Source organism: Sphingorhabdus sp. M41 (genome assembly GCF_001586275.1).
Classification (GTDB): Bacteria; Pseudomonadota; Alphaproteobacteria; order Sphingomonadales; family Sphingomonadaceae; genus Parasphingorhabdus.
In genome coordinates, this window is sequence record NZ_CP014545.1 from 3,178,947 (window position 1) to 3,236,617 (window position 57,671).

The 57,671-nt window shown below is 54.3% G+C and carries 55 protein-coding genes, 1 tRNA gene and 1 pseudogene (2 of these 57 cut by a window edge); 28 read left to right on the forward strand and 29 right to left on the reverse strand.

Going from position 1 to position 57,671, the window contains the following annotated elements; translation table 11 throughout:
• Positions 1 to 326: the end of an electron transfer flavoprotein subunit alpha/FixB family protein gene (locus tag AZE99_RS15175; RefSeq protein WP_067202902.1), read on the forward strand. Its footprint begins 604 nt before the window's first position; the window shows 326 of its 930 coding nt (coding positions 605-930); its start codon lies beyond the left edge, outside the window; its stop codon occupies positions 324 to 326.
• 357 nt (positions 327 to 683) lie between these two features.
• Here AZE99_RS15175 and AZE99_RS15180 read toward each other — a convergent pair whose 3' ends face one another.
• The 10 genes from AZE99_RS15180 to AZE99_RS15220 form a co-directional block, all read right to left on the reverse strand.
• On the reverse strand, positions 684 to 1,046 hold the full coding sequence (locus AZE99_RS15180; RefSeq protein ID WP_067202905.1) for a HesB/IscA family protein: 363 nt from the start codon (positions 1,044 to 1,046) through the stop codon (positions 684 to 686).
• Between the two features lie 161 nt (positions 1,047 to 1,207).
• The gene (locus AZE99_RS15185) at positions 1,208 to 1,807 is read right to left on the reverse strand and encodes an SUF system Fe-S cluster assembly protein (protein WP_067202907.1); all 600 of its coding nucleotides are present in this window, start codon (positions 1,805 to 1,807) and stop codon (positions 1,208 to 1,210) included.
• A gap of 9 nt (positions 1,808 to 1,816) precedes the next feature.
• Positions 1,817 to 3,052: a SufS family cysteine desulfurase gene (locus AZE99_RS15190; RefSeq protein WP_067203769.1), complete on the reverse strand. Its 1,236-nt coding sequence runs from the start codon at positions 3,050 to 3,052 to the stop codon at positions 1,817 to 1,819.
• A gap of 50 nt (positions 3,053 to 3,102) precedes the next feature.
• Complete coding sequence (locus tag AZE99_RS15195; protein WP_067202909.1) at positions 3,103 to 3,855, reverse strand: SufD family Fe-S cluster assembly protein; 753 nt, start codon at positions 3,853 to 3,855, stop codon at positions 3,103 to 3,105.
• A gap of 151 nt (positions 3,856 to 4,006) precedes the next feature.
• Positions 4,007 to 4,843, reverse strand: a complete 837-nt coding sequence (gene sufC, locus AZE99_RS15200; RefSeq protein WP_067202912.1) for a Fe-S cluster assembly ATPase SufC — start codon at positions 4,841 to 4,843, stop codon at positions 4,007 to 4,009.
• Positions 4,843 to 5,238 (reverse strand): hypothetical protein, encoded by a 396-nt coding sequence (locus AZE99_RS16210; protein WP_156472299.1) that lies wholly within the window; start codon positions 5,236 to 5,238, stop codon positions 4,843 to 4,845. The genes sufC and AZE99_RS16210 overlap by 1 nt, the downstream gene beginning before the upstream one ends.
• Positions 5,235 to 6,695, reverse strand: a complete 1,461-nt coding sequence (sufB, locus tag AZE99_RS15205) for a Fe-S cluster assembly protein SufB (protein WP_067203771.1) — start codon at positions 6,693 to 6,695, stop codon at positions 5,235 to 5,237. Before sufB ends, AZE99_RS16210 begins: the two co-directional genes overlap by 4 nt.
• A gap of 47 nt (positions 6,696 to 6,742) precedes the next feature.
• Positions 6,743 to 7,198 carry an SUF system Fe-S cluster assembly regulator gene (locus tag AZE99_RS15210; RefSeq protein ID WP_067202915.1) on the reverse strand — a complete coding sequence of 152 codons (456 nt, stop codon included), beginning with the start codon at positions 7,196 to 7,198 and terminating at the stop codon, positions 6,743 to 6,745.
• A 127-nt stretch (positions 7,199 to 7,325) separates the two neighbouring features.
• Entirely contained in the window at positions 7,326 to 8,168 is an 843-nt protein-coding gene (locus AZE99_RS15215) for a DUF6597 domain-containing transcriptional factor (RefSeq protein ID WP_067202918.1), read from the reverse strand.
• Positions 8,169 to 8,437: 269 nt separating this feature from the next.
• Positions 8,438 to 10,255 carry a DUF885 domain-containing protein gene (locus tag AZE99_RS15220; protein WP_067202921.1) on the reverse strand — a complete coding sequence of 606 codons (1,818 nt, stop codon included), beginning with the start codon at positions 10,253 to 10,255 and terminating at the stop codon, positions 8,438 to 8,440.
• 155 nt (positions 10,256 to 10,410) lie between these two features.
• On the opposite strand from AZE99_RS15220, the gene AZE99_RS15225 reads away from it, so the two are divergent.
• The 4 genes from AZE99_RS15225 (at position 10,411) to AZE99_RS15240 (ending at position 15,888) form a co-directional block, all read left to right on the forward strand.
• Positions 10,411 to 12,018 (forward strand): phytoene desaturase family protein, encoded by a 1,608-nt coding sequence (locus AZE99_RS15225; protein ID WP_067202924.1) that lies wholly within the window; start codon positions 10,411 to 10,413, stop codon positions 12,016 to 12,018.
• 87 nt (positions 12,019 to 12,105) lie between these two features.
• Positions 12,106 to 13,995: a DUF3604 domain-containing protein gene (locus AZE99_RS15230; RefSeq protein WP_067202926.1), complete on the forward strand. Its 1,890-nt coding sequence runs from the start codon at positions 12,106 to 12,108 to the stop codon at positions 13,993 to 13,995.
• 91 nt (positions 13,996 to 14,086) lie between these two features.
• Positions 14,087 to 14,902: a peptidyl-prolyl cis-trans isomerase gene (locus AZE99_RS15235; RefSeq protein ID WP_067202929.1), complete on the forward strand. Its 816-nt coding sequence runs from the start codon at positions 14,087 to 14,089 to the stop codon at positions 14,900 to 14,902.
• A complete protein-coding gene (locus AZE99_RS15240) occupies positions 14,899 to 15,888 on the forward strand; it encodes a HupE/UreJ family protein (RefSeq protein WP_067202932.1) in 990 nt (329 codons plus the stop codon). The genes AZE99_RS15235 and AZE99_RS15240 overlap by 4 nt, the downstream gene beginning before the upstream one ends.
• Before the next feature lie 76 nt (positions 15,889 to 15,964).
• Here the strand turns inward: AZE99_RS15240 and AZE99_RS15245 are convergent, their stop codons facing one another.
• Together AZE99_RS15245 and AZE99_RS15250 are read right to left on the reverse strand one after the other, a co-directional pair.
• Positions 15,965 to 16,897 (reverse strand): SDR family oxidoreductase, encoded by a 933-nt coding sequence (locus AZE99_RS15245; protein WP_067202935.1) that lies wholly within the window; start codon positions 16,895 to 16,897, stop codon positions 15,965 to 15,967.
• Positions 16,898 to 16,991: 94 nt separating this feature from the next.
• Entirely contained in the window at positions 16,992 to 17,765 is a 774-nt protein-coding gene (locus AZE99_RS15250; RefSeq protein WP_067202938.1) for an SDR family oxidoreductase, read from the reverse strand.
• Between the two features lie 126 nt (positions 17,766 to 17,891).
• Here AZE99_RS15250 and AZE99_RS15255 point away from each other — a divergent pair, with 126 nt between their 5' ends.
• The 5 genes from AZE99_RS15255 to AZE99_RS16015 are packed head-to-tail and all read left to right on the forward strand — an operon-like array spanning position 17,892 to position 21,585.
• Complete coding sequence (locus tag AZE99_RS15255; protein ID WP_067202940.1) at positions 17,892 to 18,272, forward strand: VOC family protein; 381 nt, start codon at positions 17,892 to 17,894, stop codon at positions 18,270 to 18,272.
• A gap of 5 nt (positions 18,273 to 18,277) precedes the next feature.
• Entirely contained in the window at positions 18,278 to 20,107 is a 1,830-nt protein-coding gene (locus AZE99_RS15260; protein ID WP_067203773.1) for an acyclic terpene utilization AtuA family protein, read from the forward strand.
• A complete protein-coding gene (locus AZE99_RS15265; protein ID WP_197460208.1) occupies positions 20,104 to 20,919 on the forward strand; it encodes a TIGR03084 family metal-binding protein in 816 nt (271 codons plus the stop codon). Before AZE99_RS15260 ends, AZE99_RS15265 begins: the two co-directional genes overlap by 4 nt.
• Before the next feature lie 12 nt (positions 20,920 to 20,931).
• Entirely contained in the window at positions 20,932 to 21,408 is a 477-nt protein-coding gene (locus tag AZE99_RS15270) for a Crp/Fnr family transcriptional regulator (protein ID WP_197460209.1), read from the forward strand.
• Between the two features lie 27 nt (positions 21,409 to 21,435).
• Positions 21,436 to 21,585, forward strand: a complete 150-nt coding sequence (locus tag AZE99_RS16015) for a helix-turn-helix domain-containing protein (RefSeq protein ID WP_197460210.1) — start codon at positions 21,436 to 21,438, stop codon at positions 21,583 to 21,585.
• 488 nt (positions 21,586 to 22,073) lie between these two features.
• Here AZE99_RS16015 and AZE99_RS15275 read toward each other — a convergent pair whose 3' ends face one another.
• From AZE99_RS15275 to AZE99_RS15285, 3 genes are all read right to left on the reverse strand, one after another.
• A complete protein-coding gene (locus AZE99_RS15275; RefSeq protein ID WP_067202943.1) occupies positions 22,074 to 22,532 on the reverse strand; it encodes a sugar phosphate nucleotidyltransferase in 459 nt (152 codons plus the stop codon).
• A 122-nt stretch (positions 22,533 to 22,654) separates the two neighbouring features.
• Positions 22,655 to 23,950: a hypothetical protein gene (locus tag AZE99_RS15280; protein ID WP_067202944.1), complete on the reverse strand. Its 1,296-nt coding sequence runs from the start codon at positions 23,948 to 23,950 to the stop codon at positions 22,655 to 22,657.
• Between the two features lie 216 nt (positions 23,951 to 24,166).
• Positions 24,167 to 25,552 carry an oligosaccharide flippase family protein gene (locus AZE99_RS15285; RefSeq protein WP_082788413.1) on the reverse strand — a complete coding sequence of 462 codons (1,386 nt, stop codon included), beginning with the start codon at positions 25,550 to 25,552 and terminating at the stop codon, positions 24,167 to 24,169.
• Positions 25,553 to 25,725: 173 nt separating this feature from the next.
• On the opposite strand from AZE99_RS15285, the gene AZE99_RS15290 reads away from it, so the two are divergent.
• The 9 genes from AZE99_RS15290 (at position 25,726) to AZE99_RS15330 (ending at position 35,843) form a co-directional block, all read left to right on the forward strand.
• Positions 25,726 to 26,541, forward strand: coding sequence for a 2OG-Fe(II) oxygenase (locus AZE99_RS15290; protein ID WP_156472300.1), 816 nt, complete (start codon positions 25,726 to 25,728; stop codon positions 26,539 to 26,541).
• A gap of 91 nt (positions 26,542 to 26,632) precedes the next feature.
• Entirely contained in the window at positions 26,633 to 27,553 is a 921-nt protein-coding gene (locus AZE99_RS15295; protein ID WP_067202948.1) for a glycosyltransferase, read from the forward strand.
• A gap of 14 nt (positions 27,554 to 27,567) precedes the next feature.
• A complete protein-coding gene (locus AZE99_RS15300; RefSeq protein ID WP_067202950.1) occupies positions 27,568 to 28,914 on the forward strand; it encodes a hypothetical protein in 1,347 nt (448 codons plus the stop codon).
• A 74-nt stretch (positions 28,915 to 28,988) separates the two neighbouring features.
• Positions 28,989 to 30,014, forward strand: coding sequence for a glycosyltransferase (locus tag AZE99_RS15305; protein ID WP_067202951.1), 1,026 nt, complete (start codon positions 28,989 to 28,991; stop codon positions 30,012 to 30,014).
• Between the two features lie 73 nt (positions 30,015 to 30,087).
• The gene (locus AZE99_RS15310) at positions 30,088 to 30,957 is read left to right on the forward strand and encodes a dTDP-4-dehydrorhamnose reductase family protein (protein ID WP_067202953.1); all 870 of its coding nucleotides are present in this window, start codon (positions 30,088 to 30,090) and stop codon (positions 30,955 to 30,957) included.
• 19 nt (positions 30,958 to 30,976) lie between these two features.
• Entirely contained in the window at positions 30,977 to 32,005 is a 1,029-nt protein-coding gene (locus tag AZE99_RS15315; RefSeq protein ID WP_067202955.1) for a polysaccharide biosynthesis protein, read from the forward strand.
• A 29-nt stretch (positions 32,006 to 32,034) separates the two neighbouring features.
• Positions 32,035 to 33,171 carry a non-hydrolyzing UDP-N-acetylglucosamine 2-epimerase gene (gene wecB / locus AZE99_RS15320; protein ID WP_231862640.1) on the forward strand — a complete coding sequence of 379 codons (1,137 nt, stop codon included), beginning with the start codon at positions 32,035 to 32,037 and terminating at the stop codon, positions 33,169 to 33,171.
• Positions 33,172 to 33,329: 158 nt separating this feature from the next.
• On the forward strand, positions 33,330 to 34,568 hold the full coding sequence (locus AZE99_RS16020; protein WP_082788414.1) for a sugar transferase: 1,239 nt from the start codon (positions 33,330 to 33,332) through the stop codon (positions 34,566 to 34,568).
• 30 nt (positions 34,569 to 34,598) lie between these two features.
• Complete coding sequence (locus tag AZE99_RS15330) at positions 34,599 to 35,843, forward strand: glycosyltransferase family 4 protein (protein ID WP_067202958.1); 1,245 nt, start codon at positions 34,599 to 34,601, stop codon at positions 35,841 to 35,843.
• 48 nt (positions 35,844 to 35,891) lie between these two features.
• Here the strand turns inward: AZE99_RS15330 and AZE99_RS15335 are convergent, their stop codons facing one another.
• The 8 genes and pseudogenes from AZE99_RS15335 to AZE99_RS15355 all read right to left on the reverse strand — a co-directional run bounded on the left by AZE99_RS15335 (position 35,892) and on the right by AZE99_RS15355 (position 43,116).
• Entirely contained in the window at positions 35,892 to 37,085 is a 1,194-nt protein-coding gene (locus AZE99_RS15335; protein WP_067202960.1) for a hypothetical protein, read from the reverse strand.
• A gap of 19 nt (positions 37,086 to 37,104) precedes the next feature.
• Positions 37,105 to 39,321 (reverse strand): GumC family protein, encoded by a 2,217-nt coding sequence (locus tag AZE99_RS15340; protein ID WP_197460212.1) that lies wholly within the window; start codon positions 39,319 to 39,321, stop codon positions 37,105 to 37,107.
• A complete protein-coding gene (locus tag AZE99_RS15345; protein WP_231862641.1) occupies positions 39,321 to 40,031 on the reverse strand; it encodes a polysaccharide biosynthesis/export family protein in 711 nt (236 codons plus the stop codon). Before AZE99_RS15345 ends, AZE99_RS15340 begins: the two co-directional genes overlap by 1 nt.
• A 91-nt stretch (positions 40,032 to 40,122) precedes the next feature.
• On the reverse strand, positions 40,123 to 41,583 hold the full coding sequence (locus AZE99_RS15350; protein ID WP_067202963.1) for an O-antigen ligase family protein: 1,461 nt from the start codon (positions 41,581 to 41,583) through the stop codon (positions 40,123 to 40,125).
• A gap of 665 nt (positions 41,584 to 42,248) precedes the next feature.
• Positions 42,249 to 42,383 carry a hypothetical protein gene (locus AZE99_RS16555; protein ID WP_443027774.1) on the reverse strand — a complete coding sequence of 45 codons (135 nt, stop codon included), beginning with the start codon at positions 42,381 to 42,383 and terminating at the stop codon, positions 42,249 to 42,251.
• Positions 42,384 to 42,418: 35 nt separating this feature from the next.
• Entirely contained in the window at positions 42,419 to 42,658 is a 240-nt protein-coding gene (locus AZE99_RS16560) for a phage integrase central domain-containing protein (RefSeq protein WP_443027775.1), read from the reverse strand.
• Positions 42,647 to 42,766, reverse strand: a pseudogene (locus AZE99_RS16565) (hypothetical protein); the annotation flags it as partial. The pseudogene AZE99_RS16565 and the gene AZE99_RS16560, both read right to left, overlap by 12 nt.
• Before the next feature lie 260 nt (positions 42,767 to 43,026).
• Positions 43,027 to 43,116 (reverse strand) — tRNA-Ser (locus AZE99_RS15355).
• 219 nt (positions 43,117 to 43,335) lie between these two features.
• Between AZE99_RS15355 and AZE99_RS15360 the strand changes: the two genes are divergently transcribed.
• Positions 43,336 to 44,118, forward strand: coding sequence for a DUF1134 domain-containing protein (locus tag AZE99_RS15360; protein WP_067202965.1), 783 nt, complete (start codon positions 43,336 to 43,338; stop codon positions 44,116 to 44,118).
• A gap of 38 nt (positions 44,119 to 44,156) precedes the next feature.
• Here the strand turns inward: AZE99_RS15360 and AZE99_RS15365 are convergent, their stop codons facing one another.
• The 6 genes from AZE99_RS15365 to AZE99_RS15390 all read right to left on the reverse strand — a co-directional run bounded on the left by AZE99_RS15365 (position 44,157) and on the right by AZE99_RS15390 (position 50,087).
• The gene (locus AZE99_RS15365) at positions 44,157 to 44,765 is read right to left on the reverse strand and encodes a riboflavin synthase (RefSeq protein WP_067202966.1); all 609 of its coding nucleotides are present in this window, start codon (positions 44,763 to 44,765) and stop codon (positions 44,157 to 44,159) included.
• 47 nt (positions 44,766 to 44,812) lie between these two features.
• Positions 44,813 to 45,793 (reverse strand): bifunctional diaminohydroxyphosphoribosylaminopyrimidine deaminase/5-amino-6-(5-phosphoribosylamino)uracil reductase RibD, encoded by a 981-nt coding sequence (gene ribD / locus AZE99_RS15370; protein ID WP_067202968.1) that lies wholly within the window; start codon positions 45,791 to 45,793, stop codon positions 44,813 to 44,815.
• Entirely contained in the window at positions 45,787 to 46,194 is a 408-nt protein-coding gene (locus AZE99_RS15375) for a hypothetical protein (RefSeq protein WP_197460213.1), read from the reverse strand. The genes ribD and AZE99_RS15375 overlap by 7 nt, the downstream gene beginning before the upstream one ends.
• 95 nt (positions 46,195 to 46,289) lie before the next feature.
• Positions 46,290 to 46,943, reverse strand: coding sequence for an energy transducer TonB (locus AZE99_RS15380; RefSeq protein ID WP_067202971.1), 654 nt, complete (start codon positions 46,941 to 46,943; stop codon positions 46,290 to 46,292).
• A gap of 154 nt (positions 46,944 to 47,097) precedes the next feature.
• Positions 47,098 to 48,435: a glutamate--tRNA ligase gene (gene gltX / locus AZE99_RS15385; RefSeq protein ID WP_067202973.1), complete on the reverse strand. Its 1,338-nt coding sequence runs from the start codon at positions 48,433 to 48,435 to the stop codon at positions 47,098 to 47,100.
• Positions 48,432 to 50,087 (reverse strand): NAD+ synthase, encoded by a 1,656-nt coding sequence (locus tag AZE99_RS15390; RefSeq protein ID WP_067202974.1) that lies wholly within the window; start codon positions 50,085 to 50,087, stop codon positions 48,432 to 48,434. Before AZE99_RS15390 ends, gltX begins: the two co-directional genes overlap by 4 nt.
• A 153-nt stretch (positions 50,088 to 50,240) precedes the next feature.
• On the opposite strand from AZE99_RS15390, the gene AZE99_RS15395 reads away from it, so the two are divergent.
• The 8 genes from AZE99_RS15395 to AZE99_RS15430 all read left to right on the forward strand — a co-directional run.
• On the forward strand, positions 50,241 to 51,176 hold the full coding sequence (locus AZE99_RS15395) for a ribose-phosphate pyrophosphokinase (RefSeq protein WP_067202977.1): 936 nt from the start codon (positions 50,241 to 50,243) through the stop codon (positions 51,174 to 51,176).
• 34 nt (positions 51,177 to 51,210) lie between these two features.
• Positions 51,211 to 51,618: a hypothetical protein gene (locus AZE99_RS15400; RefSeq protein WP_067202979.1), complete on the forward strand. Its 408-nt coding sequence runs from the start codon at positions 51,211 to 51,213 to the stop codon at positions 51,616 to 51,618.
• Complete coding sequence (hisN, locus tag AZE99_RS15405) at positions 51,615 to 52,394, forward strand: histidinol-phosphatase (protein WP_067202981.1); 780 nt, start codon at positions 51,615 to 51,617, stop codon at positions 52,392 to 52,394. The genes AZE99_RS15400 and hisN overlap by 4 nt, the downstream gene beginning before the upstream one ends.
• A 521-nt stretch (positions 52,395 to 52,915) precedes the next feature.
• A complete protein-coding gene (gene rpmI, locus AZE99_RS15410) occupies positions 52,916 to 53,119 on the forward strand; it encodes a 50S ribosomal protein L35 (RefSeq protein WP_066741203.1) in 204 nt (67 codons plus the stop codon).
• A 39-nt stretch (positions 53,120 to 53,158) separates the two neighbouring features.
• Positions 53,159 to 53,521 (forward strand): 50S ribosomal protein L20, encoded by a 363-nt coding sequence (gene rplT, locus AZE99_RS15415; protein ID WP_067202982.1) that lies wholly within the window; start codon positions 53,159 to 53,161, stop codon positions 53,519 to 53,521.
• A 109-nt stretch (positions 53,522 to 53,630) separates the two neighbouring features.
• The gene (gene pheS, locus AZE99_RS15420; RefSeq protein WP_067202984.1) at positions 53,631 to 54,746 is read left to right on the forward strand and encodes a phenylalanine--tRNA ligase subunit alpha; all 1,116 of its coding nucleotides are present in this window, start codon (positions 53,631 to 53,633) and stop codon (positions 54,744 to 54,746) included.
• Entirely contained in the window at positions 54,743 to 57,109 is a 2,367-nt protein-coding gene (gene pheT, locus AZE99_RS15425) for a phenylalanine--tRNA ligase subunit beta (protein ID WP_067202986.1), read from the forward strand. Before pheS ends, pheT begins: the two co-directional genes overlap by 4 nt.
• Positions 57,110 to 57,207: 98 nt before the next feature.
• Positions 57,208 to 57,671, forward strand: the 5' end (the start) of a protein-coding gene (locus AZE99_RS15430; protein ID WP_067202988.1) for a peptide chain release factor 3. The gene runs 1,099 nt beyond the window's last position; the window shows 464 of its 1,563 coding nt (coding positions 1-464); the start codon lies at positions 57,208 to 57,210; the stop codon falls past the right edge of the window.

Genomic DNA, 57,671 nt, shown 5'->3' on the forward strand with positions numbered 1-57,671 from the left:
CTCTCGGATCGGGCGAGAAGTTCGAGGAAGTGATCACGCCACTGGCAGACAAGCTCGGTGCCGGCATCGGTGCCTCGCGCGCTGCGGTCGATGCGGGCTATGTCCCGAACGACTATCAGGTCGGCCAGACCGGCAAGATCGTCGCTCCGGAAGTCTATATCGCCATCGGCATCTCCGGCGCGATCCAGCATCTCGCCGGCATGAAGGACAGCAAGATCATCGTCGCCATCAACAAGGACGAAGACGCCCCGATTTTCCAGGTTGCGGATATCGGGCTGGTTGCGGATCTGTTTGATGCGGTTCCGGAACTGACAAGCAAGGTTTAAGCACACTTAGCCCCTCCTCTTCAGAGGAGGGGTTGGGGTGGTGTCTATCCTCACCCACAAATTCGGAGACTGGCATCGAGCCAGCCTCCTCATAAACCACCCCTACCCCTCCTTTGAAAAGGAGGGGTTTGTTTTTGGCAATCGTTGCTCACAGCCTTCTCTCTTAAAAAAAGAGAAGGAAATTCGCCCCTCACGTCATGCTGAACTTGTTTCAGCACCTCGTTAGGCAAGCGCGATCAGCATGAGATCCTGAGCCGAAGGCCACCCAAGGTAAACAAGTTCAGGATGACGAAATAAAAAGACCCCGGCGTTTTCACGTCGGGGTCTTTTTATTTGCTACCGTGGCTAGAAAAACTTCTAAACCGTAAAACTCTCCCCACAACCGCAAGCACCCTTGGCGTTCGGATTCTCAAACACAAAACCAGCGGTGAAATCATCCTCCACCCAGTCCATCGTGCTGCCGATCAGGTAGAGCACCGATCCACCATCAACATAGAATATCCCGCCGGGGGTGATGATCTTCTCGTCGAACGGGACTTCCTCAGTGATATAATCGACCGAATAGGCAAGGCCCGAGCAGCCGCGGCGCGGGGTGGATAGTTTCACGCCGATCGCGTCGTCGGGTGCCTTGGCCATCAGGTCGGCAATGCGCTGCTCCGCCGCCGGCGTCAGATTGATCGCGGCGGGTATTTCGCGGGTTTTGGTTTTCGTGTCGGTCATTTCATTCTCCTTCTCCCCTCCCGTTTACGGGAGGGGTCGGGGGTGGGATTGTGGATGGCCCGAAAGCTCACTGTAGCCCCACCCAGTTTGGCAGCAGCCTCGTCCCCCGGACGAGGCCAAGAGCCGCCGAACTCCCCTCCCGCAAGCGGGAGGGGAATTGATCACAACATCCCCAGTTCAAGCTTCGCTTCGTCGCTCATCTTCTGCGGGTCCCATGGCGGGTCCCAGACGAGATTGACTTCGGCGTGGCCGACGCCGGGCACGCTGCCGACTTGCAGCTCTATCTCGCCGGGCATCGATTCGGCGACCGGGCAATGCGGCGTGGTCAGGGTCATGGTCACGATCGCGTGATTATCCGCCGTAATCTCGACGCCGTAGATCAGGCCGAGATCATAGATATTCACCGGAATTTCCGGATCGAAGATGGATTTCAGCGTATCGATCACCGCTTCGTAGAGATCGCCACCGGCTTCACCGGCCGGTGCCTCGGTCGGTTTCTGCGCCAGAAAGCCTTCGAGATAATCCTTCTTGCGATTGAGCTTCGCCGCATCGCTTTCCGCTTCGAAAGGCGATGGCGCCATGACGGGTGTCGCTTTGCTGTTCGTGTCGAGCGTAGTCGAGACACTTTGCTCGCCATCATCCGGTCTCTCGACTTCGCTCGAGACGAACGGAGTGTCCTCGACAGCATCCTCGACTTTCGCCAGTTTCGGCTTTTCGACCGAATCGACTTCTTCGACCAATATCTTGCGTTCTTCGTTCATATCGTCACCTTACCCGAAAATCTTTCTGACCCGATTGATGCCGTCCACCAGAGCGGCGACATCCCTGTCATCACTGTAAATCCCGAAACTCGCCCGCGCCGTTGCTGCTACACCGAGATAGTCCATCAGCGGCTGCGCGCAATGATGGCCGGCGCGGATCGCAACCCCGCCTTCATCCAATATAGTGGCGACATCATGCGGATGCACGTCGCCGACCGCGAAACTCAAAATTCCCATGCTCTTGTCCGGACCAAAGACCCGTACCGAGTTGATCCCGGACAAGGCTTCCCGCGCCTTGGCCAAGGTCGCATTTTCATGATCCGAAATCACGTCGAGACCGATGCCCTCGACATATTGGATCGCGGCATCCAGCCCGACCACGCCGACGATATGCGGCGTCCCCGCTTCAAAGCGGCCCGGCGGCGGCGCGTAGGTCGTGCCGTCAAAAGACACGCGGTCGATCATCGACCCGCCACCCTTCCAGGGCGGCATGGCTTCGAGCGTCGCATAAGGCGCCCATAGAGCCCCGATGCCGGTCGGCCCGTAAATCTTGTGCCCCGAAAAGACGTAAAAATCGCAACCGAGATCCTGTACATCGACGGGCAGACGCGGCGCGGCCTGACAGCCGTCGAGCAACAGCTTCGCGCCAACCTTGTGCGCGATGGCCGCCGCCCGTTTACCGTCGAGCAAGGACCCGAGCACGTTGGAAACATGGGCCAGCGCGACCAGCTTATGCTGTTCGGTCAGATGCGCTTCGATCCAGTCGAGATCAATCTGGCCATCCTCGGTCAGCGGCGCGACATCGATATGCGCGCCGACCCGCTCGGCCAGCATCTGCCACGGCACGATATTCGAATGATGCTCAAGCTGCGACAGCATGATGCGGTCGCCCTGCCCGACAAATTTGTTGCCCCAGCTTTCGGCGACCAGATTGATACTGTCCGTCGCGCCGCTGGTGAAGACGATTTCATTTTCGGATGCAGCGCCGAGAAAACCGGCAACGCGTTTGCGCGCGGCTTCATAGGCCAAAGTCATATTGGCGGACCGGGCATAGACGCCGCGGTGGACGGTGGCATAATCCGGGCCGTAGGCGCGGGCGATGGCGTCCAGAACCGCCTTGGGTTTCTGTGCGGTGGCGGCGGAGTCGAGATAGTGCCAGTCAGCGGCTATGCCGGGGAAGTCCGCCCGATAAGATGGTGCAACACCGTTCGTGTCGAGCGCAGTCGAGACACCGCTATCGGCCACAACCGGCTTCTCGACTTCGCTCGAAGCGAACGGAAGAGAGCTGCTCTGGCTCACGACAAAGCCTCCAACACCTCAAGCGCCTTGCCTTCGATCGCGTCCCGCACCGCATCATCATCAACCGAAACAAAAGCATCGGCAATAAACGCCTGCAGCATCAATTTCTTCGCCAGCGCCGGCGGCAGGCCGCGCGAGGCGAGGTAGAAAAGCGCCTGCTTGTCGAGTTCACCGACGGTCGCGCCATGGGCGCATTTCACATCATCGGCGAAAATTTCCAACTCGGGCTTGGCGTTCGCGGTCGCACCGCGATCGAGCAGCATCGATTTGACCGACTGCGCCGCATCGGTTTTCTGCGCGTGGCGGGCCACGTTGATGCTGCCGAGGAAGCTTCCGGTCGCCGTGTCCGCCAGTACCGAGCGCACCACCTGGTTGGAGGTCGCATTGGGCTCGGCGTGGATCGTCTCGGTGACGATTTCCAGCGTCTGCTTGCCCGACCCGAGAATCGCGCCACCCAGTTCAAAATGCGAGCCATTGCCAAGCGTTGCCTTGACCTGAATCCGGCCATAGTCGGCATTGTGCGCCAGCACATGGATATTGAACGTCGCCTTGTCGCCAATGGTGACATCAAGATCGATCACGCCAACGCCGTCGATCACCGGCAATTCGGAAATCTGGCGAGAGACAGTTTCGCCCGCAGGCACGTTGATTTTCTCGGGGCCGTCTAGCTTCGCCCAGACGGTTTCGAGCGCCTTGAGATCAGCATAACGCCAAGCCTCGTCACGACGCGTAGGAAGCGGAGCGTTCATATCATTTTCCTCCCTGTGCCGAAGGCATGGGGAGGGGGACCATGCGAAGCATGGTGGAGGGGTAATGCGCGAACCGCCCCTCCGTCACGCCTGCGGCGTGCCACCTCCCCATGTCCTGCGGACACGGGGAGGAAAGAGTTAGCGCACAACATCATGCCGCCTCCGCGATCGCTTCATAGCCTTCATTCTCAAGCTGCAGCGCCAGTTCCGGCCCGCCGGTCTTCACAATCCGGCCGTTCGCCAGAACATGGACAAAATCCGGCTTCACTTCGTCGAGCAAGCGTTGGTAATGGGTGATCAGCAATACCGCTTTGTCCGACTTGCGCATGATCGCGTTGATGCCCGATCCAACGGTCCGCAGCGCGTCGATGTCGAGGCCGCTGTCGGTCTCGTCGAGGATCGCCAGCCTGGGGTTGAGAATGCCCATCTGCACCATCTCATTGCGCTTCTTCTCGCCGCCAGAAAAGCCGACATTGACCGCCCGTTTAAGCATATCCATGTCCATCTTCAGCAGCTCCGCCTTTTCCTTGGCCAGCTTGATGAACTCCGCGCCATTGAGCGCTTCTTCACCGCGCGCCAGCCGCTGCGCATTCAGGCTCTCGCGCAGAAATTGCAGGTTGGACACGCCGGGAATTTCGACCGGATATTGGAAGCCGAGGAAAATACCCGCGGCAGCCCGCTCGTGCGGATCGAGGGCGAGCAAATCCACCGTTTCGCCTTCTCCCGTTCGTGCTGAGCTTGTCGAAGCACCTCTCTCCTCCGCACCCGGTCCTTCGACAGGCTCAGGACGAACGGATGGCGTAAAGCTAACACTGCCAGCAGTCACTTCATAACCGGGCCGTCCGCCCAGCGCATAGGCCAGCGTCGACTTGCCCGCCCCATTGGGTCCCATGATCGCATGGATTTCGCCCGCGTTGAGCGTGAGCGAAAGCCCCTTGAGGATTTCGGTATCGCCGACTGTGGCGTGGAGGTTTTCAATTTTTAGCATTAAACGCTTTCCGAATTTGGTATTGAGAACAAGGCGGCCATGGAAGCTCCGAATTCAGCAACGATCGCGCTAGAAACCACCGCAATCCCTAAGGCATCAAGACTACCGCCGGGAAAATGAGCCAGTGCAAATGCTACTGAAAACAACGCTGCACAGCCAAGAACCAGTCGAAGTGTGACTCGAGACATTCCTGGGTGTTGGACATGCCCCAGCCATCGACCCGGCTTGGTCATAAATGCAACCAAACCGTAAGCCCCCGCAAAATTGACGCAGATGAGCAATGCTACAATTGAACTTTCGGTTTCTCGAAAGATCAAAAAAACAACCAATAATGGAGCCAAAAGCATTGCCAGCAGCAAATGCTGTCTTCCTAGCCTTTGAAGAGGACTACTCACCCCACACTCCCCTCAAGACTGATCGCCAGCAATTTCTGCGCTTCGACCGCAAATTCCATCGGCAGTTCCTTGAGCACTTCCTTGGCGAAGCCATTCACAATCAAGCTCACCGCCGCCTCTTCGTCCAGCCCGCGTTGCTGGGCGTAGAACATCTGGTCGTCGCTGATCTTGCTGGTGGTCGCTTCATGCTCGATCGTCGCGGTCGGGTTCTTGACCTCGATATAGGGCACGGTATGCGCGCCGCTCTGGTCGCCCAGCAGCAAGCTGTCGCACTGGGTGAAATTGCGGACATTCTCCGCATTGGGACCAACCCGCACCAGACCGCGATAGGTATTGTCGCTGTGACCGGCGCTGATGCCCTTGGAGATGATCGTCGAACGGGTATTCTTGCCATTGTGGATCATCTTGGTGCCGGTGTCGGCCTGCTGGTAATTGTTGGTCAGCGCGACCGAGTAAAATTCACCAACACTGCCTTCGCCGTTCAGCACGCAGCTGGGATATTTCCACGTCACCGCGCTGCCGGTCTCGACCTGGGTCCAGCTGATCTTGCTGTTCTTGCCCTGGCACAAGCCGCGCTTGGTGACGAAATTATAGATGCCGCCCTTGCCATTCTCGTCCCCAGGATACCAGTTTTGCACGGTCGAATATTTAATCTCCGCATCGTCCATCGCGACCAGTTCGACCACGGCGGCGTGCAGCTGATTCTCGTCGCGCATCGGCGCGGTGCAGCCTTCGAGATAGGAGACGTAAGAGCCCGCTTCCGCGACAATCAACGTCCGTTCAAACTGACCGGTATTTTCCGCATTGATCCGGAAATAGGTGCTCAGCTCCATTGGGCATTTCACGCCCTTGGGAATATAGACAAAGGTGCCGTCGCTAAACACGGCGCAGTTGAGCGTGGCGAAATAATTGTCGTGCATCGGCACAACTTTGCCCAAATATTTGCGAACAAGGTCAGGATATTCCTTGATTGCTTCGGAAATGGACCGAAAAATGACGCCTGCGTCTTCCAGCTCCTTGCGGAAAGTGGTCGCCACCGACACGCTGTCGAACACCGCGTCCACAGCAACCTTGCGCGCACCCTCGACGCCGGCGAGCACTTTTTGCTCTTCGATCGGTATGCCGAGTTTCTCATAAATGCGCAGGATTTCAGGATCGACTTCATCAAGCGAACCCAGCTTTTCCTTCGGCTTCGGCTCGGCGTAATAATAAGCGTCCTGATAGTCGATCATCGGGATTTCCAGCTTTGCCCAGTCCGGCGATTCCATCTTTTCCCACTGGCGGAAAGCCTTGAGGCGCCAGTCCAGCATCCACTCGGGTTCGCCCTTCTTGTCGGAAATGAACCGCACCGTGTCTTCGTTCAGGCCCTTGGGCGCGAAATCCTGCTCGATGTCCGACGACCAGCCGAATTCATAGGCGCTAGCCTTGTCGACCGCTTCCTGCGCTTCGGCGTTCATTTCCTTGCGGTCGTCGTCGTAATCTGATGTTTTGACGTCTTCGCTCATCATGCTTTTTCCATCATTCGAATTTTGGGGGCGACTGGCAAATCCGACAGGTTCGCCAGGCTGACATCGGCCAGTGCCTTGCGGATCGTCCGGTTTACAACGCCCCAATGGGGTTTCACGGTGCAGCCGTCCTCCAACATGCAATCATGATTGCCGTCAATGGTACAACTGGTAATCGCCAGCGGGCCTTCGACCGCCTCGACAATATCGGCGAGGCTGATCGCGGATGGGGGCCGGGCGAGCCGGATGCCACCACCAATGCCGCGCGTCGATTCGAACAGGCCGGCAGCGGTCAGGCGGCTGACCAGCTTTTTCGCGGTCGGCAGCGGAACACCGGTTTCCTGCGACAGCTTTGTTGCGTTGAGCTTTCCCTCTGCGAGCAGCGCAGCACCACAATGGCGCGCCGCAGCGGACATCAGGACAACAGCATAGTCGGCGAGGTTGGAAAGACGCATTTTTCTCGAATCACTGGGGGTTGAACACTAAACAAGACCAATTTAGTCTCATTTATCCAACATTGCAAGCATAGCGCGGCTTTGCAGGATCAGGCCGAGGCCGGAAACATGCTTCCAATTCTTCCAATCAGGTATCAGAACTCAGCGATGTAATCTTGCCCTTCAGATTGCCGCGCTTGTCGATCAGGCGAGCGGTTTCTCCCTCGCCCACCCGCAGCTGGGTCGGGGTCACGCCGGCGAAGAATTTCACTTCCCGGATCATGTGCGACTGATCGTAAAAGGCATCGACCAGTTCCAGCAATTCTTCTTCATTATGTTCGGCATAAGCCCGGGCCGCCCGCAAAGCGCGATATTTGCGCGCCAGATATTTGGGCGGCATGCCGTAAAGCTTGTTCACCGTGCGCAGCACCTGTCGCGAGCTTTGCGGCGACCGTTCCATCAGGCTGCTGACCGGCGGCGACGGTTCCGACGACAACCAATCATCGACCATCTTGGTGAAACTGGCGGTTTCCGGCTTCAGCCGCGGCTTCAGTTCCCGGTAGATCTTGTCCGCCCAGGCCACCATTTCCTCGGGGGATCCGCACCGCCGCAGCACATCCAGATTCTTGTCGATCTCATGGGTAAATATGTCACTGGCCGGAATCGCCATATCGACAAAATCTGCCGCAGACTTCTTGGTGGAAATAGCCCATCCTCCGGGCAGGACCCCGACTCCGAACATGCGGAACGGTCCATTGACGTCGAATCGCATCGCTCCGGTTGACGGCCCCACCAACATTGCGTCGGCGACTGGAAATGACGCCCCGTTGGCGAAGCTGAGCTGGCCATCGCCTTCCAGAATGAACCGCAACTGGGCAATTGCCGCGCGCTCATTGTCCACGAATTTCGGTGAGTTCAATTCGAACAGATAATAGACCGAAACCAGATCCCGGACATCCTCTGCAGGCGCAAAATATCTCAGACTTATCAAAAGACGACCCCTTTAATCTGTCCCTCCTCCAGGTTCAGACTGACTATCTGATGCGCTTTTATAGCTGAAAAACATAGTTAAAAAAAAGGCCTGACTAAATAAATAGTCAGGCCAATAAGGAAAAGAACCCAGTTACCACCGGTTTACGATGGCAAGAGCCCTTCGGGTCGCAACGCCCCTATCACCCCAATTTACGGAGATTCATTGGACAGAAACGACACATTAGCCTCTTATCTTTGACATTTTAGGACAATTACCCTCGCTTGCCGCTAACTGCTCGCTGCAATCCAGGCGTTTATCCGTTCTTCGAGGATGTTGAGTGGCACCGGACCGCTGTTCAAGACAACGTCATGGAATCCGCCCATCGTGAACTTGTCGCCAAGCGCGTCCTGGGCCCGTCCCCGAAGCTCGAGAATTTTCAGCTTGCCGATCATATAGGCGGTCGCCTGCCCCGGATAGACAACATAGCGCTCAATTGCCTTGCGAATATCGCCATCCGGATTGGGTGTATTATCCGTCAAATATTGAATCGCTTCTTCACGACTCCAGCGCTTGTGATGAATGCCGGTGTCGACAACCAGCCGACAGGCACGCCACAATTCCATCCCGAGCCGGCCGAAATCACTATAGGGATCCTCATAGAAGCCCATATCCTTGCCAAGCTCTTCCGAATAAAGCCCCCAGCCTTCTGTATAGGCGGTCCATCCACCAAATCGCCGGAATGGCGGCAAATCGCCAAGTTCGGTCTGGATCGTTCTCTGCAGATGGTGACCAGGCAAACCTTCGTGATAGGCGAGCGCTTCCAGCTCGGTCTTCGACATGCTCTGCAAATTATAGAGGTTTACATAATAGGTCCCGGGACGCGAACCATCTGGTGCCGGGCCATTATAAAAAGCCTTGCCCGCTGATTTTTCGCGAAATGCTTCGACTGGCTTGATGACGAGCGGTGCTTTCGGCAACGTATTGAAAAACTCAGGCAGCTTCGCTTCCATTGCCGCCAGCTTGCTATCGACATCAGCGAGATAGGCTTCGCGCGTATCATAATAAAATTCATCACTGGTCCGCAAATGCTGGAAGAAGTCCTGCAGATTACCTTCAAAACCGACGTCCGTCATGATCTTGCGCATCAACCCATGGATTCGCGCGACATTATCAAGTCCGATTTGGTGAATTTCATCCGCTGTCAGATCGGTCGTCGTATAATTGTTCAACCGTTCGGCATAATAAGCCGCGCCGTCCTTGAACCGCCAGATGCCGTCGCCATCGACAGCCATCGCCTGCTGACGCTCCATTTCCGCGATCAACTTCTTATAGGCTGGCTTCAGACTGTTGTTCAGCGCCACTTTGCCCCGCGCCACCAAATCGGCTTTTTCCGATTCCGAAATATCAAGCGCCGCGACCTTCTTCTTCAGATCCGCATAGATTGGCGAGTCCGGGCCATCTTCGAAAGGAGCACCGCTGATCACATTTTTTGCGTCGGCGATCACATAAGGGAAAACCCAGTCCGGCACGATGATCCCGTCATCAGCCCGCTCTGCCGATTGGACCACCAGTGATTCGATTAATGGGCCCGCAGCATCAAGACGGCTGACATAGGCCTCCGCATCCGATTGGCTTGAAACCCGGTGAATATTGATCATGAAGGCCGGGATCTGGCTTTGCGCGCCATTCATCTGGTCAAAAATATAGCTATTGCGTCGGAACGGGAAAGCGTTGCTGGAGCGCTCGGCTCGCGCCTGAAACAGACGGTAGCTGAGCTGGCTGGCGTCACTCAATTTCCCCTTGTCAAACTCTGCCTCCAGCTGAGCAAGTGCCGCCTGACCGCGTTCATATTGCGCGATTTCAGCGGCGTCGCTCGCATCATCCCACTTGCCGTAATCGGCATCCCTCATGCCGCGATAGGCTTTCGATACCGGCGAGTGGACCAGTTCCTGATCGTCATAATCTTTGAAAAATGCGGACAAATGCGCATTGATGTCCTCCTTCGCCGGAGCAGAAACAGCAACCGTTTGTGCGTGGCTTGCGGATCCGATGGTGACACTGCTCAGAGCCAAGGCGGAGGCGGCGGTCAGCAACAAATATCTCATTCAAAATCTTCCTTATCTGATACGAATTGCACCGGTCCTATCATCCTGTTCGGATTTGCACAATTCTGCCGGGGGGGCTGGCCCTGGGCAGGGCGTGGTGATTTCGACAATTGGCGGTTGCTGCTAGTGTTGTCGGGCGGTAGCTTCGAACCGATATGCAAAAACAATCCCCGGACGCGTTGATCATCGGCGGAGGCCATAACGGTCTGGTCTGCGCTTATTATCTTGCCCGCGCCGGCATGAAAGTCCGGATATTGGAAGCGCGCGACGTGATTGGCGGCGCAGCAGTGACCGAGGAATTCCATCCGGGCTTCCGCAACAGCACGGCCAGCTACACGGTCTCGCTCTTGCAACCAAAAATAATTGCCGACATGGGTCTGGTGGAACGCGGCTACCGGGTGATCGAGCGTCCCAGAAGCAATTTCCTGCCGCTTGGCGATGGGAAATATTTGCTCGTCGGCGGCTCGCTGGAGGCAACGCAAAAGGAGATTGCGCGATTCTCCCCGGCCGACGCGGCGCGCCTGCCGGAATATTATGAGATGCTGGAATCGGCCGCAGCCATATTGCGCGATCTGGCACTGGAAATCCCGCCCAATGCCGGGGACGGAGCCCATGCCATGCTGGCGGGCATCAGGACCGCCCGTCGGTTCACCCGTCTTTCGGCGTTGGCACAACATAATATCCTCAAGCTGGTCACGCTGAGCGCACGCGAAATGCTCGACCAGTGGTTTGAAAGCGCGCCGATCAAGGCGGCATTCGGTTTTGACGCGATTGTCGGCAATTACGCCAGCCCCGATGCACCGGGCAGCGCCTATGTCCTGCTCCATCATGTCTTTGGCGAGGTCAATGGCAAGCACGGCCAGTGGGGTCATGTGGTCGGCGGCATGGGCCGGATCACGCAGCTGATGGCAGACGCCTGCAAAGAAGCGGGTGTCGAGATCAGCCTCGAAACACCGGTGAAAAAGCTGCTGGTCGAGAAAGGAACGGTCGTCGGCATTTCCACCGTGGACGGCGAACAGATTCACGCACGGAAGATCATCGCCAATGTCGGGCCAAAGCTGCTCTACGAGCAGCTGATTGATCCTTCCGACCTGCCCGCTGATTTCCGCAGCATGATCGCCGGCTATCAATGCGGCTCCGGCAGCTTCCGGATGAATCTGGCGCTGGGCGGCCTGCCCGATTTCAAAGACCTTTCGGGGACCGGGGATCATCTGAAATCCGGGATCATCATGGCGCCCTCGCTCGACTATATGGACCGGGCCTATCAGGACGCGCGTCGATACGGCTGGTCGCGCAAACCGGTGGTCGAAATGCTGATCCCCAGTCTTGTCGACGACAGCCTGGCCCCCGCCGGCCAGCATGTCGCAAGCCTGTTCTGCCAGCAATTTGCACCGATATCGCCAGAGGGCCGCAGCTGGGACGATGAACGCGATGCAGCGGTGGAAGCAATTCTGGACGTTGTCGAAGACCATGCGCCCGGATTTCGCAAGCTGATCTTGGGACAGATGGCGCTGTCCCCACTCGACCTGGAACGCAAATTCGGTCTGGTCGGCGGCGATATATTTCATGGCCGCATGTCTCTCGACCAGCTTTGGGCAGCGCGGCCGGTGATGGGTGCCGCCAATTACAAAGGCCCGCTCAAGCATCTCTACATGTGCGGTTCGGGAACCCACCCGGGCGGCGGCGTGACCGGCGCACCGGGCCACAATGCCGCCAAAGCCCTCTTACGGGACCGCGGTTTTCTCGGTCGATTACTCGGTTGACGCTACGTCAGGCTGACCGAATCAGCTATCTATTGCGCCCATAGACCGAGAGGGATAGCTTCGGACCATTGGGATGGGAGACTCACTATGCGCAATTCACTAATGGTGGCAGCATGCACGGCTGCTCTTGTATTATCGGGCTGCTCGAAAATCGTCGAGGGTGAAGACGGCAACGCAGAGGTTATGAACACCGAATATCCCGAACAGGTTTTCTGGGGCGACACCCATCTCCACACCGACAACAGCATCGACGCATTCGGCTTTGGCAACAGGCTGGATGCAGAGAACGCCCTGCGCTTCGCCCGCGGCGAAGAAGTCACGGCTACCAAGGGATCCAAGGCCAAGCTGTCCCGGCCGCTCGATTTTCTGGTTATTGCCGATCATAGCGACGCAATGGGCGCCACCAAGGCGATTATGGAAGCCCCGCGTATTGCATTGCTCACCGATGAATTCCTGCTCCGCTGGCATGACATGATGAACGAGAGTGACGAGGGATCGCTGCGGGTGACCGGAGAGCTTATTGATGGCGCGGCCAAGGGGACATTGCCGACATCGCTGACCGACCCTGAAGAAACCAAAGAACGCACGGCCAATCTCTGGACCAAACACGGCAAGACCGTGGATCAGTATAATGAGCCCGGAAAGTTCACCGCCTTCATGGGCTTTGAATATACGCCGATGCCGGATGGTGATAATCTCCACCGGGTTGTGATGTTCCGCGACGGTCCGAAAAAAATGGGTGATACTATTCCCTATGGGGCACTGGGGTCGCAGGATCCGGAAAAACTCTGGGGCTATATGGAAGCCTATGAGAAAAAAACCGGCGGCAAGGTGCTCGCCATTCCGCACAACAGCAATGTCTCCAACGGCCGCATGTTCGCGATGAGCAAATTTGACGGCAGCCCGATTGACGCTGCCTATGTGAAAACCCGCGCGCTACGTGAACCGATCGTCGAGGTTACCCAGATCAAGGGTGACAGCGAAGCCCATCCGTTCCTTTCGCCCAATGATGAATTTGCCGATTTTGGCGTTGCTGGCTGGGACAAATGCAATTTGAGTTGCACGAAGGATATGCCACCCGAAAGCTACGGCGGCAGCTATGCCCGCGAAGCGCTGAAACGCGGTCTGGAACTGACTCTGGCGATTGGCGCCAATCCGTTCAAATTCGGGATGATCGGTTCGACCGACAGCCATACGTCACTGGCAACGGCGGATGAGAATAATTTCTTCGGCAAACACAGCGGCAACGAGGCCAATAACAAGACGCGCGCCCTCGACCCGCAAAATCTTGGCACCCGCGAAGGCCGTTTCGGCTGGCACTATCTGGCGAGCGGCTATGCGGCCGTCTGGGCGACCAGCAACACGCGCGAAGCTATATTCGACGCGATGATGCGCCGCGAAGTCTATGCGACGACCGGCCCGCGGATGCAGGTTCGCTTCTTCGGCGGCTTTGATTTCACCGCCGACGATATCGCTGATCTGGTCAAGACCGGCTATGCCAAGGGCGTTCCGATGGGCGGCGATCTGAGCGGCGGTGACGGCGAAGCACCGAAATTCCTGATCAGCGCGCTGATGGACCCGGAAAGCGCCAGTCTCGACCGGATCCAGGTGATCAAGGGCTGGGTCGACGCGACCGGCAAGAGCCAGGAAAAAATCTACAATGTCAGCTGGAGCGATGCAGATGCGCGCAAGCTGGGCGCCAATGGCAAACTGAGCCCTGTGCCCAATACGGTCGACCTGGCCAAGGGCACCTGGGACAATGCGACCGGCGCACCGGAACTGGTGACTTTCTGGCAGGACCCCGATTTCGATTCCGACCAGAACGCATTTTATTATGTGCGCGTGCTGGAAATCCCGACGCCGACCTGGCCGGTCTATGATGCGCTGAAATTCAGCCTGACCCTGCCCGATTCGGTAATCAAGATTCAGCAGGAACGCGCCTATAGCTCGCCGATCTGGTATACGCCGACGGCTTAGGCTCGCTAGACCGATCAGCCGGGACCTGTCTGCGGACGGGCCTCGCAATTCTTTGCCTTACTGCGGCTGAACTGAATGGGTTACCCAATATATGTTGCGCAAATTTATTAGAGAACCGCTGGTCCATTTTCTTGGTGGTGCGCTGCTCATCTTTGCTTTTTTCTGGGCCACCGGCAGCAATCGTGATCCTGCAGAATATGCCATCAGCATCGACGAAACCGATATCGAGCGGCTCAAGACCGGATGGGTCCAGAATTTCCGCCGCGCGCCGACACAGGCGGAACTCGACGCCCTGATCGATCAGGAGATCGCCGAGGAAATCTATTATCGCGAAGCCTTGCGACTGGGGCTGGACAAGAATGATCCGGTGATCCGGCGCAGGCTGTTCACCAAGATGCGCTTCGTCGACGGCGAAGAAAGTGCGATTGCCGAACCAACCGATGCGCTGCTGCAGCAGTGGATGGACGAAAATCCGGGCAAATATGCCCTGCCCTCGCTCTATGATTTTGAGCAGATCTATCTGGGGCAGATCAGCGCAGCCGACGCACGGGACCGGATCAACCAGCTGAACGGCGGAGCGCTCCCCTCTGCCTTCGCGCAACCGCTTTCCAGGCCGAGTGCGCTCGCCCGCGCCAGCAGCGCGGAAATCGGCCGCCAGTTCGGCGACCGCTTTGCCGAACAGCTGGAAAAGCTGGAGCCCGGCACCTGGAGCGGGCCCGTCATCTCCGGATATGGCGCGCATGCGGTCAAGATTTCTGCCAAGGTTCCGGGCCAGAAGGCGGCTTTGGAAGACGTCCGGCAACGGGTCGTCAATGACTGGCGTGCGGCCCGGCAAGCGGAACAGGAAGAAGAAACGCTCTCCCGCTATCGGGCGCAATATGAAATCAAGGTGGCTGGCCGGCCATGAAGAGCTGGATCGCCGTCCTGTTTATCTGTCTCGGGCTTGCCCTCGGACCGACCAGCGCCTGCGCCGACGAACTGCGGCCGGCCTATATCGAGATTACCGAACAGGCACCGGGTCAATGGTCGCTGCTGTGGAAGGCCTCAGCCAATTCGCGCCTCGGCCATAGCGGCGAAGTCATCATACCCGGCAATTGCAAAGCCGAAGCCGAGCGCCAGCGCGAATTTGCCGGCAGCAATATACTTACCCGCCTCTCGCTGCGCTGCGAGGGATCACTGCAGGGCCAGACTATCGGCCTAAATGGACTGGAACTGTCGACCACCGATGCGTTGGTTCGCATTGCCCCGCTCGACAGCGCGATGCAGACACTGCGCCTGACCCCGGATCAACCGGCCGCCACTCTGGCGAAGCCCTCGATAATCTCAAATGTCGCGGCGACCTATACGATCATCGGCGTGGAACATATCCTGCTCGGCTTCGACCATCTGTTCTTCGTGCTGGCTCTGGTGTTGCTGCTCAAGGGCGGCTGGCTGGTCGCCAAGACCGTCACCGCCTTCACGGTCGCGCATAGCATCACCCTGGTCGGAACAACGCTGGGCTGGCTGTCGCTGCCCTCGCAGCCGGTTGAAGCGGTGATTGCGCTGTCGATCATCTTTCTGGCCGTCGAAGTGGTGAAAGCCAAGCCCGAGGACCGACGCCTGTCGGAACGCTTCCCGTGGATCGTCGCCTTTCTGTTTGGCCTGCTTCACGGCTTCGGCTTTGCCGGTGCGCTCGCCGAGATCGGCCTGCCGGAAGGCGATGTCCCGCTCGCCTTGCTGACCTTCAATCTCGGCGTAGAAATCGGTCAGTTGGCGATTGTCGCCGTGGCTCTGGCGGTGCTCTATGCCTTGCGGAAGTTCCGGGTCGAATGGCTGCAGCCGACCAAGACCGCCATGGCCTATGGCATCGGGATCATCTCTACCTACTGGTTCGTCGAGCGGATGGTCGCCTGAAAAATATACTTCGGGCCCTTGCTTCCGATCTGGAAGCAAGGGCCCGACGATCCATTCCAGAGACATATTACCAGAATTATCCCGCAGGCGGACGATGCGCGTCTTCCGACCAGTCCTGCCGCGCGGCCCATTCTTCCAGCGTCTCGAATTCGACTTCCGGCAGACGCTGCTGCATGAAATCGGTATCGACTTCAAAGGGCCTTGTGACATTGTTGTTGTTATATTCGTAAAAGGCAGTGATCCCGGCCGCCATGGTTTCGCGATTTTCCGGCGGCACATCATCACCAAAGGCCTTGACCAGATAGTCGCCGAATTCCTTCGGCGTGCAGGGGTCATATTTGATTTCATGACCGAACACCCGCGACAGGGTTTCGGCGACTTCAGGCGGTTTCAGACGCTGCGGTCCACCGATGTTGAGCCACGAACCTTCAAAGTCCGGCCGGTCCATGGCCGCAACCATGCATTTGCCGACATCGTCGAGGCTGATCCAGTTAGCCTGAAGGTCGGCGTTATGCGGATAGACATAGCGTTTTTCGTCGACGATGAACGGCCGCGCCCAGTTGGTCAGCAGATTGTCCATGAACAATACCGAGCCGAACACGGTTGCCGGCATGCCGGAACGGAAAATCTCGTTCACCGCGATGGTGTTGTTGCCATAGGTGAACGGGTCACCGGGACGCTCGGGAATCCAGCTCGATGTGTTCCAGACAAAACGCTCGGTACCGGCTTCCTTGGCTGCCGCCGCGACCTTGCCGACCATGGTCGCCCGATCCTCACGCGCCTGCAGCGGGTGGGTGTAGAAAACCGCGTCCGACCCTTCAAAGGCAGGCACCCAGGTTGACTCGTCGGTGAGGTCAATCTGGCGGCATTCATCCGCTGCATTGGTGCCTCCCAGATCGGGATGCTCGCTGCGGGACAAGGCGCGGACCTTATGACCCGCGGCTGCCAGTTGCCGTATCTGGGCGAGGCCTTGCCGACCGGTTGCGCCCACGACTGATACCAATGCCATGATTCTCTCTCCTGTTGCATTTGCAGCAACGCTAGAGACGAATATGCAGAGCCCCAATGCTCCATTTTATCAGGACAATAATGTTAGGGCCGTGTCAGGATGACTGTTTGGTCAGCATCGCCTGCCATCGCTGCATGCCGGATATCCAGCGCTCGGGATCGGCCCCCTTCTGTTTGACATAGTCCCCAACCACCGGATGGGGGAGAATGAGGAACCGTTCATCGCCAATCGCTTCCACGCAGACATCCGCCACATGTTCCGGCGTTACGATCCCGTCCTTGGCTACTGTGGCTGTGTCGACGCCGGCAATCATCGGCGTATCGACGCCTTGCGGACAGAGAACCGACACTTTCAGTCCTTCGGCACCATGGGTGATCGCCAACCATTCAGCAAAACTGACCGCAGCATGTTTCGTCACCGAATAAGGCGCGGAACCGATTTGCGCGAGCAGTCCGGCCGCCGACGCGGTGTTGAGCAGATAGCCGCCGCCCCGCGCCAGCATCTTGGGCACCAAAATCCTTGCGGCCTGAATATGAGACAGGACATTGATCTCCCAGATATTCTGCCAGTCCGCATCCTCCACTTCGACACCGCCGCTGGTGATGATGCCAGCATTGGAAACAAACAGATCGATCGGACCGATGTCCGATTCAACGGTTTCGATCAGATTACTGATATCCGCCGCCAGCGACACGTCCGTTTTGATCGCGACGCCGCCGATTTCGTCGGCAACCGCCTGCGCACCGGCGAGATCACGGTCGGCGCAGATGATTTTCTTTGCGCCTTCGGCTGCGAACCTGCGGGCCATGGCAGCACCGATGCCGCTGGCGCCGCCGGTGATGACGATATTCTTGTCTTTCAAATCCATTTTGATCTTGTCCCGCTTGAATAAATTAATCACTCGCTTAAAGATGCGAACCGACTAGAACAAGAGCAAGATTGCCCGCGGGCCAAAGCGCTCCCAAAAGTCTAGCCCGGAACCAAGGAGAGAAATATGTACAGTCACATGATGGTCGGTTCGAACGATATGGACCGCTCAAAAAAATTCTATGATGCGTTGTTCAAAAGCGTCGGTGGCCCGGAAGCCATGGTCGATCCGAAGGGTCGGCTGATGTATATCCATAATGGCAGCATATTCATGGTTACGCCTCCCATTGACGGCAAGGAAGCCACATGTGGCAATGGCATGACCGTCGGATTTGCGATGGAAAATCCCGAGCAGGCCGATGCCTGGCACAAGGCTGGCCTGGAAGCCGGCGGCACCGCCATTGAAGACCCTCCCGGCGTCAGGGAAAATCCCGGCATGAAACTCTATCTCGCCTATTTGCGCGACCCGGATGGCAACAAGCTCTGCGCCCTGCACCAGATGGGTTGAAGCATATGCCGAACAAAAGCACCCGCATCGGCGGCGCGAGCGGCTATTGGGGCGAAAGCGCCATGGCCACTCCGCAGCTGCTGGATGCGGGTGTGGATTATCTGGTCTATGATTATCTCGCCGAGATCACCATGTCGATCATGGCGCGCGCCCATGCCAAGGACCCGGCGGCGGGTTTTGCCGGCGATTTCATCAGCGCCGTCCTGAAACCGCATGGCCAGGCCATTGCCGCGCAAGGGGTGAAGGTCATCGCCAACGCCGGCGGCGTCAATCCGGCGGCGTGCGGCGAAGCGGCGCGAGCCCTGATCAGGGAACAAGGCCTCAACCTCAAGGTTGCGGTCATCACCGGCGACAATCTGCTCGGCGAGCGGGATGCGATTGCTGCCGCTGCGCCAACCGAAATGTTTACCGGCGCTGCTTTTCCGGACAAGGAAAAGATCGCCAGCATCAATGCCTATCTTGGCGCTTTCCCGATAGCCCGGGCGCTGGCCGAAGGCGCGGATATCGTGATCACCGGCCGCTGCGTCGACAGCGCGGTGACGCTCGGCGCCTGTATCCACGAATTTGGCTGGTCGGCAAGCGACCATGATCTGCTGGCCAGCGGCAGTCTCGCAGGCCATTTGCTGGAATGCGGACCGCAAGCGACCGGCGGCAATTATACCGACTGGGAAGATGCCGGCGACATATCCAATATCGGCTATCCGATCGGAACGGTTTCGGCTGATGGTTCGTTTACAATCACCAAGCCCGAAGGCACCGGCGGCTGTGTGACGGTCGGCACTGTATCGGAGCAGATGCTTTATGAAATCGGCGATCCGCAAGCCTATATGCTGCCTGACGTGGTCTGCGATTTTTCCAATGTCGAGATTGTCCAGACCGGCCCGGATATGGTCCGCGTTTCCCCCGCACAGGGCTATCCTGCACCCGATCATTACAAGACCTGCCTGACCTATGGCGAAGGCTTTCGTGGCGGGACTTATATGAGTTTCTACGGCTTTGACGCCGCCCGAAAAGCACAGAAATTCTGCGACAATGTCTTTGCCCGCGCCAACAGGATCCTGCGCGGTCACAATCTCGGCGATTATAGCGAAACCAGCGTCGAACTGATCGGCGCGGAAAGCCAGTTTGGCGATTATGCTGAAGTCAACGAACCGCGCGAGGTGGTCGCGAAAATTGCGGCCAAGCATAGCGAAGCAGCGGCGATCGGCATCTTGCTGCGCGAACTGACCGGCCTGGGTCTGGCCACGCCACCCGGGCTGAGTGGCTTTTCCGGTGCCCGCGCAAAACCGTCGCCCATAGTTAGGCTGTTCTCCTATCTCACGCCGAAAGATGCCGTGACCATCACGATCGATGTCGACGGCAAGAAAATCGCGTTTCGGGAGGCCGAGGGTCAGGCTTTTGACCCGGCTGCCATCACCCGCCCACAACCTCCGCAAACCCCTGACGAGCCGGATGCCACAGTCACCGTTCCACAGATCCAGCTGGCCTGGGCCCGCTCCGGCGACAAGGGCAACAAGGCCAATATCGGCGTGATCGCGCGCGACCCTGCCTATCTACCCTATATCTGGGCAGCGCTGACCCCTGAATCCGTGGCCAAACGCTTTGGCCATTTTATCGAGGGCGGTGCCGACGCGGCCAAAATCGAAAAATATTATATGCCGGGTTCCCATGCGATCAATTTCCTGATCGACGCGGTGCTCGGCGGCGGCGGTGTCGCGAGCATAAGAAATGACGCGCAGGGCAAAGGCTATGGCCAGATATTGCTCGCCCATCCGGTCACCATACCGGCTGCGCTGGCGGACAAGCTGGACGACCAGAAAGGAATATCTCGATGATGCAGGAAGCCCAGGATTTCAAGGACGAGAGCGCTACGCTCGCGTCGGTACTCGCCAACGCGGGAGATGATGTCTTTGCCACGGCCACCCAGTTCAAGAACTGGACGATCGAGGATGTCATTGGTCACCTGCATATCTGGAATGCCGCCGCGCTGATGACCCTGCAGGATCCGGACGCCTTCAAGCAGTTCATCCGGGACATGATGGGCGCATTCAAGACCGGCAAAAGCCATGTCGATGTGCAATATGAATGGCTGGACCAGCACGCCGGCGGAATCCGCGGCAAGGCCCTGTTCGATGCCTATTGCAACTATTATCCGAAGCTCGCCGCTGCTTATGGCGAGGCTGATCCCGAACATCGCGTCGCCTGGGCCGGACCGGATATGACCACGCGCTCCAAAGTCATCGCCCGCCAGATGGAAACATGGTCGCACGGACAGGAGATATTCGACATATTGGGGCAGGAACGGCAGGACGGCGACCGCATCCGCAATATCGCTCATCTCGGCATCACCACCTATGGCTGGACCTTCCGCAATCGCCGCCAGGAGCCACCCGCGCCGAAACCCTTCGTCCAGCTAACCGCGCCATCGGGTGCCGTATGGGAATGGAATGATCCGCAAGAGGATAATGTCGTTCGTGGCAGCGCGGTAGAATTTTCCCAGGTTGTGACCCAGACCCGCAATATCGATGATACCGCGCTAGAAACGGTCGGCGACACTGCTCGCCAGTGGATGGAAATCGCCCAATGTTTCGCTGGCGGCCCGGAAAACCCGCCGGCAAAGGGGACGCGGAGTGTTGCCACCGGCTGAATGGAGGATAGAATGACCACTAGCGACCGTATCGCCGCCCTTGCCGCATTTTTTTCCTGTTCGCCGGAAGAAGCCGCGAAGGTCGATGCGGCGACCCGGCTGGTCCATTATCGCCACAAGGACATTCTGGCCCACCAAGGCGATCTCGGGGCCAAGCTTTGGATCGTGCTCGAAGGCCGGGCGCAGCTGCAGATCATCGGCATGGATGGCCAGACCAAATTGCTCGCCGCCCATGGCCCCGGAGAATTATTTGGTGCCTTCCCGCATGAGCGAATCGTGATTTCCGATATCGTGATGCAGAACCGGCTCTTGGTCCTCGAAATCCCCACCGCAAAAATGACCACCCTGTTGCAGGAGGATGCCCGGCTGGGCAGCGGCCTGTCGAGAATATTGGGGCGGCAATATAATGCGGTGCTCGACCGGATGGCTGCGCGCATCACTATGACCGCCAATGGCCGCGTCTATGCCGAATTGCTTCACGAAGTATGAGAAGAAGGCGAAATAGCACCGCCGCCTGTGATCGCGGCGCTGGCTTTATCCGCCCAGACGACGCGCGAAACCGGTTCGCGGGCGATCAACGCGCTGGAACGGCGAGGGATCATCCGGCGCGATGAGGAGCGGCTGGAAATCCTGTCGCGCGGGCTGCTCGAAGAACTGGTGGTCTGAACCGCTTCCGCTCAGGCGAGGGACCATAGAGGCAGCGGACCGTGAGCCATCTGAAATTCACCAATCTCCTAGATCCTATGCTTGCCCGGTTCAAGCGTCAGGACCATCGCGGATTGATCATCGGTCAGGATCGCCCCACCGCCCGAAGCGCGCGCGATATCGGCAGGCCTTTTGCAGCAACGAAGCCGTCTAGGCCAGAGGGGCCATGATATCATTGACGAAGAAATTGTCTCAGGTTCATTCAGAACTGTTACGTTCTTGCAAAATACGTTTTACGTTTTGAGATTGCCCGCGCGGCAGGATCATGACCTGCTTTTCATTTGCCAATATTATCAAACCCCCAACCCGAATGTGGAAACTTCAATCCCGCTAGCATGGACAAAAAATTCTTGGAAGCGATTGCAGTGACCTCTCCAAAAGTGACATTGGATTGCTCATCTGCAACATTGATTTCAAATAAAGAATCCCAACTTCCGACATCAGACCAGCTAGAGTTCACCGAAGTTACCGCTACCTTGTTGGATATAGCCGTATCCAGTCTCCGGTCCGGCAGGCGCGAGACCAAATGTTACTAGCCATTCCGTTTTCGCGAGAGGCAGGGATTGTCGTACTGCTTGCAGAAAAGCCGGGCCATCCAAAATCACAGGATCAATGGGCATAACCAGCATGATGTCTCGAGGATTTTCACAAGCTAACACCGCGAGCGCTATTGCCGGCGAGGTATTGCGTGCACAAGGCTCAAGTATGAGTTTAAAGGAATCGGTGTTCATCTCCCCAAGTTGATTGGTTACCAACTTGGCGTGTGACGCACCAGAAACGACTGTTGGTGCAGCAAACAATTCCTTGTTCTTGCACCGCTCAATTGTCTGCTGGAACAAGCTGAACGACCCTGCCAGGTTTAAAAATTTTTTAGGCCGTTCTGCTGTTGACAGCGGCCAAAGTCGCATTCCGGATCCACCCCAGGCTGTACCCCGCTTTCGAAATTTGAGATGGCTCCGGCATGATCGCTCGTCTGATCGTTGAATTATAAAAAACGTCGCGATGGAAAACCGTCTAGTAAATCCTGCCCCTAGTTTCCTGTGCTGAAAATGCTGAATCCTCCGCCAGCTTCAGCTGGATGAACCAATGTGACTATCCCATTACCAGCAGCTGCATAAACACCAGTCATGTTGGCCGCAACTGGGTTATAAGGCACTGCTAGACAGGTGGCACCGACCTTAATCCGGGGATCACTTAGAGAGTCGGAAGTCGATGCGGTTGTTACAATTTCTCCAATATACTGAACGAGTAGACTCGAATTGTTGACCGCAGTTCCCCCGCCGACACTTATTGCATCGACATCCAGCCTATTCGTTAACGTCAATTTTCCAGTATTTGGGTGAACATATAAACTTGAAGTATTGGTGCCGTTGTCCTCAAGCCAGCTGGAAATAAGTTCACCATAAGGTTGTGCCCTGTTGAACATGATTTGGGTACGATCAGCATTGCCGGTAAGCAGGACAGTTTTGCCAGTGCCCCTCGGTAGCATATTTCCTTCGACGCGTGTACCTGCAGCTTGGTTCACCCGAATACTCACGGGAACGCTAGGACCTGGTCCAATATAATTACCGCGAATTTCAAAATTCTCCGGCGGTATCGATCCGTTACCCTCTAGATTGATTACGGCACCGTTAGAACCGACGGCTCCATCATAAAGTTCGATATTATTATAACTGATCGCACCTTGCCAAGAGTTCAAAATTCTTATGCCGCCGGTACAGGTGACGTTGTTAAACATGAACACAAAGCCATGAGCAGTATTGCTACCTTGCCCGATCAGATTGACAAGAATTTGCCCTCTACCCCAAAACTTGTTCGCAGTAATCGTTAGGGAGTCCCCCGCCCTATCAAGAAGCAATCCACCCCTGATGGAACACTCGGTTATCGCGAAGGTAAAAATGCCATCAAAATTGGGAGGCGTGGGACCTAACATCGCTATGCCTTCCGCCCCGAACTCGCCTATGGAAACTCGCAAGATTGAACCATCGGCGATCGGGTTTGTCCCCAGATTTGCATCAAGATTGATGCCAAACCGTGCCGGATTTCCGGATTCTGGCTGGATGGAGAAATCAGACAAATGCAAACCTGTGATTTCGCTGGTAGAACTGAAAACACGAATAACATCGGTCGTTGCAGGGACCGAAGAATCAACAACAATCCGCGATCCGCGCCCTTCGCCCTGAATGGTTATACCCTTGGAAATGATGAGCAGCTGGGCCCCGGTGCCGGAGACTGGATAATCGCCAACTGGCATGAAGAGCTTACCTCCCTCGGGAGTCGCATTTATGGCGTCTTGGAGGGTCGCAAATTGGCTCGCATCTATCATTTTGTCTTTTCCTGTAATTTAAGGCCAAGACAACAATGTCGTATTCAATCCTACTATGCTAGCGTTATTCACCATCATCGGTTGAGATTTTTCTCGGCGTCCTGGCACCGCATTCGCCGCGTAGGCTACGCCAGTCTTTCTCGCGATAGATTGGACTGACAACCGAGTTGCTGCTGCTATGGTAATTCTGTGCTGAGATTAAATTCGGACGCTCAATTATTTTGCTATGAAATATATGCCCAAAAGCAGCCCGCCGAACAAGATCATATGCAGTGTAGAAACTCCGGAAACCCGAGTTGAATCGAGCCCTTTGCTCAGCAACCATTTCACTACAAAAGCATCAATGAAAAGACGCACGGTAACAGCCCAGGCAGCCCCTATCGGGCCGTATAATGCGACACCGACCAACAAAACGACTATGCTAAATGGTGCAAAGAAAAACTGTACCATGGCTCCCGATTTTTCCCGGCCCGATATATTGAGCGCCGTAAAATTTGCCTGAGACAGACAGTTCATCGAAATCCCGATGGACAGTACCTTGACTATGTCAGCCATCAATTGGTGAAAATTATTTTGCAGCCAGATTTCCATGACAGGTCCGGCGAAGGCAACCAAAAACAAATGGCTTGCTAAGGCAATGAATCCCATAACGATGGCATAACGGTCAAATATGTAGCCAAACTTTGGGTTGTCCGAACCGCCCCACGTTGACGCAAGCCTAGGCGTTGCCGCTACGCTGATTGCCCCGACGACCAGCCAGAGTTTTGTACTGAGTTCAGTAGCAACAACATAAAAACCCAATTGCTCAGGTGCTGCTATCACACCCAGTATAAATCTGTCGCCATAAGCAATTAGCGACGAAAGTATGCCGCCCAAGCCAATCCAATACCCCCGTCTGATCAGAATACGGTGAAGGCTGTCGGCAGGCATAAAGCGGATATTGCGAATAAAGCTCAAATAGGAAGCCCCAATTTCGCGTATATTTTTAAGCTTCGCTATAATTGCAAAGGCAAAAGTTGTCAGGATACGGGAGACCAAGATCCCGATGGCCGCATAAGTGAGACTGGCTACTATGCTGGTCATTAGCCAGGGAGCTACGAACAAAAGCGTGCTGGCAATTGTCCGCCAGATATTCAAAATAACGAAACGTTCCTGTACCTCCAAAATCGCGCGCAACGGCAAACTAACAAGCGAGATCGCAGCGGAGAGAACCGTCAGCACCAGAGAAACGAGTAAATCAGATTGAATTTCAGTAAAGAAACTTGCCAGCCAGACGGCACTGCAACCGATGACGATCACCGCCAGAGCCATAGTGAATGTAAGATGCAGCCCCGCTTCAGCAGCCGCCTCCCGTGCCTCGGACTTGGCAAATCCCCCTTTATCTATGCAAACAAGCACAATAGCCCGGGACACTCCAAAGTCATTTACCCCAATGACTACGAGTATCGCGATTTGCAGAGACAAAATGCCGAAATTTGCGACCCCGAGATTTTCGATGAGAAACGGTGTAGCCGCTATCGCCACTATCGCGGGCAAAATCGCCCCGGCCAAATTGGCGCCGGAATTCCGTATGATGTTGCTGCGCAGAAAATTCAAATTCATCTGCGAAAATGCCCTTGTATTGTAGATAAGCTTAGCTAGGGGTTTTCCTCGGCTTTCTTGCGTTAAGAGCGAAACAGGCTTAATACAAGTGGATTCATTTGTTGCCTGTTTGCCATGTTACGCAATCAGTCATAAGCTTCTGAACAGCTTGCAAACCATGTGTTGAAAGAGAAATGATGAACACTGAAATCACCTTCCATGAGGGAATTCTCGAACGCTACGATTTGAACGATCTCCATGAAAAATACGTTTCTGCTCAACCGTTTGAACATATCGTCATAGACGATTTTCTATCGCGCCCTCATTATGAATTGCTGGAAAGGGAGTTTCCCGGCCCCGAAGAGGACATGTGGCACAAATTCCGATCTGGCAAAGAAAACAGAAAACTACAAAGCCAGAGCATGAGTGATATTCCATGGCATATCCGCTTGTTCTTAAGCGAAACCAACGGCTCGTCCTTCACCAAGTTTCTGGAAAAGGTTACGGGCATCAACGGCTTGATTCCAGACCCACATTTGGATGGGGGCGGATTGCACCAGACACTTTCTGGAGGCCATCTTGGTGTCCACGTGGATTATAATTATCACCGTCGCTGGAATCTCGACCGTCGCTTGAACGTCATATTATATCTCAACAACGATTGGGATACCGAATGGGGCGGAAGCCTGGAATTCTGGGACAGGGACGTTGAATCTTGCAAAAAAAGCGTTAAGCCAGCCGGCAACCGACTGGTTATTTTCGGAACGAATGAGCATTCTTGGCATGGCCACCCTGCGCCGCTAACCTGTCCTGATCATGTGACGCGCAAATCGATTGCCCTATATTACTATTCGAACGGTCGTCCTGAAAACGAACTTGCCGATGAACATAACACGGTTTTTCGTGAACGTCCCGGCGAGGTGTTCGCTAAAACTTCTGCGGAACGCTTGCGGGACATGGTCCCCACGCCGATCGCAAACAAACTCAAGCGCATTATCGGAAAGCCGTGAAATCTGCCGATTTCAGATTTTTATCGATGGCTGCGGTTTTTGCGACGCCAGACTGTGCCAACCGAATGTTCGGTAATAGTGAAGATCAAAAATGACCAAACCTCTCGTCACCATTATTACGCCGACATATAATCAAGTCGATTATATCGTGGAAACGGTCAGAAGCGTATTATGTCAGACCTATGAGAATATAGAGTATATAGTTATTGATGACGGCTCGACCGACAAAACCGGCGAAGTACTTCAACAGTTTTCCGAACAAGTCAAAATAGTGCGTCAAAATAATTCAGGGCAAGCTGCCACACTGAATAAGGGATGGAATATGGCGCAGGGCAGCCTGCTTGGCTATCTAAGTTCCGATGACATTCTATATCCCGATGCCGTTGCGCGCCTGGTTAAACGGCTTGGGGACTCGCCAGATGCCTCATGCATATTTCCAGATTGCGACCTCATCGACGCAAACTCAACTGTGATTAAAAAGAATGTTTGCCGCGAATTTGATCTGATAAAGCTGATTATCGAGCAAGAGTGCCATATCGGACCCGGAGCATTATTCCGACGAGAGGCATATAATCAAACCGGCGGCTGGAACAGCGATTACACGCTAGCTCCAGATCGTGAGTTTTGGGCAAGAATGGCCAAGCTGGGAGACATTACGTTTTTGCCAGAAAGACTGGCGGGCTATCGCCTGCATGATCAATCGATTTCTTACAAAGAATATTCGGATAAAGTAAGTCACGAATATGTACGCTTTCTCGATGATTATTTTGAGACAAGTAGTGGTATCAGTATTAATATTATTAATCGCAAAGATGAAGCCTACGGTAACGCTTATTTCTTAATAGCCCGCAATGCCCTCAGAGCAAAAAATTGGAAATTAGCCTGGCATTATTATAAAAACGCTCGCTCATTAAATCCCAAGCTAAGATCAGTTTCAGCAAAATTTCAGCTTGTCAAAACAGCCGCCAGCAAACCAATTCGCCGAATTCTTTCGAAACTTTCGCTGGCTTAAAAGACAGATATCATATGCAGTTTATTCTCACGAAGCGCGTTTGGCTAACGCCCCTGATTCTGTTCCAAGGCTATTTGACATTTGTTTTGATATTGTATTTCATCGGACCGTGGCCCTGGGGAAATCAAAATCTTGCTAAATTGCTAGCATTTTTGGTCGCTGCCCAGATTGCAATAGGTCTCGGCTATTGGGCCGGATGGCAAAAACTTTGCCGAACCGCCGCTGCGCAGACGAACGAAGACAGGGCAGAATCCATAACGAAATCAAGGGCGTTTTTTGATATAGCGTTCTGGATTTATCTTGTGCTTCTCATTCCTACCGCATTATCACGTGCCGGAACTGCATTTCCTAACGTAATAGAAGGGATCAATTATACCGGTGCAGTGTACAATGATAACTATGAACGAAACAGCCTAGGCAACATATTTGTACTCGTTGAATATTTTCGAATGCTCTTGTCGCCGGCGCTAATAGCGTTCTTTCCACTGCTGATAATATTCTGGCGCGACATTTCGAAAACGAAGCGCGTAATCGGCATCGCGATGATCATCTATTTTACTGCAATTTATATATCCATCGGGGTAAACAAGGGGATTGCAGACATTATTCTGACTCTCCCATGGCTGATATTTATCGTCCATTATGCAGGATCCAACGGATTGCGCATTCCGCGTTGGTTATTCTACTCAATATTACTTTTTATATTTGCGCTTTTTATGATATTTTTTGGCCAGGGCCAAGAACAACGAGACGGAAATGTAGGCCTTTCCGGCCTTTTCAATAGCGGCCTGACAATTATAAGAGCCGATAGTGGTTGGCTTGGAGATATAATGAACGACCAGGCGAGAATAATCTACGAATCAATCACACGATACTTAACCTCAGGCTATTATGCGCTCAGCCTTTCTTTCGATATAGAACATCCTTCGACTTATGGCATCGGGAATTCTATGTTCTTTTCCAGAAATGTAGACTTTATTTTTGGTACAGACTATTTCACTACGCAGTCTATTCCCGGCATTCTAGAAGCTAAGCAGGGCTTTCCACAATTCGCGCTCTGGCATTCAATATATCCCTGGCTCGCTTCCGATGTCGGGTTTATCGGAAGCCTATTGGTCGTCGGCTTTTTCTCTTACCTATTGTCGCTTAGTTGGGGCTTGAGCATAATAACGCTAAGCCATAAGTGGATTGCAATGTTTTCCCTCATGATTATTTTGTTTTTTTATATTCCGGCAAATAATCAAATTTTTCAATCGGGTGAGACTGCAATTGGATTTATACTGGTTGGATTGTGGATATTTTTTGACAAGAGCCGGGGGAGCTCTCGAGCGAGGCGAAAGAAATCCGCGACTGCGTCTTAAATCTAGTCTCGTATGCTTTGTTTCGCAGGTATGCAGCTTGCTCTCATGCCATATAATCAACAGGGTTGTTTGTGATGATCATCTACGCGCCTAATATCCATACCGGAGGCGGCATGGTTCTTTTGCAAGCCCTGATCGATGCGTGGCCTTCGGATGAACAATGTATAGCCTTCATCGATGACCGCATACGGGGCAAGGTTGATCTGCCGGCAGTTTGGGCCGTGCAATATTGTTCACCGAGCATAATCGGGCGCCTCAAAGCAGAGCGCGCGCTAAAAAAACTGTCGGGCCAAAATGAAACCGTCTTTTGCTTTCACAATTTGCCCCCCGTGCTCCAAGTGCGCGGCAAGATAATATGTTATTTGCATAATCTGAATCTGATCGGACTGGTGCCCTCCAGCCATCTGTCTGGCTGGATAAAATTCCGAATCCTGATGGAGAGAAGCATCGCTTATCTCTTTCGCAAGCGTATAGATTTATACTTGGTACAGACGCCGACAATGAGACGTGCATTGCGCACTTGGTATAAGGGCGATATTTCTCCTCGGATAGAAATAGCCCCTTTTATAGACCCGGATCATCTAAGCGCCTCTTCGCCCGGACTGTCAGCGAAGCAGTGGGATTTTATATATGTCTCAGACGGTACAGCGCATAAAAATCACAAGCGCCTCTTCGCTGCATGGAAACTATTGGCGGAAGAAGGATTGCGCCCTTCACTCGCTGTAACATTGCCAGCGCGCGACGACGCACTTGTTGCTCATATGAAAGCGATCAAAGCGGAACATAATCTGGATATCGTCAATCTGGGTCATGTCGAACATGGTGCTATTCTCGATAACTATCATAAGGCAGGTGCGCTGATCTTCGCTTCCTATGCAGAATCCTTCGGTATCCCTTTGCTTGAAGCCAAGACAGCCGAGCTACCTATTATTGCGGCAGAACTCGACTTTGTGCGGGACGTGTGCGAACCGTCTCAGACATTCGACCCGTTCTCGGAACGATCCATTGCCCGCGCGGTAAAACGACATTTGGCATTGCCCACCGATATCGTGAATCCCCTCGCACCATCCGATTTCATTAAATTCTTACGCAATGTATAATGGGCCTTTGCGCTGGAAATCCCATCGGCAGAAAAAATTTGGCACTGAGAATGAATATCGTTAAGGACACAACATGACCCGCCCCGCTCCCGTTATTCTCGTGCTTGGCGCAAGCGGAATGCTTGGCAACGCCATATTCCGTTTTTTTGCTGAGCACACTCCCTTCGACACTTTCGGATCGGTCCGCTCCGACGCCTCCAAAAGGCTGTTGCCTGTCAATTTGCAAGATCATATTATCACCGGAACTGATGTTGCTAATCACGACAGTCTGATAGATTTATTCGAACGGGTTAAACCGCAAGTTGTAATCAACTGTGTTGGCGTTGTGAAGCAATTGGATGGTGCCAAAAATCCGCTACATATCATTCCGATTAATTCGATTTTGCCGCATCAACTGGCCCATCTGTCCAATTTGATCGGTGCCCGATTCATTCATTTGAGCACCGACTGTGTATTTACGGGTAAAACCGGATTCTATAGCGAAGAGTCGGCGCCCGATGCTCGGGATCTGTATGGACTGAGCAAGCTCTTAGGCGAAGTCGACTATAGCAATTCGGTCACTCTGAGAACTTCCATCATTGGACATGAACTCAACAGCGCGCATAGTTTAATCTCGTGGTTTCTTGCTCAAACAGGAAGCGTTCGAGGTTTTTCGAAAGCAATTTTTTCCGGTCTCCCTACCGTTGAAATAGCCAGGGTTATCTACGAATACGTCCTGCCCTCAAAACAATTGTCGGGATTGTATCATCTTTCAGCTGAACCGATCGACAAGGAGGCGCTGCTGAACTTGGTTAAGACGGAATATGGTAAGGAAATCCACATAGCTCCGGACGCGACCCTCGTGATCGACCGTTCGCTGGATTCTTCCAAATTTAGAAAAGAGACGGGCTATCAGCCACCTTCGTGGTCCGAACTGGTCCAGCGGATGCACCAGTTTCAATAATGATTTTCGAAAGATAAATATGTTCACTGACAAGACACTTCTGATCACCGGCGGGACCGGCTCTTTCGGTAATGCGGTGCTTCGCCGTTTTCTATCATCTGACTTGCGCGAAATCCGCATATTTAGTCGTGATGAGAAAAAACAGGACGATATGCGGAAGAAATACGACAATCCCAAGCTGAAGTTTTATATCGGCGATGTTAGGGATTATCGATCGGTTGTCGATGCGGTGCGCGGTACAGATTATATATTCCACTCTGCGGCTTTGAAACAGGTGCCATCTTGCGAATTCCACCCTCTTGAAGCGGTCAAGACCAATGTGCTGGGCACTGATAACGTTCTAGAGGCGGCAATAACCAGCAATGTGAAGAAAGTTGTTTGTCTAAGTACCGACAAAGCGGTCTATCCGATCAATGCTATGGGAATATCCAAAGCTATGATGGAAAAAGTAGTGGTGGCAAAATCCCGTAGCAGTGGCGACACCCTGATATGCGCAACACGTTATGGCAATGTCATGGCATCCCGAGGGTCAGTAATACCGCTATTCGTAAAGCAGATATTGGCCGGTCAGCCCCTGACCGTTACGGATCCGGCTATGACCAGATTCATGATGACGCTCGACGATGCAGTCGATCTTGTTCTCTTTGCTTTCGAACGAGCCAATGCAGGTGATATTTTTGTGCAAAAGGCCCCTGCAGCAACACTGGAAGTTCTCACCGAAGCTCTTAAGACGTTACTCAAAGCCGATGATACGGAAACCCAGATTATAGGAACCCGACATGGCGAAAAGCTATACGAAGCTCTGCTCAGCCGTGAAGAAATGGCCGGCGTAGAGGATTTGGGGGAATATTATCGGGTTCCTCCGGACCTTCGCGACCTAAATTACTCAAAATATGTTGAGCAGGGCGACGTCCTGATTACCAAGGCGGAAGAATATCATTCGCATAATACCAAGCGACTGGATACCGGCGAAATGATCGATCTTCTCCTCAAGCTGCCTGTCATGCACTCTATCGCCAATGGTGATCATGCGGTTTTTGACGCTTAAGCTTTTTCGTTATCGGGACAATTTTCAAGATGGCTATGAATAAAATAAGAGTTATGACCATTATAGGCACGCGGCCTGAAATCATCAGATTGTCACGTGTTATTGCCGAGCTGGACAAATTTACCGACCATATACTTGTACATACTGGCCAGAATTACGATTACGAACTCAATGAGGTTTTTTTTCAGGACCTGTCAATTCGTAAACCTGACCATTTTTTGGAAGCTGCCGGCCAATCCAGCGCCGAAACTATCGGCAACGTAATAGCCAAAGCGGACGCACTCATCAGATCTCAAAACCCTGATGCGGTTCTCATCCTCGGGGATACAAACAGCTGCATGGCAGCGATCGCGGCGAAGCGGGCCCAGATACCGGTGTTCCATATGGAAGCAGGAAATCGTTGCTATGACCAGCGGGTTCCCGAAGAAATCAATCGCCGCATCATTGATCACTGCGCAGACGTAAATCTGACCTACAGCGATATCGCACGTGATAATCTACTGCGGGAAGGTTTGCGTCCGGACCTTACGATCAAGACCGGCAGTCCAATGCTTGAAGTGCTAAACTATTATAAAGATAAGATCGAACGCTCCACTGTCCTGGAAAAGCTGGAGCTTCAGCCACATAAATATTTCGTGGTGAGCTCGCATCGCGAAGAGAATATCGCCAACGATGACAATTTTCAAAAATTTACCGACGTTCTCAACGAGATTGCTGCGGCATATGAATTGCCGGTCTTCGTTTCAACACATCCGCGTACGCAGAAGAAAATCGATTCATTCGGAGCAAAATTGCATCCACTGGTAAATCTTATCAAGCCTTTGGGCTTTACCGATTACGTAAAGCTCCAATGTGAAGCCAAAGCTGTTATTTCTGACAGCGGAACGATTACCGAAGAAGCGTCGATCCTGAATTTTCCAGCCATCAATTTGCGCGAAACGCACGAGCGCATGGAAGGGATGGAAGAAGCCGCCGTAATGATGGTAGGCTTGGACAAAGTCAGAGTCCTGCAAGCCCTCGATATTATCAGTGATCAGCCTAGAGGACAGGACCGTCTTTTGCGAAATGCCGCCGATTATTCAATGCCGAATGTCTCAAACAAGGTGCTGAGAATGATCATTAGCTACACCGATTACGTAAACCGCACGGTCTGGAAAAAATACTAGGATATAAATATTGTGGCACCCTCCTTTGCGGCTCAAAACCGGTTCAGAGATCGCGCTGTTGCTCTCTGGCAAAGGGGCAACAAAGCGATAGGTTCCATCCAATCGGCCTATCAGCTAGGGGGGCGTCCGCCCCGCTTTACTCAGGAAATGAATTCGGATTGACCTCCAACAAGAACAATCGAGTGATCATTACCGGTGCCAGCGGCTTCGTCGGACGGCAACTGGTGCCCCTTCTGGTCAATCGGGGCTTTGACCTCCTGCTGGTCGGGCGCCAACCGCGGAACGAGGCTTCTGGCACGGAACAGATCCCCTATTGCACTTACGATCAATTGCCCGGCTTGGCGAACGGCTACGAGGCGCTCATCCACTTGGCGACAGTTAATAATGACTCGGATGCAGAAGCGTCTGAATTTCGCCGGATCAATGTGAATTTTCTGCTGGAAACCGCTGAACTCGCGCAAGCACTGGGAGTTGCGAAATTCATCAACGTCACCAGCACCCACGCGCTCGCCAGCACCGCGCAGGACGATTATTCGGTTTCGAAATGGACTGGGGATCAACAGCTACGGAACTCCGGGATAGAAGGGGTCTACACAATTTATTCACCCGCGGTTTATGGCACAGAACTGGCCGGCAAATTGAAACGGCTCGAAATGCTTCCCGCCAAACTTCGGCCCCTGGCTTTGCGCGCTTTAACCTTGCTGAAGCCGGTTGTATCAGTTGAGCGGCTGGCGGATTCCATTGCAGACATCGTCACATCCAGCGACGTTCCACTTCAAGCCAGACGTATATTTGTTTCCGACGCACTTGCAAACCCTCGCGGGTTCGCCGCTATGAAACGATCGGGCGACCTGTTCTTCGCAATATGCGTTCTAATATTCGGTAGCTGGCTGATGCTGGCAATAGCAGTTATCGTGAAATTATCCTCGCCCGGGCCCGCTATTTTTGCCCAGCGAAGGGTCGGAAAAGACCGAAAAATATTCACATGCTATAAATTTAGAACCATGTCGGATGGTACCAAAGAATCGGCAACGCATGAAATCCAGTCGTCATCAGTCACGGGAGTAGGCTCCTTTTTGCGGGCGGTTAAACTCGACGAGTTACCCCAGATCTTCAATATTTTTTCGAATGATATGAGCCTGATAGGCCCACGACCGTGTTTGCCGATACAGACCGAGCTCATCGAGGAACGGCACATTCGCAATGTATATGCCCTCAAGCCTGGAATCACCGGGCTGGCGCAAGTTCAGGACATCGATATGAGTGATCCGAAACGATTGGCCGAAACGGATGCACAATATGCGGCGGAGCGAACTCTCGTTAGCGAGATCAAGATACTGATCTCGACATTTATTGGCAAAGGTCGCGGCGACCGGACTTCTAACACGTCCATTTAAAGTGGCTTACTCAAACGGATTTCCAATGCGATGAAAATTCTCTTTATCTCGCAGTATTTTTATCCGGAGCAATTTTTAAACAACGCTCTGTGTAAGGAACTAGCAAAAAAGGGGCATGATATCGAGGTAGTGTCCTGCGTGCCAAACTATCCGGAAGGCCGGTTTTTCGACGGGTATTCCAATCGGAAAAAGCGAAAGGAACGGTGGTCCGGACTAAGGATACGCCGCGCATTCACGATCCCGAGAGGCAATTCCAGTTTCCAGCTGATCGCGAACTATTGTCTATATCCTTTCGCTGCATTTCTCGAAATAATGAAGCTTCCCAAGCCCAGGGCCGACGTTAGTTTCGTATCAATGCCATCGCCACTGTTGCAAGCCATAGCAGGGATATTCGCCAAGTGGTTTTACGGCATTCCAATGGTATATTGGGTTCAGGATATCTGGCCGGAAAGCGCGATCATTACGTTGAATATCCGCAATAAGGCGATCAAGCGGATAATGGCGTTGATCTGCGGCTGGATATACCGACGTGCCGATCATGTCATGGTGCAAAGCCCTGCTTTCGTTGAGAAAGTCGCTAGCTTCGGCGTACCCGCGGACCGAATTTCGGTCTTACCGAACTTTGCCCCCGACATGTTCGTTCCCATTGATGAAACATCCGTCTCGTCAGAAGTCAGAAAGCTCGTTCCTTCCAACAAGTTCAACCTGATGTTCGCGGGCAATATTGGGGAAAGCCAAAACTTCCCGCTTTTGTTGGATGCAGCCGAACGCCTCGCTTCGGACGATCATATACGATGGATAATATTAGGAAGCGGTCGTGGCGAGAAATGGCTGACGCAAGAAATCAAACGCAGAAAACTTGATAAATCCTTCATACTGCTCGGCAGATTTCCAGAGGCACAGATGCCGCAATTTTTTGCTCGTGCCGACGCTATGTTGGTGAGCTTGAAAGACAATCCAATTTTCGCGCTTACCGTTCCCAGCAAAGTGCAATGCTACATGGCATGTGGAAAACCTATTATTGCCAGCATTAAAGGTGAAGGAGCCAGGGTAGTTGAACAATCTGGCGGTGGTGTTACGGTTTCCCCTAATAACGCAAAAGAGTTAGCCGATAAGATTAGAGAGCTCAGTCAATGTGATCCCGCCGATTTAACCGCTATGGGAAACAGGTCGAGGGAATATTACAATCGTCATTTCGAAAAAGATATGGTTTCCGACATTTTAGAAAAAAAATTGTCCGAATTTCTGAAGCCTGGTTCTAGACTTTCTACCTAACCTTTACCTATTAAATCTTTTTCAGCTATAGTGTCAGATTACGTTTCGTTATTCTGTTCGTAATAACGGAGTTAGGGAAATTGAAGCAATATTTATATCAAAACCAGCGCCATTCTCCAAAGAACGCCCCGTTACGTCAAGCCAATAGTACTCGCAGCCCGAACCTTGATTATTTATTCGCCTTAGTGTCGATGACTTCTCAATCTTGATCTTGACCGGTAACGGCCTTTTATCGGATTTTTCTGCGCATTGAAGATTTATAGACAATTCTGTGCCTTGCGGGATATCCGAGTCAACCTTTGCTTGCAGTTGCACAATAGAAGCTGGCAGCTTTACTAATTGGCGAGCAAATACTCCTCCGGCGCTGCTAATAGCGCTAAGCTGCAAATTTCCATTCGTTATGCTAGCGCCGTAGCTTCCTGTTGAGAATAGCTGCCAGTCTACAGGTTGAAAGCGAGATTCATTCTCGAACGAACTATTTTCCAACAAATCGTTTGATTTATTTGAACCAACCAAAAGATCGTACAATTTCAGAGCTGGATCAAACTGCTGGATGTTGATCAGTCCAAGTATCAGCTCTGGATCACGGTAGGAATAGAGGCTCTCGTTCGGGTTATAAAGCGCCTCTCTCATCCGGGCCGCGTTTACTAGAGAATTAGGTGTGGCTACTACGGTGGCCCAGAACTGGTTTTCCCAGGGCGGCTGTTTCTTTAGTAAAGCGGTAAATGGCGCTACAAAATCATCATTGGCTATCGCGCCCGCCATTACCGGAATTACCGCTGCTGCTGCAGATGAACTCGCGCGCGCCATAATATCATAATGTTTCAGTATGGCCGGAATATCTTCGTTTTCTGCACTGTCGGCAATCATCCAGCCGGTGATCAGTTGCTGCCGACGTGACAATGTTAGTGCGCGATCCATCAGCGAACGGCGGTTAGCCTGCGGACCGCCGAGCGCGAGAACAGCTACGGCTGCCGGCGTGACCGGTTCAGCGACAAACGCCTGCTCAGCCAAATTGACTGTGGTTGAGTCCAAGTCATGGGGAAACCGGCCCTGATTTTGGGTGATCTTTAATCTAACTGTCCTGGCCGCAAGGCTTTCCGCCGCGAACCCGTTGAAAGGATAAATCGACATCGCGATTTGCGGAGCTTTATTCTTTGTGATCGCACCAGCGGCAGCAAGGCCAGACACTAACGCAACAATGCTACCAACTATCCCTATGATGCTATTTTTCTTCATCATACGAAACACTTCTCATTAACTAGGTTTTTTCAGGAACGTTGCTGCCATAACTATACTGATAAGTGTAGCCGTAGCCGTATCCCGAATGCTGAGATTGAACCTTCGTAACGATGCCGCCAAAGATGTGCGCGTGTGAGCTCCGAACGCGCTGGATCGCCGTTTGGATGCCGCGCAGTTTTACCCCGCCCGCCTCAATAGTGTAAATCACTCCTTCGACGGAATCAGCTAGCAAAGGAATATCAGCCAGTCCCAGAACAGGAGGCGCATCGATAATTACGGTATCATAGGTCTCAATTAACTTAGCAACCAGTTCACGCATCCTTGTACTACTTAAGAGTTCGGCAGCATTGGGTGGTATCGGCCCCGCAGCCATAGCGTCAAAGCCGTAAAGGGCGTCTTGACGTATCAGCTTGCCTAGATCTTCTTCTCCCGCCAAATAATTGCTGAGCCCATTCGTATTTTGTTCATCCAGCATTTTGTGCAAGGAAGGATTGCGCATATCGCCATCAATGAGCAGAATTCGTTTTTTTGTGCTCGCAAGGACCGCCGCTATCGCCAGTGCAGAAGTACTCTTTCCTTCATTAGGCCGAGTGCTGGTAATCAAAAATGACCTAGGAACGCCGTGATCTGTCAGGAATGCGAGACTAGTACGAATTGAAAGATACGCTTCCCATACAACAGACTTCTTATCACGAAGTGATAAAAGAATATCGTCTGTGTCCAAATCCGGAATCGAGCCGAGTGGTGCGATTCCGAGTTTAGATTTTAGATCGGACGGATCGGTGATTGTTTGGTCCACTTGCTCCATGACGAATACATAGGCTGCCGCGATTCCCAAACCAGCTAGCATAGCAAGGGCAATGTTCAACAATAGCTTTGGGCTCGAGGGGTTTTCTGGCGGTTGTGCTCGATCGACAATTGAAATGTTATTCGTTCCGACACCGGCTACGCCAATTTCCTTATAGCGCTGAAGGAGGCCGTCATAAAGCTGACGGTTTGTATCTACCTCACGCTGAAAAATATTATACTGGATGGAGTCACGTCTCTCACCACTGAATTGGCCCTTCAACTTATTGACTTGAGCACGCAATTTTTGTTCGCGGTCGAGCGCCTCGCGATAGCGGGCCGACGTTCCCATCCGGGAACGAGCTTCTTCAGCCGCAATGCTGCTTTCCAGTGCCGCAATTTGAGTGGCGATTGCTTTAGCAGCAGGGTACTCCGGCTCAAATTGAACCATAAGTTTGGCATACTCAGACTGAATCTTAGCGCGCTCCTCTCGGAGGTTATTTAGCGCTATGTTGGTAAGAGCATTCTTGTTACCAGTCCGTCCATTCGCTTCACTTTCCGCGAGAATCCGATCGGCTATTGCTTCCGCCAATGCTCCGTTTAATGCTTCCAGATTGGCAGACGCCAAGGTCTTTTGAGATATAGTCTTGCCTTCAGCCGTTTGCTCGGAAGACAGAGTTATTATTTGTTTGCTGTCGGCGTAAGATGAGAGGCTTCGCTCTGAAACTTCGAGCTTCTGCTTCAGGTCCGCAAGCTGCTCCTCAAGAAATTTTCGTGCGTCCGCTGTCGAGCTAAAACGGCGATCGAGATTTGATGCGATGAACTGCTCTACCCAAGAATTTGCGATTTGCGCGGAAAGCATAGGATCCGGGCTTTGGAAATTAATGCTAACCAGGCTTGAGCCACGAATTGGCGAAATATTAATATGCTGCTGAAGCAATTTAGCCGCAAGTTTTAGCCTCTCGTTGCGTTGCGCCGCAGTCTTGGCATTGGCGCTGCCCGTCAACAAGCCTGCGTTGTCCGGGTCAACATTAAACGTCTCGAAAAAAGCGTCATTTGTCGCGAGATTTTGTGATCTCGCGACACGCTCAGCAAGTGAACGCGATTCAAGGAGTGAGTATTGGGTCTGGTAGAATTCCAGATTTTGTCCTGTACTGCCTGCTTGTGTGACGCCTTCTACATTTGTCACCTTATCCTGTTCACGGTTGATTTCGACCGTGGCAGTGGACGTATAATAAGGCGTCATAAGCAGAGTCGCAATGATCCCAGCCGCAATACAGACGGCAACAATAATTGCGATAGCAACCCTGTGACGCAGCACTGATTGCCAATACTGAACCAGTATCGGCGTCTCGTGAGACAGGTCATCATAGGGGTCGACATCCCCCAAAGTCGGCTGGTTATTGCGCGCTAAAATTTTGTTCATAGGGGAGCGTTCTGTATTATCCATTATGCTCTAAATAAGATTATGAGCGGAGTTGTGATAAGAGGCGAAGCCTGAATTAAGTCGCGGAATAGGCGCCGCGCCTGAGAATCGCCTACGACAATGATATCATTCGCAAAGACTTCCGGGTCGGAATATGCGCCTCGGCGGATAGCTTTTAGATTGTAAAGCCCTGCCAATTGATCTCCATTGACGTTGCGGAAAATTACCACATCGTTTAGCTTAGCAAATTCAGATGTACCACCCGCCGTCGCTACCGCTCGCATCAATGTCATTCGTCCGATAACCGGATAGAGACCAGGCTTCGACACCTGACCGTCAACGGTGATAACCTGGCTAACGGTTTCTTCAAGGTTCACCGTAACCTGCGGATCGCGAATATAACGCCCCCGCAAACGTCTTTCCAGTTCATCGGCAAGCTCGCCCGGCGTTAGACCAGATGCTTCAACTACACCAACCAGCGGAAAGGAAAGACGGCCGCTTGCATCAATTTGCATTTCCTTGCTTAGGTCCTCAACACCGAAAACATCGATTTTTAGCTCGTCAAAAGGACCGATCAAATACGGTCGATTGGAGCTTTGCTGGTCAAGACGCGTCGGCTCCGGCAATCCCTCGCTGGAAACCACTGTGACGTTCGGACTGCCGCCCAGAATAGACTGACCGCCACAGCCGGAAAGCAGCAGAATTGATAGTATTACGAAGACGCGTTTCATCATAATCGAGAATTTCCGTATAATTCTGTTTTCCGTTAGACCAAACTAATTGGGCCGTAAACCAGCGATAATCGTTTCGATAGCAAAAAGGTTGTTATGTGCCGCGAGGCTTTGTTCGAGCCCTGCGTTGACGGGCATCCAGCAAATTATCTTTCAATATACAAGCCATGACGGAGAACACCGCGATCAACGACGGCACCCGCAAGGGATAATCCCCAATGCTTCCTGCCAGAAACAATAATATTACCAATGCGGACATCATGACGATATGTTTCGCATATCGGGAGTGGCTCCAATTTTTCACGAGCGTGAAAAATTGTACGATCGACCAAATAATTGCAAGCATTGCGATTAAAACTGCGGGCAGGCCACCTTCAATGACAAATTGCAGCCAATCATTGTGTGCCTGGTTCAAATAAGTTGGATTCAAAAGGTCCAGAGGCTCGTACATCCGGTAAACATGTTCGAAACTTCCGAAACCGCTTCCCCAAGGAAAGTAATCTCCCGTCATTTTCATGAGTACTGGCCAAATTTGACTGCGCAACCCTTCCACGTCGGTGCGTTCGAAAAGTCGATCAAAGGCCAAGGATCGGGAAAAGTAAATCGACAACGATCCTACGATTACAACTAAAGCGACAGTGGCAAATAATACCGTCTGCCGTGAACTATACCACTTCTTCTTCGTCCGGCTATGAGTGCGCGATTGATGACTTTCGTCGCTATATCTTCCAAAAAAGATCAATATGATTGCCGCTATCAATGCTGGCCCCATCAAAATAAGGCCCGCTCGCGAACCTGTGATAAGAATCAACGAAACGATGACAAAAATAGCAGCAATACTGCCATAAAATTTTAACGCCGCCAGTCTCGACGTGACAGCATGAGACGCTCCATACCATCCAAGCATAACAATTGTTGCTGCCAGCAATACAGCTTGGTGATTGCGATTTGCAAACAAACCGACCGCGGCACCATTGTTGGTAATATTGTAAAGATAAAAGGGGCTCCGCGCAGAGCCGGTAAGCTGAGCCGCGGCCCACAACGCACTTATCCCGGCGAGCGCGATAATAACCGTAACTGAATGTTTTCTGTCTCTCTCACCAAGATTAAGGTAAAGCATCATTGTCGTGATCGGGATGGCCACTGAAAAAAGACTATTTATCGTACGTGATGGAGAAAGTGTTAACGGTCGCCATGGTTGCTCAATGCCAGACAGATCAGCAATATCGGCAAAGATCTGTCGCTCGGGTAGCGCGGTCCAGATATTTGGTGGAAGAGGGATCAGTTGAACTACCATCAACCCAGCAAGTGCCATTGCGATATAGAGAGGGAACATTCTACCTTTCCACGCCTCACGGTCAATGCACATTAAAGCATAGGCACCAAACAGCACAGCCAATGGACGAAGGATTATCAACGACTGCACATCGTCACGGGAACTACCACCCATGAAAAAGACCAGCGTCAGAAACGCCGCGAAAGCGCAAAAACGGGCATTGTTCCCCCTGAACTGATCTCGAAGTTTGTCGATTTTTTTTGTTACGTTTCTGGACATTTATGATTCTTCTAAAACAAAAGACTATGTCTATACACTGACACTTGAACAGACGCATTGATTGACTCGGTAGACACGATGCAAATGGATGGCAACGATGTTTGCAAGATTCCTTGACTAAGACTCCAATGCACAAGCTGTTCACAGGTACAGTATTTATTGATTTACGGGTTTGCTCATACGGAAATCTTGATCTGTAATATTCATCCCGACTTCACTCAAGGCGGTCGGAAGACAGGCGCATGATCGCACGCGCCTACATCGTGTCTCATGCGATTTTTATAAGGTAGGCCAAGTCGTGGTCTCGCTCGCCCTGCGAGGAAACCATGAAAAAAGTAACTACCAAACAGAGGGCAGATCAAAATATATTGGTCTCCACTCGACCGCATTCTCGGAGTAGTGCGTCGCAATCGTCAGTTAAATCGCAAGATTTTTATTCAACTTGTGATAGCAAGACTGATCACATTTTATGCGAAGATCTGCATAAAGCTAAACGCTCACCGGGCTGGTCACGTAAAATGCTGGCGGAACGGAAGAGCATCTATTCGCACGCCATTGCGAGATTAGAGCGAGGCATCGGATCGTTAGACAATCTGATTGGGGTGATAAACGAGCTAGGTGACCTGATCGTTGGCATCGGGCCCAGAAAATCATTGCCCGGACAATTACATGCGCAGGCCCAACCAACCCATCGCATGTTTGTTAGAGAAGAGCAGTTTAAAAAATGGGGTGGCGATTTGATGCGCCCCGAAGCCTTTGGTTTGGACGATGTCGATCAGATTCTTGATCCATTTGGTCATGATCAAAAGCTGTCGGCAGAAACTGCCGCAATGGGTCAGCATAGTGACAGCAATAGCGGCTCATCAATTTCTATGAGCGGCACCGGTCTCAGAAGCGGAAATATATCTCGTTCGAGACTTGCAATGACATCTTTGGTATGGATAGGCTTCCATCGCGGCTGCCTGAGATCACACCATTCATGAGCCCGTGCATCGAAACTTTTGGAGCCGGTCGGATCACCGACCAGTTGCGAACGAATAAATGAATGTGGTGGATTACGACCTGCGCCCAGCAATTTACGCGTTACGTTGCGCCTTTCTCGGGGGTCCGCCGAGGATATATCGGGGTAGGTTCCTAGGATAAGCAACTGCTCCTTGTTCCCGAATCGGAACTTGAAGCGACGCGTTTTGCGCCCTTTTTAGAAATATCAAGGGACAGGCTGTTTCCATCGCTTATTTTATACAGCTTTTCCTTTGCAACCACAATTATGATCGCTGTGTCCGCCTGCATTTTTTACCCTCTTTTTGGTAGGCTTGTACCCCCAATATACCCCCATTGGCTGTGGATGGACTTGGAGTGGGCTGGACGGATTCTATAAGAAATCGGTGTAAAAGCTTAAACTTTCACACGGTTCTGGATGATAAAGGATTGGGATGGAAAAAATGGAGGACACGGAGGGATTCGAACCCTCGAAGCCCGTAAAGGCTTGTCTCCTTAGCAAGGAGGTGGTTTCAGCCGCTCACCCACGTGTCCACGCAGCTTGGCTAGAGGTCGCGCTATAACCATGGATGGCTCTGGCTGCAACGGGAAAAATGGCCCGCCACGAAACATAGCGGCAAAGCTGAAACATCCCGGTTTATGATGGCGGGACTCACACTGCCGCAGAATCGACTCAGTTCGTCGTCCGTTCATTGCGTGGTCATGTCCAACAGCCGAGGGCCGTGACTGGCTGGTATTGGGAAGGAGTGACCCATGTTACCATTGTGCACGAAGAAATTTTTGGGGCTATTCGCTGTTTTGGCCCTTGCCACTGCACCTGGCCTGTCGCCCGCATTTGCCCAGGTGGAGAATGTCGATCCCAATGATGTGATCGATGCCGATCTGGCTGCGCCCGACTATGACGGGAATTTCGAATCCGACGTGTCGCGCCCGACGATGGTCGAGGATGCGCCGATGGACAGCGATATCAACGCGGATCTTGTTGCCCCCTCCGGCTCGGCCACCAGCGCTGCCCAGACCGGTGGCAGTGCGGCCGCCGCGGTCGATGACAGCAACACCTATCAGGACGATGATCTGATCGGCGCGGCAGAAGGCGTGTTCGGCAAAGGCGCGAAAGGCCTGGCCGAAGTCATCGAGGATATATTGAAAAAGCAGGGCCGGCCCAATGCCTATATTGCAGGCCGCGAAGCCAGCGGTGCCTTCATCGTTGGCCTGCGCTACGGCTCGGGCAAGCTTTTTCACAAAATCGAAGGCGAACGTCCGGTTTACTGGACCGGCCCGTCGATCGGCTTTGATTTTGGCGGAAACGCAGCCAATACCTTTGTGCTGGTTTACAATCTCTACAATAGCGAAGACCTGTATCAGCGCTTCCCGGCCGGCGAAGGGGCTGCCTATTTCATCGGCGGCTTCCACGTCAGCTATTTGCGCAGCGGCGACAAGGTGCTGATCCCGGTACGTCTCGGTGCAGGCCTGCGTCTCGGTGCCAATGTCGGCTATATGAAATTCAGCAAGAAGCAGCAGTGGCTGCCATTCTGATCAGCGAATAGTCCGTCAATCGCTGGCCTGTCCTCGTATCAGGCGAGCGAACGGACCTTTTCCATGCGCGCCAGATAGCGCGCCAATATGTCGATCTCGAGATTGACGGGACGTCCGGGTTCCAGTTCGCCGAGCGTTGTCACCTGCGCGGTATGGGGGATGATATTCAGGGTGAACAGCGCGCCCTCTGCATCGTCGGTCACCGCATTCACGGTGAGCGACACACCGTCGACCGTGATCGATCCCTTGGCGGCGATATAAGGTGCCAGGTCTTTTGAAATCCGGATGACGACTTCCCGGGAATCGCCGGCAGTCTTGCTGGAAACCACCTCGCCGACACCATCGACATGACCGGTCACGATATGCCCGCCCAGTTCGTCACCGACCTTCAGGGCGCGCTCCAGATTGATCCGCCGTCCGGCGGTAAATTGTCCCGGCGCGGTGCAGGAGAGGGTCTCGCTGGATATATCCACCGCAAACCAGTCCGCTCCCTTGTCGACCACCGTCAGGCAGACGCCCGAGCAGGCAATCGAAGCCCCCATGTCGACGCTGTCCATCGCATAGCCACATGAGATTTTCGCGCGGAGATCGCCGCGCTGATCGAGCGAGTCTATGGTCCCGATATCTGATACTATGCCTGTGAACATGGACGATCCTATTTTGCTGTGCCTATTTTCTGTAAACGGAGCGGAACCTAGGCTGCGCGGTCGTATATCTCAAGCACATCCTGCCCCAGCTGGCGCTGATCGGTGCGCCGCCACCGGCCGTGCGCATCGCCGAGCTTTTCCAGCCCGATATCGCCAATGCCGGGCAGCCCGCCGCCAATGATGATCGGCGCGCGATAGAGCAAAAGCCGGTCGACCAGATCCGCTTGCAGGAAGGATGATGCGGTTTTTGCGCCGCCTTCAACGAGCAGCCAGTTGATGTCGGGAAGATCGGCAATCGCGGCGGGCTCGGAGATTTGCAGCCAATGAGCCGGCTTGTCGGGATCATTCCCAAGCACGACCGGCTGCGGGGAACGGTCGGCCAGCCCGTCAAGCCGGACATCCAGTCCTGGCTTGTCGGTTCTTGCCGTTCCGGCTCCGACGAGAATCGCATCGCTGCGCGCGCGCTCGAGATGGGCGTGCGCCCTCGCCTGATCGCCGGTGATCCACTGACTCGACCCGTCGGCCAGGGCAATACAGCCGTCCAGCGACATCGCCAGCTTGAGCGTGACAAAGGGACGGGCATTTTCCAGGCGACACAGGAAACCGGCCATTGCACTGCGCGCTTCCGGCTCCCTTATGCCGACCGAGACGGGAATGCCCGCATCACCCAGCCGGTCGATCCCTCTGCGTCTCGTGCGTTCATCGGCATCGAGGGTCGCGACAATCACTCTCTTTGGTTTTGCGTCGATAATAGAGATGCTGCAGGTCGGTCCGCGGCTGCTTTCATGGGCGCAGGGCTCCATGGTGACATAAATGTCCGCGCCCTTGGCAGAGCGACCAGCCTCAGCCAGCGCCATTTCCTCGGCGTGCGGGCGTCCGCCGGGCTGGGTCCAGCCGCGGCCGATGATCACGCCTTGCTTGACGATGACGCAGCCGACATTGGGATTGGCCCCGGTCCGGCCCCGCCCTCGTTCCGACAAGGCCAGGGCAGCCGCCATGAAATGGGCGTCTCCCGGGGGAGTCAGCATTGCAGACCGGCGGGACGTTCCACCTCTACCTCGCCGCGCGCCAGCCGTTCCGCGATCGCGTCGCGCTCAATCTCGTCGACATCCATTCCGGACATCCGGCCGAGCGATTTCACCGCTTCGCGCCGCTTCTCTTCCAGCTTGTCCTTCAGACACTGGATTTCCCAGCGGTCCTGCAGGATTTCCTCGTCCGTGCGATCCGTTGTCCAGTTTTCGACATAAATGACCTCCTGCGGTACATAAGTATATGTATTTACCTTGGGATCGAGCCAGAAAAGGAACAAAATGAACGCCGTACAGGCAATCGCCAATGCGGCCGGGAGCAGGCGCTCGCCCGGTTCACTCTGACGAAAGACTGCGACCAGATCGCCAAAGCCACCGCCGACCGATACATCTTTTAACATTCCCATGGCGTCCAAATAGTGCGGCCACGCCCGGATGACCAGCCCTTCCGGCAAAATTGCCGCCGGAAAACCGGACTGGCCATTCGGTGCGATGATCAACTGTTGATTTCAAAGCGAACTTTCAGCGTCATCCAGCTTTCAAATGGCTTTCCGTCTTTTGTCGCGGGCGCAAATCGCCATTTGTTCAGCGCCTGTTTCCGGGTCGCGGTCCAGAAATCCACATGCGGCGAATCGATCAATTCTATCTGCTTCACGCGACCGTCGGTGCCGACCAGCACCCGAACGCTGACCTCGCCCTGCCGTTCAAGTCGCAATTGGCCAACCGGGTAGTCGGGCTGAAACTGTCCTGCATAGCGCGTGTTAAGGCGCGCACCGACAATCACTGGATCCGGCGCGATTTTTATCGTTTCAAAGGGGATTTCAATGCCCACTCCTGCCGATCCGCTCCCAAGCTTGGCCTCGGCATATTCGTTGAGCGGAGCGGCCGACAATTTGATGATCGGCCGGTCCGCTGCCGTTTGCCGCATCTGCGGAGCCACTTTGACTTCCGGCTTTTTGTCTTCGATCACAGGCTCTGTCGGCTGTGGCTTCGGTATAGCTGTCGCAATGAAAGGGCCGTTTAGTCTCTCCGGAATCTCAATCCCGGGCATCGCAATCACGGCAGCAATAATAGCCGCGTGAACGGCACCGGCCAGTATCAAACCTTTCGTCCGTGGTGTCTTGTTCTCGTAAACGGAAACATAGCTCATGATAATATCCTCTCAACCATCCTCAGAAGTGGCGGAGCGGCTCCGTGCCTGTTTGACTATCTCACCCCAGCGCCAATTGTAATGTTATACTATTACATAGAATATTGCAAACATGGCCGTGCCTGTGGTAGGATGTCAGCTTTCCAAAAGGTCTTTAAGTGGCTGCTTTTACTAGTCTTTTTAGTGCTTCCTCACGCCCGATCAAGGGCAGAAGAGCATTCATATCGGGCCCATGATCCAATCCGGTCAAGGCCTGACGCAGCGGCATGAACAGGGGTTTGCCCTTGCGTCCCGTAGCCTCCTTGAGCGCTCCGGTGAGATCCTTCCAGAGTTCGGAAGATGCTTCCAATTCTTCCAGTTCACCATGCGCGACGGACAGAAACTCCCGGTCTTCCGGTGAAAATCCGGGCAAGGCAATCGGTCCCGTCACCACCTGCCACCACTGGTCGACATCACCCATATCATGCAGATTTGGCCGGATCACCGCCCAGGCTTCAGCGTCCATCGCTTCCGGCAGTCGGCCCTTTACATCCGCATAATCAAGCAGATGCACAATCTTCTGATTGAGCTGCGCCAGTTCCTCATCGTCAAACCGCGCCGGCGCGCGGCCAAAGCGGGCAAAGTCGAAGGTGGTAATCAGTTGCTGCACATCGGCAATCGGTTCCACCGGGTCACTGGTGCCAATACGCGCGAGCAAGGCGACAATCGCCTGCGGTTCGATATTCTTCTCACGAAAGCTGCCGACCCCAAGCGAACCGAGCCGCTTGGAAAGCTTGCCTTCGGTCCCCACAAGCAACGCCTCATGGGCAAATTCCGGCGGCTTTGCGCCAAGTGCCTCAAACATCTGAATCTGCACTGCGGTATTGGCAACATGATCCTCGCCGCGCACGACATGAGTGATCCCCATTTCGATATCGTCGATCGCCGAGGGCAGCATGTAAAGCCAGCTTCCGTCTTCGCGCAGGATCACGGGATCGGACAGCAGAGCGGGATCAAAATTCTGGTCGCCCCTTATCAGGTCGGTCCAGGTGATCGGCGTTTCGTGATCAAGCTTGAAGCGCCAGTGCGGCTTGCGGCCTGCCGCTTCGAAAGCCGCGACCTGCTCGGCGGTCAGGTCGAGCGCCGCGCGATCATAGATCGGCGGCTTGCCCCGGCCGAGCTGGATCTTGCGCTTCAGGTCCAGTTCCTGCGCAGTCTCATAGGCGGGATAAACCCGGCCATCGGCCTTCAGCTTCGCCAGATGGTCTTGATAGCGGTCAAAGCGCGCCGACTGCCTTTGCTCTTCGTCGGGCTCCAGACCCAGCCACGCCAGATCGGCCTGGATCGCGTCTACATATTCTTCCTTTGACCGCTCTGCGTCGGTATCGTCGAGCCGCAACAGAAAGGTACCACCCTCTTTTTTCGCGAACATCCAGTTGTGCAGCGCGGTCCGGATATTGCCGACATGAAGATGGCCCGTTGGTGACGGGGCGAAGCGGGTTTTTATGGTCATACAGTCCTGAATGCGTTGGTTATCGGATAGCGCCGGTCACGGCCGAAATTCCTGGTGCCAAGCTTTACGCCCGGCGGGGCCTGTCGGCGTTTATATTCGGCGATATAGAGCAGCCGCTCAATCCGCACCACCGTTTCCCGGTCAAATCCCCGCGACACCAGATCATTGACCGACAATTCTTCCTCGATCAGGCCGTGCAGCAGCGGATCGAGAATCTCGTAATCCGGCAGGCTGTCGCTATCCTTCTGGTCCTCGCGCAATTCGGCGCTCGGCGGTTTGGTGATCACGCTTTCCGGCATCACCGGTCCATCGGGACCAAGGCCGAGGCTGGGTTTGTTGCGGTTGCGCCACGCGGATAACTTAAACACGGTCAGCTTATAGGCGTCTTTCAGCACTGAATAGCCGCCCGCCATATCACCATAGATGGTGGCATAGCCAACGCTCATCTCGCTCTTGTTGCCGGTGGTCAGCAACATGTGGCCGAACTTGTTCGACAGTGCCATCAGCGTCACGCCGCGAATCCGCGACTGGATATTCTCTTCGGTAATATCGACATTGCTGTCGGCGAAACTGTCCTCGAGCATTGCATCAAAGCCTTCGACAGCCGGGCCAATTGGAATCGTATCCAGCCGGGTTCCCAGCATTTTGGCACAACCCTCGGCATCGTCCAGACTTTCCTGCGAGGTGAACCGCGATGGCATCATCACATTCCACACCCGGTCAGCTCCCAAAGCATCGACGGCGACCGCAGCGGACAAGGCGCTATCGATACCGCCGGAAAGGCCGAGCAAAACGCCGGGAAAGCGATTACGATTCACATAGTCGCGCAAGCCAACTATCATCGCATTATAGATATCGGCAGGATGGTCATCCAGCTGATGAATCTCGCCCGGCGCACAGGTCCATTCTCCGCCTTCGCGCGACCAGTGCGTATCGACGATCGCCTCGTCCCAGTCGGGCAGCTGGTGCATGACGCTGGCATCGCCATTGAGCACGAAACTGGCGCCATCAAACACAATCTCGTCCTGTCCGCCAACCCGGTTCAGGAACAGCATCGGAATACCCGTTTCCCGAACCCGCTGCGTCGCCACCTGTCCCAGACGCATATCGTCTTTCTCTATTTCATATGGGCTGCCGTGAACCGAAATAAACAGCTCCGCTCCCTCTGATTTCAGATGTTCACAAACGCTTGGGAACCAGACGTCCTCGCAGATTGGCAAGCCGATTTTGCAGCCCTTGAAGATGATTGGCTCCGGCAAGGGCCCCGATGAAAAGAGCCGCTTTTCGTCAAATGTGCCGTAATTGGGCAGTTCGACTTTGTATCGGATATCCTTGATATGTCCGCCTGCGAGCAGCGCAATGCCGTTATAAAGCTTGCCACCTTCCCGGAACACCGACCCGACCAGCATCGCCGGTCCCGACCCTGCGGTCGCAGCTGCCAGTCGGTTGAGTTCCGCCTCGGCGCGCTCCCACAACGAGGGCTTCAATACCAGATCCTCCGGTGGATAGCCGATCAGCTGCAGCTCCGGGAACAAAATCAGGTCGCTGTCCGGCCGCGCGCCGTGCGCCGCGATCATCGCATCGGCATTGCCGCGCAGATCGCCAACGCTCTGTGTTAATTGCGCCATGGTGATGGTAAGCTTTTCCGTCATCGCGCCCTGATAGAAAGGGCCACAGTGCGGAGCAATCGAAATAAACGCAAATACGGACTTTTGATTTAGCGCCCTACTGTCTAACAGGGTCACGAAATTGTCATGGGGTGCCGCTGGGGATTCTTGCGGGCCTCTGGATCGGGGAACGCAGTTATGAAACTCATGTCGGGCAACAGCAATTTGCCACTTGCTACAGAAATTGCCGAATATCTGGGTATCCCGCTGACCGATGCGAGCGTCAAGCGCTTCGCCGATGACGAGATTTTCATCGAGATCCACGAAAATGTCCGCGGCGAGGATGTGTTTGTCGTCCAGTCGACCAGTCATCCGGCCAACGACAATCTGATGGAGCTACTGATCAGCATCGACGCTCTGCGCCGCGCTTCAGCCAAGCGGATCACGGCAGTCATTCCCTATTTCGGCTATGCCCGCCAGGACCGGAAGCCCGGACCGCGCACACCGATTTCAGCCAAGCTGGTCGCCAACCTCATTACCGAAGCGGGTGCAGACCGTGTATTGACCGTCGATCTTCACGCCGGACAGATTCAGGGCTTCTTCGACATCCCTACCGACAACCTCTACGGCGCGCCGGTAATCAGCGAAGATATCATCAAGCGTCACAGCGACAAGGATATCATGGTCGTCTCCCCCGATGTCGGCGGCGTGGTTCGCGCCCGGGCATTGGCAAAGCGCCTCGACAACGCGCCGCTCGCTATCGTCGACAAACGCCGCGAGCAGGCTGGCGTGTCCGAAGTCATGAACATCATCGGCGACGTCAAAGGCCGCTTTTGCGTCATGATCGACGACATTGCCGACAGCGCTGGCACGCTCTGCAACGCGGCCGATGCCCTGATCGCGGCAGGTGCAACCGATGTCGCCGCCTATATCACTCACGGCGTTCTTTCCGGCAAGGCAGTGGAGCGGGTCAACGCCTCTTCCTTGCGCAAGCTGATCATCACCGACACGATCCGGACCCCACAATCCGCGCTCGATTCCAGCAAGATCCGGGTACTCCCGATCGCGCCTCTACTCGGCGAAGCGATCAAGCGGATCGCCGATGAAAGTTCGGTCAGTAGCCTGTGGGACTAATCACGACCGCATTTTCTAACATCAGGAGACGACAATGCCCAGTTTCGAACTTCTGCTGAAATATCGCATCCATATCGCAATATTGGCGATTCTCATCTCGCTGTTCGCATGGGCCACCGAATGGGCGGAACTGGTTTATGTCTGCCCTTATTGCCGCGCACAAAGAACGATCATCGGGCTACTCGGCCTGCTCCTGCTGGCCAACCCCATGCACTGGCTCAACCGGTGGATAGCATCGACTCTCGCTGTGCTGGGTCTGATCGTAGCGGGGATGCAGCATTTCAATGGCTGGAAAAAGATCATGGCCGGCGAGTTTACCTGGGGTGACTATTGGTATGCCAATGCCTGGGTGCTGTCCGGCTGTGCGCTGTTCATCATCACCGGCCTGATCCTCTACCTGTGGGCCTGGCGACCTACTCCCCCAGCTATGGATGACGAATGACCCCAAAAGATATCGACCTCGCGCAAAAGCTTGCAGAAGCTGCTGGCGAAGCCATCCGCCCTTTCTTTCGTGCCAAATTTGATCAGGAAGCAAAGAGCGATTCGACCTTTGTCACAGAGGCGGATCGCGCCGCAGAAGCGGCGATGCGGGCGATTATCGAAGCCGAGCGGCCCGATGACGGTATTATCGGCGAGGAATATGGCCCGCGCAACGAAGGCGCTTCGCGCCAATGGGTGCTCGATCCGATTGACGGGACCACCAGTTTCATCGCCGGACGCCCGATATTCGGTACCTTGATTGCACTGATGCAGGAAGGCTTTCCGCTGATCGGAATCATCGACCAGCCGATTTCAAGAGAACGCTGGGTCGGCGTTATCGGGCGACCGACCATATTCAACGGCCAGCCGGCAAAATCCGCGCGCTGCCGCGAACTCAAGGATGCCGTCCTCGCCACCACATCGCCGCATCTTTTCGACGAGCATGATGCCGAACATTTCATGGGACTGGCCAGCAAAGTTGCGCCGCGCAAGATTATCTATGGCGGCGATTGCTATAATTACGGCCTGGTCGCCAGCGGCCATGTCGATGTGGTCTGCGAAGCGGGTCTGATGCTCCACGATTTCGCTGCCCTCGCCCCGATTGTCGACGGCGCCGGCGGAATGATGTGCGACTGGAACGGCGAACCGCTCCACGCGGAATCAGATGGCCATGTGCTGGCGATCGGCGATCACGCACGGGTGGATGATGTGCTGGAGGCTATTGCTTGCCATCATTGAGCTCCATTTCTGGAATTTTTATAGTCTGCGGGCTATTGATATCTTGCGGCGATCAAAATTCAGAACGAATGCAAATCTGCGATTTGAGTAAGGCTGGGTGGGACAAACCAAGCCCTGCTGGATACCACTCGACCCCCTTGATATTCGTGACCGTATCCGATCACGATATAGGTTGGCTGTGGGAAGCTTCCGAATTAGGAGAAACCCTGTCTGATAGCGATCTACGAAAGAACTTAAGAGTAGTTCGGGAGCTCGCTCCGTTGCCTGGAATCATCCTGTCCAATAATTCCAACAAAGACTGTTCAAAAACCAAGGAAGTCCAAAGCATCATTGATCAGGAGCTCAACTGTTCTGGTCGGCATCCATGCGGCTTGGGTTCGGAAAAAGAATGGTATGGGGAAATGCACTAATATCCTTGCTTTCGAGCCGAATCCTGTTAATGCGCCTCTTCCGAAGTGATGCTCTGGCCAGTGTTGGGCTGCCACAAGTGTCCGTAACGGTAACTTCTAGAGGAGACCAAAATGCCCAAGTTGAAGACCAAAAGTGGTGTGAAGAAACGTTTCAAGATCACCGCAACCGGTAAGGTAAAGCACGGCGTAGCCGGCAAACGCCACCGTTTGATGAGCCATAACAGCAAATATATCCGCCAGAACCGCGGCACCAAGAAATTGTGTGATGCGGATGCTCGGACAGTCAAGAAATGGGCGCCATACGGCTTGGGCTAAGCCCGCCGCAGCGACTCTCTAACTTACAGGATATAGAATATGGCACGCGTCAAACGGGGTACGACCACTCGTACAAAACATAAAAGATTATTGGTACAGGCGAAGGGCTATTATGGCCGTCGCAAAAATACCATCCGCATCGCGCGGCAGGCTGTCGAAAAAGCCGGTCAATATGCCTATCGCGATCGTAAAGTTAAGAAGCGCGCATTCCGCGCACTCTGGATCCAGCGTATCAACGCTGCGGTTCGCGCCGAAGGCATGACCTATGGCGTGTTCATCCACGGCACCAAGCTGGCCGGGATCGAACTCGACCGCAAGGTAATGGCCGATCTGGCGATGAATGAACCCGCAGTATTTAGCGGCATCATCAAACAGGCGCAGGATGCTCTGGCGAAAGCTTAAGCATTTTCAGAAATTCAAAGAAGCGCCGGGGAGCAATCTCGCGGCGCTTTTTTATTGGGTTTTTCACAAGGCTTGCTAGACGGGCAGCGAAAGAAAATGGGACAGTATGATGAGCGACATCGAGGCGATCAGGGACAAATATCTGGAGCAGATTGACGCTGCAGCCGATGGCGATGCGCTGGAGACGATTCGTCTGGCGGCGCTCGGCAAGAAGGGCGAGATTTCGCTGCTGCTGAAAACGCTGGGCCAGATGTCACCGGACGAGCGTCAGGAACAGGGCCCGAAAATCAACGGCGCGCGGCAGGCTGTCGCCGATGCGCTGACATCCCGCAAGGAGGCGATGGAGACCGCCGCTCTGGACGCCAAGCTGGCCACCGAAAAGCTTGATCTGACTTTGCCTGCACCCTCCGCCCCCAAAGGCAGCATCCACCCGGTATCGCAGGTGATGGACGAACTGGCGGAAATATTCGCCGATCTCGGCTTCTCGGTCGCCACCGGTCCGGAGATCGAGGACGACTGGCACAATTTTACCGCGCTCAACATCCCGGACACCCATCCGGCCCGCGCGATGCACGATACATTCTATTTCCCACAGACCGACGACAGCGGCATGCCCAAATTGCTGCGCACCCATACGTCTCCGGTACAAATCCGCACGATGATGGATGTTGCCAGGCAAACAGGCGGCGCCGGCGAACCGATCTACCTTATCGCCCCCGGCCGCACCTATCGCAGCGACAGCGATGCCACCCACACGCCGATGTTCCATCAGGTCGAGGGCCTGGTGATCGACAAGGGCATCCACATGGGCCATCTGAAATGGACGCTGGAAACCTTCGTCCGCGCTTTCTTCGAGCGCGACGATATCGAATTGCGCCTGCGCCCGAGCTACTTCCCGTTCACCGAACCCAGCGCCGAAGTCGATGTCGGCTTTTCGGTTGAGAAAGGCCGCCGGATCATCGGCGGCGATTCCCGCAGCAATGAGGGCGGCTGGATGGAGATACTCGGGTCCGGCATGGTCCACCCCAATGTGATCCGCAATTGCGGGCTGGATCCGGACGTCTGGCAGGGCTTTGCCTTCGGCTGCGGCATCGACCGGCTAGCGATGCTGAAATATGGCATGGATGACTTGCGTGCCTTCTTCGACGGCGATTTGCGCTGGGCCGATCATTATGGCTTTGATGCACTCGACGTCCCCACATTGAGCGGAGGAGTCGGCGCATGAAATTTTCCCTAAGCTGGCTCAGGGCCCATCTCGATACAGACGGAAGCCTGACCGAAATCACCGACAAGCTGACCTCTATTGGCCTGGAGCTGGAAGGCGTTGAAAACCCTGCCGATGCCCTGCGCCCGTTTCGCGTCGCCAAGGTTATCGAAGCCGGACCGCATCCCAACGCCGACAAGCTGCAATTGCTGAAGGTGGACGACGGCAGCGACGAGCCTTGGCAAGTCGTCTGCGGCGCGCCCAATGCGCGCAAGGACATGGTCGGTGTCTTCGGCCCTCCCGGCACCTATATTCCGGGTAGCGATTTCACATTGAAACCGGCGAAAATCCGAGATGTCGAGAGCTTCGGCATGATGTGCAGCGCGCGCGAGCTGGAGCTTGGCGAAGATCATGACGGCATTATCGAATTGCCGTCTGATGCGCCGGTTGGCACCAGCTACGCTGATTATGCACAGCTGGACGATCCAGTGATCGATGTCTCGATCACGCCCAATCGGCAGGACTGCATGGGCGTGCGCGGCATAGCGCGCGATCTCGCTGCGGCTGGCCTCGGCACGCTCAAGCCAATGAACCTGGCAACCATCGCCCGCAACGGCGCCGGGCCCGATATCGCGATCGATGATCAGGAAGGCTGCCCTGCTTTTTACGGTTGTACGGTGAGCGGCGTAACCAATGGCGCGTCACCCGACTGGATGCAGGCGCGGCTGAAATCCGCTGGCCAGAAACCGATCTCGGCGCTGGTCGATATCACCAATTATGTCACCCTCGATCAGGGCCGCCCGCTGCACGTCTATGACGTTGCCAAGCTGAACGGCGGACTGGTTGCGCGCAAGGCGCAGGCCGGCGAAAAGCTGGTCGCCCTGAACGACAAGGAATATATTCTCGACGAGACCATGACCGTGATCGCCGACCAGGCAGGCGCGCATGGGATTGGCGGCATCATGGGCGGCGCGACCAACGGCACCGACGAAAACACGACCGATGTGCTGATCGAATGTGCCTATTTCGATGCGGCCCATATCGCCCGCACCGGCCAGAAGCTGATGCTGACCAGCGACGCGCGGCAACGGTTCGAGCGCGGCGTTGATCCCGCATTCCTCGAAGAAGGCATCGCTATAGCCACAAAGCTAGTGCAGGAACTCTGCGGTGGCACAGCAAGTGAAATCACCCGCGCCGGTGAAGCGCCGACGGACCAGCGCACTATTGCTTATGATCCGCGTCAATGCGCTTCACTGGGTGGGCTCGATGTCGCACCAGATCGGCAAAAGGCCATTTTGGAAGCTTTAGGCTTTGTAATCGACGGCAATTGGCAGGTCACCGTGCCGACATGGCGCCGTGACGTCGCTGGCTGGCAGGACCTGGTCGAGGAAGTGATCCGGATGGAAGGACTGGACAATGTCCCGTCGACACCCCTTCCGCGCGCACCGGGCGTCGCCAAACCGACGGCCTCGCCGGAACAGATGTCCGAGCGCAAGGCGCGGCGGGCAGCGGCGGCACGCGGCCTCAACGAAGTCGTCAACTGGAGCTTCATTTCCGAAAAGGAAGCCGCGCCTTTCGGCGGCGGCACATGGTCGCTCGCCAATCCGATCAGCGAAGATCTCAAAGTCATGCGGCCCTCGCTGCTACCCGGCCTGATCGCGGCAGCCCAGCGCAACGCCGCGCGCGGTGCTTCGTCGATCCGACTGTTCGAAGTCGGCCGCCGCTACCTGGAAACCAGCGAGCATCCGACCATCGGCCTGGTGTTGGCGGGCGAAAATCATACCCGCAGCTGGCAGGCCGGCGGAGCGACGAAATTCGACGCTTATGACGCCAAGGCGGAAGTTCTCGCCATATTGGCAGCCGCCGGCGCACCGACCGACAAGCTGATGGATTTCGGCGAGGCCGGTGATCATTATCATCCCGGCCAGTCGGGCACGTTTCGCCTGGGACCGAAGAAGATATTGGCGGCTTATGGTGTACTTCATCCTTCAACGACCAAGGCAATGGGCTTCAAGGGCACAGCTGTCGCCGCCGAGATATTCCTCGATGCAATCCCGCTGAAGAAGAAGTCGGGCCATATGCGCGATGCCTTCGCGCCACCTGCCTTGCAGGCAGTGACCCGCGATTTCGCCTTCATCGTCGATGCGGAGCTGCCGGCGGGCGATCTGGTGCGCGCGGTCAAGGGCGCGGACAAGAAGCTGATCACCGATGCCCGGATTTTCGATCTATTCGAGGGACCGAGTGTGGGCGAAGGTAAGAAATCGCTAGCGGTGGAAGTGACGTTGCAACCGATCGACACAACACTGACCGAAGAGGACCTGAAGGCGCTGTCGGACAAGGTTGTGACAAACGCGGCAAAATTGGGCGCTGAATTGAGGGGCTAGAAGATTCGTCATCCTGAACTCGTTTCAGGATCTTTTGAGACAAGCGAGTACATGGAGATGCTGAAACAAGTTCAGCATGACGAGAGTTAGATATTAATATGACCAAACCACGCCGGACATTCGCGATCATCTCTCACCCCGATGCGGGTAAGACGACGCTGACCGAGAAGCTGCTGCTGAAAGGCGGCGCTATCCATCTGGCGGGCGAGGTCAAGGCGCGTGGCGACAATAGACGCGCGCGGTCGGACTGGATGAAGATCGAGCAGCAGCGCGGGATTTCGGTGACCTCCAGCGTCATGACCTTCGAGCGCAACGGCATTGTCTTCAACCTGCTCGACACGCCGGGCCATGAGGATTTTTCCGAGGATACCTATCGCACCCTGACCGCCGTCGACAGCGCGATCATGGTGATCGATGCTGCGTCCGGCATCGAGGCGCAAACGCTCAAACTGTTCGAAGTCTGCCGCATGCGCAGCGTACCGATCATCACCTTCATCAACAAGGTCGACCGCGAAGGCCGCGATCCGTTCGAACTGCTCGACGAAGTCGCCGACAAGCTCGC

Excerpts from the sequence above, each read along its gene's own strand:
- AZE99_RS15180 (WP_067202905.1), bottom strand. The coding sequence starts at position 1,046 with ATGACCGACACGAAAACCAAAACCCGCGAAATACCCGCCGCGATCAAT.
- AZE99_RS15185 (WP_067202907.1), bottom strand. The coding sequence starts at position 1,807 with ATGAACGAAGAACGCAAGATATTGGTCGAAGAAGTCGATTCGGTCGAA.
- AZE99_RS15195 (WP_067202909.1), bottom strand. The coding sequence starts at position 3,855 with ATGAACGCTCCGCTTCCTACGCGTCGTGACGAGGCTTGGCGTTATGCT.
- sufC (WP_067202912.1), bottom strand. The coding sequence starts at position 4,843 with ATGCTAAAAATTGAAAACCTCCACGCCACAGTCGGCGATACCGAAATC.
- sufB (WP_067203771.1), bottom strand. The coding sequence starts at position 6,695 with ATGAACGCCGAAGCGCAGGAAGCGGTCGACAAGGCTAGCGCCTATGAA.
- AZE99_RS15210 (WP_067202915.1), bottom strand. The coding sequence starts at position 7,198 with ATGCGTCTTTCCAACCTCGCCGACTATGCTGTTGTCCTGATGTCCGCT.
- AZE99_RS15220 (WP_067202921.1), bottom strand. The coding sequence starts at position 10,255 with ATGAGATATTTGTTGCTGACCGCCGCCTCCGCCTTGGCTCTGAGCAGT.
- AZE99_RS15225 (WP_067202924.1), top strand. The coding sequence starts at position 10,411 with ATGCAAAAACAATCCCCGGACGCGTTGATCATCGGCGGAGGCCATAAC.
- AZE99_RS15230 (WP_067202926.1), top strand. The coding sequence starts at position 12,106 with ATGCGCAATTCACTAATGGTGGCAGCATGCACGGCTGCTCTTGTATTA.
- AZE99_RS15235 (WP_067202929.1), top strand. The coding sequence starts at position 14,087 with ATGTTGCGCAAATTTATTAGAGAACCGCTGGTCCATTTTCTTGGTGGT.
- AZE99_RS15240 (WP_067202932.1), top strand. The coding sequence starts at position 14,899 with ATGAAGAGCTGGATCGCCGTCCTGTTTATCTGTCTCGGGCTTGCCCTC.
- AZE99_RS15245 (WP_067202935.1), bottom strand. The coding sequence starts at position 16,897 with ATGGCATTGGTATCAGTCGTGGGCGCAACCGGTCGGCAAGGCCTCGCC.
- AZE99_RS15250 (WP_067202938.1), bottom strand. The coding sequence starts at position 17,765 with ATGGATTTGAAAGACAAGAATATCGTCATCACCGGCGGCGCCAGCGGC.
- AZE99_RS15255 (WP_067202940.1), top strand. The coding sequence starts at position 17,892 with ATGTACAGTCACATGATGGTCGGTTCGAACGATATGGACCGCTCAAAA.
- AZE99_RS15260 (WP_067203773.1), top strand. The coding sequence starts at position 18,278 with ATGCCGAACAAAAGCACCCGCATCGGCGGCGCGAGCGGCTATTGGGGC.
- AZE99_RS15265 (WP_197460208.1), top strand. The coding sequence starts at position 20,104 with ATGATGCAGGAAGCCCAGGATTTCAAGGACGAGAGCGCTACGCTCGCG.
- AZE99_RS15270 (WP_197460209.1), top strand. The coding sequence starts at position 20,932 with ATGACCACTAGCGACCGTATCGCCGCCCTTGCCGCATTTTTTTCCTGT.
- AZE99_RS15275 (WP_067202943.1), bottom strand. The coding sequence starts at position 22,532 with ATGCGACTTTGGCCGCTGTCAACAGCAGAACGGCCTAAAAAATTTTTA.
- AZE99_RS15280 (WP_067202944.1), bottom strand. The coding sequence starts at position 23,950 with ATGATAGATGCGAGCCAATTTGCGACCCTCCAAGACGCCATAAATGCG.
- AZE99_RS15285 (WP_082788413.1), bottom strand. The coding sequence starts at position 25,552 with ATGAATTTGAATTTTCTGCGCAGCAACATCATACGGAATTCCGGCGCC.
- AZE99_RS15290 (WP_156472300.1), top strand. The coding sequence starts at position 25,726 with ATGATGAACACTGAAATCACCTTCCATGAGGGAATTCTCGAACGCTAC.
- AZE99_RS15295 (WP_067202948.1), top strand. The coding sequence starts at position 26,633 with ATGACCAAACCTCTCGTCACCATTATTACGCCGACATATAATCAAGTC.
- AZE99_RS15300 (WP_067202950.1), top strand. The coding sequence starts at position 27,568 with ATGCAGTTTATTCTCACGAAGCGCGTTTGGCTAACGCCCCTGATTCTG.
- AZE99_RS15305 (WP_067202951.1), top strand. The coding sequence starts at position 28,989 with ATGATCATCTACGCGCCTAATATCCATACCGGAGGCGGCATGGTTCTT.
- AZE99_RS15310 (WP_067202953.1), top strand. The coding sequence starts at position 30,088 with ATGACCCGCCCCGCTCCCGTTATTCTCGTGCTTGGCGCAAGCGGAATG.
- AZE99_RS15315 (WP_067202955.1), top strand. The coding sequence starts at position 30,977 with ATGTTCACTGACAAGACACTTCTGATCACCGGCGGGACCGGCTCTTTC.
- wecB (WP_231862640.1), top strand. The coding sequence starts at position 32,035 with ATGGCTATGAATAAAATAAGAGTTATGACCATTATAGGCACGCGGCCT.
- AZE99_RS15330 (WP_067202958.1), top strand. The coding sequence starts at position 34,599 with ATGAAAATTCTCTTTATCTCGCAGTATTTTTATCCGGAGCAATTTTTA.
- AZE99_RS15335 (WP_067202960.1), bottom strand. The coding sequence starts at position 37,085 with ATGATGAAGAAAAATAGCATCATAGGGATAGTTGGTAGCATTGTTGCG.
- AZE99_RS15340 (WP_197460212.1), bottom strand. The coding sequence starts at position 39,321 with ATGGATAATACAGAACGCTCCCCTATGAACAAAATTTTAGCGCGCAAT.
- AZE99_RS15345 (WP_231862641.1), bottom strand. The coding sequence starts at position 40,031 with ATGATGAAACGCGTCTTCGTAATACTATCAATTCTGCTGCTTTCCGGC.
- AZE99_RS15350 (WP_067202963.1), bottom strand. The coding sequence starts at position 41,583 with ATGTCCAGAAACGTAACAAAAAAAATCGACAAACTTCGAGATCAGTTC.
- AZE99_RS16555 (WP_443027774.1), bottom strand. The coding sequence starts at position 42,383 with ATGACCAAATGGATCAAGAATCTGATCGACATCGTCCAAACCAAAGGC.
- AZE99_RS15360 (WP_067202965.1), top strand. The coding sequence starts at position 43,336 with ATGTTACCATTGTGCACGAAGAAATTTTTGGGGCTATTCGCTGTTTTG.
- AZE99_RS15365 (WP_067202966.1), bottom strand. The coding sequence starts at position 44,765 with ATGTTCACAGGCATAGTATCAGATATCGGGACCATAGACTCGCTCGAT.
- ribD (WP_067202968.1), bottom strand. The coding sequence starts at position 45,793 with ATGCTGACTCCCCCGGGAGACGCCCATTTCATGGCGGCTGCCCTGGCC.
- AZE99_RS15375 (WP_197460213.1), bottom strand. The coding sequence starts at position 46,194 with ATGTTAAAAGATGTATCGGTCGGCGGTGGCTTTGGCGATCTGGTCGCA.
- AZE99_RS15380 (WP_067202971.1), bottom strand. The coding sequence starts at position 46,943 with ATGAGCTATGTTTCCGTTTACGAGAACAAGACACCACGGACGAAAGGT.
- gltX (WP_067202973.1), bottom strand. The coding sequence starts at position 48,435 with ATGACCATAAAAACCCGCTTCGCCCCGTCACCAACGGGCCATCTTCAT.
- AZE99_RS15390 (WP_067202974.1), bottom strand. The coding sequence starts at position 50,087 with ATGACGGAAAAGCTTACCATCACCATGGCGCAATTAACACAGAGCGTT.
- AZE99_RS15395 (WP_067202977.1), top strand. The coding sequence starts at position 50,241 with ATGAAACTCATGTCGGGCAACAGCAATTTGCCACTTGCTACAGAAATT.
- AZE99_RS15400 (WP_067202979.1), top strand. The coding sequence starts at position 51,211 with ATGCCCAGTTTCGAACTTCTGCTGAAATATCGCATCCATATCGCAATA.
- hisN (WP_067202981.1), top strand. The coding sequence starts at position 51,615 with ATGACCCCAAAAGATATCGACCTCGCGCAAAAGCTTGCAGAAGCTGCT.
- rpmI (WP_066741203.1), top strand. The coding sequence starts at position 52,916 with ATGCCCAAGTTGAAGACCAAAAGTGGTGTGAAGAAACGTTTCAAGATC.
- rplT (WP_067202982.1), top strand. The coding sequence starts at position 53,159 with ATGGCACGCGTCAAACGGGGTACGACCACTCGTACAAAACATAAAAGA.
- pheS (WP_067202984.1), top strand. The coding sequence starts at position 53,631 with ATGAGCGACATCGAGGCGATCAGGGACAAATATCTGGAGCAGATTGAC.
- pheT (WP_067202986.1), top strand. The coding sequence starts at position 54,743 with ATGAAATTTTCCCTAAGCTGGCTCAGGGCCCATCTCGATACAGACGGA.